This is a genomic window from Streptomyces aurantiaciflavus (genome assembly GCF_049808595.1).
Lineage (GTDB): Bacteria > Actinomycetota > Actinomycetes > Streptomycetales > Streptomycetaceae > Streptomyces.
This window is the reverse complement of the sequence record NZ_JBNCAQ010000051.1, coordinates 1-56815: the sequence shown is the minus strand read 5'-3', so window position 1 is coordinate 56815 and position 56815 is coordinate 1. Positions and strand designations below refer to the sequence as shown.

51 protein-coding genes and 5 tRNA genes (1 of these 56 cut by a window edge) are annotated in these 56815 nt (G+C 72.2%); 36 read left to right on the top strand and 20 right to left on the bottom strand.

Annotated elements, in window-relative coordinates; translation table 11 throughout:
* Positions 1–960, top strand: the 3' portion of a protein-coding gene (locus ACPT94_RS38990; RefSeq protein WP_360346368.1) for a glycoside hydrolase family 10-like protein. Its footprint begins 273 nt before the window's first position; the window shows 960 of its 1233 coding nt (coding positions 274–1233); its start codon lies beyond the left edge, outside the window; it ends in the stop codon at positions 958–960.
* A gap of 9 nt (positions 961–969) precedes the next feature.
* On the opposite strand, the gene ACPT94_RS38985 is transcribed toward ACPT94_RS38990, so the two are convergent.
* Together ACPT94_RS38985 and ACPT94_RS38980 are read right to left on the bottom strand one after the other, a co-directional pair.
* Positions 970–1182, bottom strand: a complete 213-nt coding sequence (locus ACPT94_RS38985) for a DUF1918 domain-containing protein (RefSeq protein WP_360346366.1) — start codon at positions 1180–1182, stop codon at positions 970–972.
* 96 nt (positions 1183–1278) lie between these two features.
* Positions 1279–2247 (bottom strand): DMT family transporter, encoded by a 969-nt coding sequence (locus tag ACPT94_RS38980; protein ID WP_425247959.1) that lies wholly within the window; start codon positions 2245–2247, stop codon positions 1279–1281.
* Between ACPT94_RS38980 and ACPT94_RS38975 the strand changes: the two genes are divergently transcribed.
* Genes ACPT94_RS38975 through ACPT94_RS38965 form a run of 3 tightly spaced genes read left to right on the top strand, consistent with a single transcriptional unit; the run spans position 2246 to position 4845 of the window.
* The gene (locus tag ACPT94_RS38975; protein ID WP_425247958.1) at positions 2246–3742 is read left to right on the top strand and encodes an aminotransferase-like domain-containing protein; all 1497 of its coding nucleotides are present in this window, start codon (positions 2246–2248) and stop codon (positions 3740–3742) included. The genes ACPT94_RS38980 and ACPT94_RS38975 overlap by 2 nt on opposite strands.
* A gap of 10 nt (positions 3743–3752) precedes the next feature.
* Positions 3753–4220 (top strand): GNAT family N-acetyltransferase, encoded by a 468-nt coding sequence (locus tag ACPT94_RS38970; RefSeq protein ID WP_360346360.1) that lies wholly within the window; start codon positions 3753–3755, stop codon positions 4218–4220.
* A gap of 31 nt (positions 4221–4251) precedes the next feature.
* A complete protein-coding gene (locus ACPT94_RS38965; RefSeq protein ID WP_360346358.1) occupies positions 4252–4845 on the top strand; it encodes a histidine phosphatase family protein in 594 nt (197 codons plus the stop codon).
* Here ACPT94_RS38965 and ACPT94_RS38960 read toward each other — a convergent pair.
* Positions 4827–5294, bottom strand: a complete 468-nt coding sequence (locus ACPT94_RS38960) for a DUF6314 family protein (protein ID WP_360346356.1) — start codon at positions 5292–5294, stop codon at positions 4827–4829. The two genes, ACPT94_RS38965 and ACPT94_RS38960, sit on opposite strands and share 19 nt — an antisense overlap.
* A 136-nt stretch (positions 5295–5430) precedes the next feature.
* Here ACPT94_RS38960 and ACPT94_RS38955 point away from each other — a divergent pair, with 136 nt between their 5' ends.
* The 7 genes from ACPT94_RS38955 (at position 5431) to ACPT94_RS38925 (ending at position 15855) form a co-directional block, all read left to right on the top strand.
* A complete protein-coding gene (locus ACPT94_RS38955; RefSeq protein WP_360346354.1) occupies positions 5431–7932 on the top strand; it encodes an alpha-L-arabinofuranosidase C-terminal domain-containing protein in 2502 nt (833 codons plus the stop codon).
* Positions 7933–8344: 412 nt separating this feature from the next.
* On the top strand, positions 8345–10957 hold the full coding sequence (locus ACPT94_RS38950) for a YfhO family protein (RefSeq protein ID WP_425247961.1): 2613 nt from the start codon (positions 8345–8347) through the stop codon (positions 10955–10957).
* Between the two features lie 46 nt (positions 10958–11003).
* Positions 11004–12032 (top strand): N-acetyl-gamma-glutamyl-phosphate reductase, encoded by a 1029-nt coding sequence (gene argC, locus ACPT94_RS38945; RefSeq protein ID WP_360349909.1) that lies wholly within the window; start codon positions 11004–11006, stop codon positions 12030–12032.
* A complete protein-coding gene (gene argJ, locus ACPT94_RS38940) occupies positions 12029–13180 on the top strand; it encodes a bifunctional glutamate N-acetyltransferase/amino-acid acetyltransferase ArgJ (protein WP_360349906.1) in 1152 nt (383 codons plus the stop codon). The genes argC and argJ overlap by 4 nt, the downstream gene beginning before the upstream one ends.
* Positions 13177–14094 carry an acetylglutamate kinase gene (argB, locus tag ACPT94_RS38935; protein WP_360349903.1) on the top strand — a complete coding sequence of 306 codons (918 nt, stop codon included), beginning with the start codon at positions 13177–13179 and terminating at the stop codon, positions 14092–14094. Before argJ ends, argB begins: the two co-directional genes overlap by 4 nt.
* Positions 14091–15302 carry an acetylornithine transaminase gene (locus tag ACPT94_RS38930; protein ID WP_360349900.1) on the top strand — a complete coding sequence of 404 codons (1212 nt, stop codon included), beginning with the start codon at positions 14091–14093 and terminating at the stop codon, positions 15300–15302. Before argB ends, ACPT94_RS38930 begins: the two co-directional genes overlap by 4 nt.
* Before the next feature lie 7 nt (positions 15303–15309).
* Positions 15310–15855 (top strand): arginine repressor, encoded by a 546-nt coding sequence (locus ACPT94_RS38925; protein ID WP_189936685.1) that lies wholly within the window; start codon positions 15310–15312, stop codon positions 15853–15855.
* Between the two features lie 272 nt (positions 15856–16127).
* Here ACPT94_RS38925 and ACPT94_RS38920 read toward each other — a convergent pair whose 3' ends face one another.
* The 6 genes from ACPT94_RS38920 to ACPT94_RS38895 all read right to left on the bottom strand — a co-directional run bounded on the left by ACPT94_RS38920 (position 16128) and on the right by ACPT94_RS38895 (position 23241).
* A complete protein-coding gene (locus ACPT94_RS38920; protein WP_360349897.1) occupies positions 16128–16928 on the bottom strand; it encodes an FAD:protein FMN transferase in 801 nt (266 codons plus the stop codon).
* On the bottom strand, positions 16921–18048 hold the full coding sequence (locus ACPT94_RS38915) for an FMN-binding protein (protein WP_360349894.1): 1128 nt from the start codon (positions 18046–18048) through the stop codon (positions 16921–16923). The genes ACPT94_RS38920 and ACPT94_RS38915 overlap by 8 nt, the downstream gene beginning before the upstream one ends.
* Positions 18049–18114: 66 nt before the next feature.
* Entirely contained in the window at positions 18115–19497 is a 1383-nt protein-coding gene (locus tag ACPT94_RS38910) for a ferredoxin reductase family protein (protein WP_360349891.1), read from the bottom strand.
* Positions 19498–19651: 154 nt separating this feature from the next.
* Positions 19652–21349, bottom strand: coding sequence for a peroxidase family protein (locus ACPT94_RS38905; protein ID WP_360349889.1), 1698 nt, complete (start codon positions 21347–21349; stop codon positions 19652–19654).
* 140 nt (positions 21350–21489) lie between these two features.
* Positions 21490–22137 carry a pyridoxamine 5'-phosphate oxidase family protein gene (locus ACPT94_RS38900; protein ID WP_425247957.1) on the bottom strand — a complete coding sequence of 216 codons (648 nt, stop codon included), beginning with the start codon at positions 22135–22137 and terminating at the stop codon, positions 21490–21492.
* A 123-nt stretch (positions 22138–22260) separates the two neighbouring features.
* Positions 22261–23241, bottom strand: coding sequence for a hypothetical protein (locus ACPT94_RS38895; RefSeq protein ID WP_425247956.1), 981 nt, complete (start codon positions 23239–23241; stop codon positions 22261–22263).
* A 201-nt stretch (positions 23242–23442) separates the two neighbouring features.
* Here ACPT94_RS38895 and ACPT94_RS38890 point away from each other — a divergent pair, with 201 nt between their 5' ends.
* The 5 genes from ACPT94_RS38890 to ACPT94_RS38870 all read left to right on the top strand — a co-directional run bounded on the left by ACPT94_RS38890 (position 23443) and on the right by ACPT94_RS38870 (position 29501).
* Positions 23443–24636, top strand: a complete 1194-nt coding sequence (locus ACPT94_RS38890) for an argininosuccinate synthase (RefSeq protein WP_360349881.1) — start codon at positions 23443–23445, stop codon at positions 24634–24636.
* A gap of 117 nt (positions 24637–24753) precedes the next feature.
* On the top strand, positions 24754–26184 hold the full coding sequence (argH, locus tag ACPT94_RS38885) for an argininosuccinate lyase (RefSeq protein ID WP_360349879.1): 1431 nt from the start codon (positions 24754–24756) through the stop codon (positions 26182–26184).
* Positions 26185–26366: 182 nt separating this feature from the next.
* Entirely contained in the window at positions 26367–27338 is a 972-nt protein-coding gene (locus ACPT94_RS38880; RefSeq protein ID WP_360349877.1) for an aldo/keto reductase, read from the top strand.
* A 91-nt stretch (positions 27339–27429) separates the two neighbouring features.
* Positions 27430–27981, top strand: a complete 552-nt coding sequence (locus tag ACPT94_RS38875) for a TetR/AcrR family transcriptional regulator (RefSeq protein WP_360349874.1) — start codon at positions 27430–27432, stop codon at positions 27979–27981.
* Positions 27978–29501 carry an MFS transporter gene (locus ACPT94_RS38870; protein ID WP_360349872.1) on the top strand — a complete coding sequence of 508 codons (1524 nt, stop codon included), beginning with the start codon at positions 27978–27980 and terminating at the stop codon, positions 29499–29501. Before ACPT94_RS38875 ends, ACPT94_RS38870 begins: the two co-directional genes overlap by 4 nt.
* A 193-nt stretch (positions 29502–29694) precedes the next feature.
* Here ACPT94_RS38870 and ACPT94_RS38865 read toward each other — a convergent pair whose 3' ends face one another.
* On the bottom strand, positions 29695–30384 hold the full coding sequence (locus tag ACPT94_RS38865) for a lysophospholipid acyltransferase family protein (protein WP_360349869.1): 690 nt from the start codon (positions 30382–30384) through the stop codon (positions 29695–29697).
* A gap of 284 nt (positions 30385–30668) precedes the next feature.
* Between ACPT94_RS38865 and ACPT94_RS38860 the strand changes: the two genes are divergently transcribed.
* From ACPT94_RS38860 to ACPT94_RS38850, 3 genes are all read left to right on the top strand, one after another.
* Positions 30669–31859 carry a glycerophosphodiester phosphodiesterase gene (locus ACPT94_RS38860; RefSeq protein WP_425247955.1) on the top strand — a complete coding sequence of 397 codons (1191 nt, stop codon included), beginning with the start codon at positions 30669–30671 and terminating at the stop codon, positions 31857–31859.
* 68 nt (positions 31860–31927) lie between these two features.
* Positions 31928–32434, top strand: coding sequence for an RNA polymerase sigma factor (locus ACPT94_RS38855; protein ID WP_360349863.1), 507 nt, complete (start codon positions 31928–31930; stop codon positions 32432–32434).
* A 45-nt stretch (positions 32435–32479) separates the two neighbouring features.
* Entirely contained in the window at positions 32480–32977 is a 498-nt protein-coding gene (locus ACPT94_RS38850) for a GNAT family N-acetyltransferase (protein WP_360349918.1), read from the top strand.
* On the opposite strand, the gene ACPT94_RS38845 is transcribed toward ACPT94_RS38850, so the two are convergent.
* On the bottom strand, positions 32967–33383 hold the full coding sequence (locus ACPT94_RS38845) for a hypothetical protein (RefSeq protein WP_425247954.1): 417 nt from the start codon (positions 33381–33383) through the stop codon (positions 32967–32969). The two genes, ACPT94_RS38850 and ACPT94_RS38845, sit on opposite strands and share 11 nt — an antisense overlap.
* 1 nt (position 33384) lies before the next feature.
* Positions 33385–33744 carry a hypothetical protein gene (locus tag ACPT94_RS38840; RefSeq protein WP_360349857.1) on the bottom strand — a complete coding sequence of 120 codons (360 nt, stop codon included), beginning with the start codon at positions 33742–33744 and terminating at the stop codon, positions 33385–33387.
* Between the two features lie 566 nt (positions 33745–34310).
* Here ACPT94_RS38840 and ACPT94_RS38835 point away from each other — a divergent pair.
* The 8 genes from ACPT94_RS38835 (at position 34311) to ACPT94_RS38800 (ending at position 46214) form a co-directional block, all read left to right on the top strand.
* Positions 34311–35363: a methionine ABC transporter ATP-binding protein gene (locus ACPT94_RS38835; protein WP_425247953.1), complete on the top strand. Its 1053-nt coding sequence runs from the start codon at positions 34311–34313 to the stop codon at positions 35361–35363.
* A complete protein-coding gene (locus tag ACPT94_RS38830; RefSeq protein WP_425247952.1) occupies positions 35360–36097 on the top strand; it encodes a methionine ABC transporter permease in 738 nt (245 codons plus the stop codon). The genes ACPT94_RS38835 and ACPT94_RS38830 overlap by 4 nt, the downstream gene beginning before the upstream one ends.
* An 87-nt stretch (positions 36098–36184) precedes the next feature.
* Positions 36185–37012 (top strand): MetQ/NlpA family ABC transporter substrate-binding protein, encoded by an 828-nt coding sequence (locus tag ACPT94_RS38825; RefSeq protein ID WP_425247951.1) that lies wholly within the window; start codon positions 36185–36187, stop codon positions 37010–37012.
* 193 nt (positions 37013–37205) lie between these two features.
* A complete protein-coding gene (locus ACPT94_RS38820; RefSeq protein ID WP_360349846.1) occupies positions 37206–37844 on the top strand; it encodes a GNAT family N-acetyltransferase in 639 nt (212 codons plus the stop codon).
* 94 nt (positions 37845–37938) lie between these two features.
* Positions 37939–39177 carry a precorrin-6y C5,15-methyltransferase (decarboxylating) subunit CbiE gene (cbiE, locus tag ACPT94_RS38815; protein WP_360349843.1) on the top strand — a complete coding sequence of 413 codons (1239 nt, stop codon included), beginning with the start codon at positions 37939–37941 and terminating at the stop codon, positions 39175–39177.
* A 346-nt stretch (positions 39178–39523) separates the two neighbouring features.
* Positions 39524–43852: a nicotinate-nucleotide--dimethylbenzimidazole phosphoribosyltransferase gene (gene cobT, locus ACPT94_RS38810; RefSeq protein ID WP_425247950.1), complete on the top strand. Its 4329-nt coding sequence runs from the start codon at positions 39524–39526 to the stop codon at positions 43850–43852.
* Positions 43853–44098: 246 nt separating this feature from the next.
* Positions 44099–45331: a uroporphyrinogen-III C-methyltransferase gene (gene cobA, locus ACPT94_RS38805; protein WP_425247949.1), complete on the top strand. Its 1233-nt coding sequence runs from the start codon at positions 44099–44101 to the stop codon at positions 45329–45331.
* 64 nt (positions 45332–45395) lie between these two features.
* Positions 45396–46214 carry a TrmH family RNA methyltransferase gene (locus tag ACPT94_RS38800; protein WP_360349835.1) on the top strand — a complete coding sequence of 273 codons (819 nt, stop codon included), beginning with the start codon at positions 45396–45398 and terminating at the stop codon, positions 46212–46214.
* Positions 46215–46263: 49 nt separating this feature from the next.
* Here ACPT94_RS38800 and ACPT94_RS38795 read toward each other — a convergent pair whose 3' ends face one another.
* Positions 46264–47667: a serine/threonine-protein kinase gene (locus ACPT94_RS38795; protein WP_425247960.1), complete on the bottom strand. Its 1404-nt coding sequence runs from the start codon at positions 47665–47667 to the stop codon at positions 46264–46266.
* A 196-nt stretch (positions 47668–47863) separates the two neighbouring features.
* On the opposite strand from ACPT94_RS38795, the gene ACPT94_RS38790 reads away from it, so the two are divergent.
* The 4 genes from ACPT94_RS38790 (at position 47864) to ACPT94_RS38775 (ending at position 50827) form a co-directional block, all read left to right on the top strand.
* The gene (locus tag ACPT94_RS38790) at positions 47864–48139 is read left to right on the top strand and encodes a DUF8836 family protein (protein ID WP_360349832.1); all 276 of its coding nucleotides are present in this window, start codon (positions 47864–47866) and stop codon (positions 48137–48139) included.
* 199 nt (positions 48140–48338) lie between these two features.
* Positions 48339–48533 (top strand): hypothetical protein, encoded by a 195-nt coding sequence (locus tag ACPT94_RS38785; RefSeq protein WP_360349829.1) that lies wholly within the window; start codon positions 48339–48341, stop codon positions 48531–48533.
* 986 nt (positions 48534–49519) lie between these two features.
* Positions 49520–50458: a phosphotransferase family protein gene (locus ACPT94_RS38780; RefSeq protein ID WP_360349826.1), complete on the top strand. Its 939-nt coding sequence runs from the start codon at positions 49520–49522 to the stop codon at positions 50456–50458.
* 81 nt (positions 50459–50539) lie between these two features.
* Positions 50540–50827, top strand: a complete 288-nt coding sequence (locus ACPT94_RS38775) for a TFIIB-type zinc ribbon-containing protein (protein ID WP_360349823.1) — start codon at positions 50540–50542, stop codon at positions 50825–50827.
* A 53-nt stretch (positions 50828–50880) separates the two neighbouring features.
* On the opposite strand, the gene ACPT94_RS38770 is transcribed toward ACPT94_RS38775, so the two are convergent.
* From ACPT94_RS38770 to ACPT94_RS38750, 5 genes are all read right to left on the bottom strand, one after another.
* A tRNA-Val gene (locus tag ACPT94_RS38770) sits at positions 50881–50952 on the bottom strand.
* A gap of 34 nt (positions 50953–50986) precedes the next feature.
* Positions 50987–51058: transfer RNA gene (locus ACPT94_RS38765), tRNA-Val, on the bottom strand.
* 20 nt (positions 51059–51078) lie between these two features.
* Positions 51079–51150, bottom strand: a tRNA-Val gene (locus tag ACPT94_RS38760).
* Between the two features lies 1 nt (position 51151).
* Positions 51152–51225 (bottom strand) — tRNA-Cys (locus ACPT94_RS38755).
* Positions 51226–51263: 38 nt separating this feature from the next.
* Positions 51264–51336: transfer RNA gene (locus ACPT94_RS38750), tRNA-Gly, on the bottom strand.
* A 177-nt stretch (positions 51337–51513) separates the two neighbouring features.
* Between ACPT94_RS38750 and ACPT94_RS38745 the strand changes: the two genes are divergently transcribed.
* The 3 genes from ACPT94_RS38745 to ACPT94_RS38735 all read left to right on the top strand — a co-directional run bounded on the left by ACPT94_RS38745 (position 51514) and on the right by ACPT94_RS38735 (position 54359).
* On the top strand, positions 51514–52599 hold the full coding sequence (locus ACPT94_RS38745; protein ID WP_360349820.1) for a chorismate-binding protein: 1086 nt from the start codon (positions 51514–51516) through the stop codon (positions 52597–52599).
* A gap of 35 nt (positions 52600–52634) precedes the next feature.
* The gene (locus ACPT94_RS38740; protein ID WP_360349818.1) at positions 52635–53456 is read left to right on the top strand and encodes an aminotransferase class IV; all 822 of its coding nucleotides are present in this window, start codon (positions 52635–52637) and stop codon (positions 53454–53456) included.
* A gap of 75 nt (positions 53457–53531) precedes the next feature.
* A complete protein-coding gene (locus tag ACPT94_RS38735; protein ID WP_360349912.1) occupies positions 53532–54359 on the top strand; it encodes a GNAT family N-acetyltransferase in 828 nt (275 codons plus the stop codon).
* Between the two features lie 13 nt (positions 54360–54372).
* Here ACPT94_RS38735 and ACPT94_RS38730 read toward each other — a convergent pair whose 3' ends face one another.
* Entirely contained in the window at positions 54373–54915 is a 543-nt protein-coding gene (locus ACPT94_RS38730; protein ID WP_360349815.1) for a DsbA family protein, read from the bottom strand.
* Between the two features lie 231 nt (positions 54916–55146).
* Between ACPT94_RS38730 and ACPT94_RS38725 the strand changes: the two genes are divergently transcribed.
* Positions 55147–55590, top strand: coding sequence for a hypothetical protein (locus ACPT94_RS38725; protein WP_360349812.1), 444 nt, complete (start codon positions 55147–55149; stop codon positions 55588–55590).
* A gap of 223 nt (positions 55591–55813) precedes the next feature.
* Positions 55814–56002 carry a hypothetical protein gene (locus tag ACPT94_RS38720; RefSeq protein WP_360349924.1) on the top strand — a complete coding sequence of 63 codons (189 nt, stop codon included), beginning with the start codon at positions 55814–55816 and terminating at the stop codon, positions 56000–56002.
* 94 nt (positions 56003–56096) lie between these two features.
* Here the strand turns inward: ACPT94_RS38720 and ACPT94_RS38715 are convergent, their stop codons facing one another.
* A complete protein-coding gene (locus tag ACPT94_RS38715; RefSeq protein ID WP_360349809.1) occupies positions 56097–56657 on the bottom strand; it encodes a CGNR zinc finger domain-containing protein in 561 nt (186 codons plus the stop codon).
* Positions 56658–56815: the final 158 nt, after the last annotated feature.

The window sequence follows — 56815 nt, the reverse complement described above, 5'->3', positions numbered from 1 at the left end:
GACGCGCTGTGGCCCTCCCCGTACGAGCCCTGGTCGCAGGTCCTCACCGGCACCCAGGGCAAGGACCCGGGCTGGGACCCGCTGGGCACGGCGGTGAAGGAGGCCCATGCCCGCGGGCTACAGCTGCACGCCTGGTTCAACCCGTACCGGGTCGCCACCCATGCCGACCTCGGCCGACTCGTCGCCTCCCACCCCGCCCGCCGGCACCCCGACTGGGTGGTGCCGTACGGCGGGAAGCTCTACTACAACCCCGGACTGCCGGCGGTCCGCGCGTTCGTGCAGGACGCGATCCTCGACGCGGTGAAGAAGTACCCGGTGGACGCCGTGCACTTCGACGACTACTTCTACCCGTACCCGGTGGCCGGTCAGAGCTTCGACGACGACGCGGCCTACGACCGCCACGGCGGCGGCTTCCCGAACCGGGCGGCCTGGCGGCGCGACAACATCGACCGGCTGGTGCGCGAGACGGCGGCCCGGATCAGGGCCGTCCGGCCCACCACCCGGTTCGGGATCAGCCCCTTCGGGGTGTGGCGCAACGCCTCCACCGACCCGCGCGGCTCGGACACCCAGGCCCTGCAGTCGTACGACGCCATCCACGCCGACACCCGCACCTGGGTGCGCAAGGGCTGGATCGACTACATCGTGCCGCAGCTGTACTGGCACATCGGTCTGCCCGCCGCCGACTACGCCGAGCTCGTGCGCTGGTGGGCGGAGGTGGCGCGGGGGAGCAGGACGAAGCTGTACATCGGGGAGGCGTTGTACCGGGCCGGGGATCCGGCGCAGGCCGCGGCCTGGCAGAACCCGGCCGAACTGTCCCGGCACCTCACCCTGGCCAAGGACCATCCGGAGGTGCGCGGGCATGTCTTCTTCGCCGCCAAGGACGTGGCGGCGGACCGGATCGGGGCGATGGCGCGGGTGGTCGCCGACCACTACGGGCAGCCGGCGAAGCCCCCGCGCTGATCTACCGGACTATCGGCCGAGGCCGAAGCGCCGGCCGGTCTCCTTGTGACGGATCTCGGTGTCGGGACCGGGCGAGCACAGGCCTTCGTGCCCGTCCTCGAAGCGGACGCGGTACGGGGGGTTGCCCTCCTGGCCCAGTACTTCGACGATTTCGCCGACCTTGTCGTGTTGGCCGACCACCCTGCCGTGCTGGACAAGCTGGTCGCCCACGGTTGCACGCATCGTAAGGGGCCTCCTCACCAAGTGCGGGAGCAGCGGTCCGTGGCCTTGAGTCTACGGCGCAGAGCGGTGGTGGGAAGTGGGCCGGGGTAGGCCCGCTCAGCCACGCGCCCGCTGGGTGACGGCGATGCAGACGAGCACCGCCGCGGCCGTCAGCGGGGCGGCCACTGTCAGGTGCTCGCCCAGCAGCAGCACCGACCACACCAGTGTGAGCAGGGGCTGGGCCAACTGCAACTGGCTGGCCTTGGGGATGCCGATGGCCGCCATGCCGCGGTACCAGACGACCAGACCGAGGAACTGCGAGCCCGCCGCGACCCACATCAGTCCGGCCATGCTGTGCGCGGTCAGTCGGACGGGCTCGTGGGCGAGGGCGAGCGCGGCGGCGGGCACGGCGAGCGGCAGGCAGAGCACCAGCGCCCAGCCGATGACCTGCCAGCCCGGCATGACCCGGGCCAGCCGGCCGCCCTCGGTGTAGCCGGCCGCGCACACCAGCAGCGCCGCGAACAGATACAGGTCGGCGGTGGTCAGGGCGCCGCCGCTCTGCTGCACGGTGAACGCCGCCACCGCGGCCGCGCCCGCCAGCGCCGCCGCCCAGAAGGTGCGCGAGGGGCGGGAGCCGACGCGCAGGGCGGACAACAGGGCCGTGGTCAGCGGCAGCAGACCGACGACGACCGCGGCGTGCGCGGTGGTGGACGTCTCCAGGGCGAGCGTGGTGAGCATCGGGAAGCCGACGACGACGCCGGCGGCCACGACCGCGAGACCGGGCCAGTGCCGGCGGGCGGGCGGCGGGACGCGGAGAGCGAGCAGACAGCCGCCGGCGATCAGCGCGGCCAGCACGCAGCGCACGGCGACCAGCGACCAGGGGCCGAAGCCCTCCAGTCCCCAGGCGGTGGCGGGAAAGGTGAGGGAGAAGGCGATGACACCGAGACCGGCCTGGAGGGTGCCGCCGAGGTCGGGCCGGCGCCGGGGGGCGGCGTTCGGGGTGGGCGGCGGAGCGGTTCCCGGTGTAGTTCCCGGGGTGGTGACTGCTATCGCCGAGGCTGTAGTAGCGCTACTCTGTGTCTTCATGCATGAGCGTAGCAGTGTGGGTGAACTGGCGGAACAGCTGCGGCGGGAACTGGACCGCTACTCACCTGGTGGAAAGCTCCCGTCGAGCCGGGCCCTGGTCGAACGGTTCCGGGTGAGCCCGGTGACCGTCTCCCGTGCCCTGGCCCAGCTGGTCGCCGAGGGACTGGTGGTCACCCGGCCCGGCGCCGGGGCCTTCCGCGCCCGGCCGCGTACGGCGCCGGCGTCGGCCGGCGACACCTCGTGGCAGGAGGTCGCGCTCAGCGCGGACGGCGCCGCCGACCTCGTACCGCGCTCGGTGGACGCCTCCGGCGTCACGGTGTCGCTGGCCGCTCCGCCGCCCGGTGTGATCGAGTTCAACGGCGGCTATCTGCATCCCTCGCTGCAGCCGGAGCGGGCGATGTCCGCGGCCCTGGCGCGGGCCGGGCGGCGCCCCGGCACCTGGGGGCGGCCGCCGATGGAGGGACTGCCGGAGCTGCGGGAGTGGTTCGCGCGCTCCATCGGCGGCGCCGTCACCGCGGCGGAGGTGCTGGTGAGCGCCGGCGGCCAGACGGCGCTCACCACCGCCCTGCGCGCCCTGGCCCCACCCGGCGCGCCGGTGCTCGTCGAGTCGCCCACCTACCCCGGCATGCTGGCGATCGCCCGCTCGGCGGGCCTGCGGCCCGTGCCGGTGCCGGTCGACGCGGACGGCGTGAAGCCGGAGCTGCTCGCGGACGCGTTCCGGGCGACCGGAGCCCGGGTCTTCGTCTGCCAGCCGCTCTTCCAGAACCCGACCGGCGCCGTCCTGGCCCCCGCCCGGCGCGGTGAGGTGCTGCGCATCGCTCGGGAGGCGGGCGCCTTCGTCGTCGAGGACGACTTCGTGCGGCGGCTCGCGCACGAGGACGCCGGGCCGCTGCCGCGCCCGCTCGCCGCCGACGACCCCGACGGTGTCGTGGTCCACGTCGGCTCGCTCACCAAGGCGACCTCGCCCAGCTTCCGGGTCAGCGCCCTGGCCGCCCGCGGCCCCGTCCTGGAACGGCTGCGCGCCATCCAGGTCGTCGACACCTTCTTCGTGCCCCGCCCGCTCCAGGAGGCCGCCCTGGAACTCGTCGGCTCACCCGCCTGGCCACGGCATCTGCGGGCGATCGCGGCCGAGCTGAAGACCCGGCGCGACACGGTGACCTCCGCCCTGGCCCTGCACCTGCCCGAACTGTCCCTCCCACACGTCCCGTCCGGCGGCTACCACCTCTGGCTGCGCCTGCCCGACGGCACGGGGGGCACCTCCCAGGCCTTCGGCTCCGGGGGAGAGAGCGCGTTCACGGCGGCGGCCCTGCGCGCGGGCGTCGCCCTGACCCCCGGCCGCCCGTACTTCAGCGCCGAACCCCCGGCGCCGTACGTGCGGTTGAGCTTCGCGGCGGTCGCCGGGGCGGAGGAGATCGCGGAGGGGGTGCGGCGGCTGCGGGTGGCGTGCGACGACGTGCTCGCGCAATCCGTTCGACACGGGGTGCGTGATCTGTGAGGGTCCCCCCATGAACGACGCACCGCCCCTCGCCGAGGGCTACGAGATCTCCGCCGACCCCGCCCGGATCGACGCCGAGCGGGTGCACCGCTGGCTGTCCACGGACGCGTACTGGGCGCTCGGGCGCGAGCGGGAGAAGCAGGACCGGGCGATCGCCGGGTCGCTGAACTTCGGGGTGTACGACGTGGCGTCGGGGGAGCAGGTCGCCTACGCGCGCGTGGTGACGGACGGCGCGACCTTCGCGTGGCTGTGCGACGTGTACGTGGATCCGGCGGTGCGGGGCAAGGGCCTCGGGACGTCCCTCGTCGTGGCCGTCCGCGACCACCTGCTGCCGCTCGGACTGCGCCGCATGCTGCTGGCCACCGAGGACGCGCACGGGGTGTACGAGAAGGTCGGCTTCGAGGCGCTCAAGGAGCCCGACCGCTGGATGGCGCTGCTTTTCGAGAAGTCCGAGAAAATGTCGCACAACATCCCTTGACCTGCGTACTTGGGCGTCCCACCATCACCGCATGGCACTCCGGGTCACGTTTGTCGCCGCCGCGCGCAGCTCCGCGCTGCTCGCCGAGCGCTTCGAGGACGACCGGCCGCTGGACCAGGCGGGCTGGGACGAGGTGCTGCGCGTGGCCGGCGAGCTGCTGCCGCTCGCGGCGGCCGAGCTGCGCTACTGCTCGCCGACCCCGCGCAGCCGCGCCACCGGGGACGCGCTCGGATACGCCCCGCTGGCCCAACTCGCCCTGCGGGACTGCGACATGGGCCGCTGGCGGGGGCTCACCCTGGGTGAGGCGATGGCGCGGGAGCCGGAGGCCGTGGACGCCTGGCTCGCCGATCCGCGGGCCACTCCGCACGGCGGTGAGTCGCTGCTGGAGTTCGTCTCGCGGGTGGGCGGCTGGCTCGACACCCGGCCCGTGGAGGACGGCGGCCGGATCGTCGCCGTGGCCGAGCCGAGCGTGATCCGCGCCGCGCTGGTGTACGCGCTCAAGGCGCCGCCCTCGACGTACTGGAACATCGATGTACGGCCCCTGTCGACGACCACCGTCACCGGCCTGGGCGGCCGCTGGAACCTGCGCTTCGAGGGGGCCCCGGTTCAGCCGTCGCGCGCGTGACCGGCGCTCTCGCGCGTGTACTCCGTGGTGAGCAGGAGGTTCTTCGCCGGGCCGCCCACCCGCCAGACCGTCCGCCAGTGGTCCGCGTCCCGCACGGTGAACTCGCCCCGGTAGAGGTCCGCCGCGCAGGGATGGCCGGCCGCATGCCGTCCCGTCGTCAGGTCGAGGTCGTGGAAGGGGCGGCCGTCGGCGAACCGTACCTCCGCCGTACCGGGCGCCGGTCCCGGCAGGAAGCGCAGGGTCCGTTCGGCGGGCCTGGCCACGCCCTGCCAGACGAAAGTGCCGGACTCCTCGTGCAGCAGACCGCCGCCCTCGCCGAGTGGCCGGAAACCGGTGCGGCCGGTGAACGTGCCCGCGTCGCCGCTCGTCAGATCCCGCACCGAACGCTCCACCCGCCACATCCCGGCGAGGTATGCCAGAGCGTCCGGCACTGGCCAGAACTCGCCCATCGCGTGCCGCCCTCCGTCGCATCGGTTGGTGCACGCCCCATTGACGCGCTCCGACCCCCTCCCTATCTTGCCGTTCGAAGTGCTGATCAAGGTCCGATATTTCGAACATCTGTGAACAGAGAGCCGCGGAGTATCCATGTCACGCAGCACCACCGGCACCACCCGCAGCACCCGCTGGAGACTCGGTCTCACCACCACCGCCCTCCTGACGGCCACCACCCTCCTCCCCGCCCCCGCGCACGCCGAGGACGTCACCGACTACGCGATCACCGTCGACCCCACCGCCAAGGGCGCCAGGATCGACGACACGATGTACGGCGTCTTCTTCGAGGACATCAACCGCGCCGCCGACGGCGGCCTGTACGCCGAACTCGTGCAGAACCGATCCTTCGAGTACTCCACCGTCGACAACCGCTCCTACACCCCGCTGACCTCCTGGACGGTCGACGGCACGGCCCAGGTCCTGAACGACGCCGGGCGCCTCAACGAGCGCAACCGCAACTACCTGTCCCTGGGCGCCGGCTCGTCCGTGACCAACGCCGGCTACAACACCGGCATCCGGGTCGAGCAGGGCAAGAAGTACGACTTCTCGGTGTGGGCCCGCGCCGAGAGCGGCACCACGCTGACGGTCTCCCTGCAGGACGCCGACGGCGCCCTGGCCACCGCCCGCCGGGTGGCCGTCCGCACCGGCGGCTGGGCCAGGTACAAGGCGACCTTCACCGCCACCCGCACCAGCAGCGACGGCCGTCTGACCGTGGCCTCCTCGGGCGCCGCCGCGCTCGACATGGTGTCGCTCTTCCCGCGCGACACCTACAAGCACCAGCCCAACGGTCTGCGCAAGGACCTCGCCGAGAAGATCGCCGCCCTGCATCCGGGCTTCGTGCGCTTCCCCGGCGGCTGCCTGGTCAACACGGGCTCCATGCAGGACTACAGCGAGGCCTCCGGCTGGCAGCGCGCCCGCTCCTACCAGTGGAAGGACACGATCGGCCCGGTCGAGCAGCGCGCCACGAACTCCAACTTCTGGGGCTACAACCAGAGTTACGGCCTCGGCTACTACGAGTACTTCCGCTTCGCCGAGGACGTCGGCGCGATGCCGCTGCCCGTCGTCCCCGCCCTGGTGACCGGCTGCGGCCAGAACAAGGCCGTCGTCGACGACGCGCTGCTCAAGCGGCACATCCAGGACACCCTCGACCTCATCGAGTTCGCCAACGGCCCGGTGACCTCGACCTGGGGCAGGAAGCGCGCGCAGATGGGCCACCCCAAGCCCTTCCACCTCACCCACATCGAGGTCGGCAACGAGGAGAACCTCCCGAACGAGTTCTTCGCCCGGTTCAAGGAGTTCCGCGCCGCGATCGAGGCGAAGTACCCGTACATGACGGTGATCTCCAACTCCGGCCCCGACGACGCCGGTTCGACCTTCGACACCGCCTGGCAGCTCAACAAGGACGCCAAGGTCGACATGGTCGACGAGCACTACTACAACAGCCCGCAGTGGTTCCTGCAGAACAACGACCGCTACGACTCCTACGACAGGAACGGCCCGAAGGTCTTCCTCGGCGAGTACGCCTCCTGGGGCAACGCCTTCAAGAACGGCCTCGCCGAAGCGGCCTTCATGACCGGCCTGGAACGCAACGCGGACGTCGTCAAGCTCGCCTCCTACGCCCCGCTGTTCGCCAACGAGGACTATGTGCAGTGGAGCCCGGACCTGGTGTGGTTCAACAACCACGCCTCCTGGAACTCGGCCAACTACGAGGTCCAGAAGCTGTTCATGAACAACGTCGGCGACCGGGTGGTGCCGTCCACGGCCACCGGGACCCCGTCGCTGCAGGGCCCGATCACGGGCGCCGTGGGCCTGTCCACCTGGGCGACGACGGCGGCGTACGACGACGTGAAGGTCACGGACGCGGACGGCAACACCCTTCTGACCGACGACTTCTCCGGTGACGCCTCGCGGTGGACGCACACCGGCGGCGGCAGCTGGTCCGTCCAGGACGGGCAGTACGTGCAGACCGACGTCGCCGCCGAGAACACCATGGTCTCGGCCGGTGACACGAACTGGCACGACTACGACCTGCACGTGAAGGCCACCAAGAAGTCCGGCAAGGAGGGCTTCCTCGTCGCCTTCGGCGTCAAGGACACCGGCAACTACTACTGGTGGAACCTGGGCGGCTGGAACAACACCACCACCGCCGTGGAGCAGGCCGTGGACGGCGGCAAGTCGACGCTGATCTCCAAGGCCGGGACGATCGAGACGGGCCGCGCCTACGACATCGACATCAAGGTGCGGGGCCGCCAGGTCACCCTGTACCTCGACGGCCAGGAGTGGGGCAGCTTCACCGACGACAAGCCGGCCGAGCCGTTCCGCCAGGTCGCCACCTGGGACAAGAAGACCGGCGACCTGATCGTCAAGGTCGTCAACGCCCAGTCCGTGGACGCCCGTACGGCGATCGACCTCGGCGGCGCCAAGGTCGCCTCCAAGGCCCGGGTGACCACGCTGGCCGCCGCGCCGAACGCGGTCAACACCGAGACGGAGACCCCGGTCGCCCCGGTGAGCTCCACCTTCACCGGAGTCGCCGCCAAGTTCACGTACACCTTCCCGGCGAACTCGATCACCTTCCTGCGCATCAAGCAGAGGTAGGCGGGTTCACCCTCCGGGAAGTACCGCCGGGCCGTGCGGACGCCTTTCACCGGGCGTCCGCACGGCCCTCGCTCATGCCGGGTCGATTTCCCTGAGGCACGCATCACGTGCGGGACATTTCCCGTTTCCCCGATGGTCACGCAATACCGTCAAAAGGCCTGGAGTCTTGTTCGGGATTTCCCCCGATGCTTTCCGTGGAGGCACTGCCGACGGGAAGGATCAGCCGTCTCATGCGGCGAATCGACCCGGCCCCTGCCGGATTCTCTGGAGGGCTTGCCCGACCGTGACATCGACGACCTCTCCGGAGCCGGCGACACCGGCCGCCGACGACGGCAGAGCCCCCGGACCCACGCCGCGCCGGCCCGCCGAGCCGCCGACGGGCCAGGTCCGCGCCCGGCTCACCTGGTTCCGGCTGCCCCGCCCGACCGGACCGCGGCGGGCCGCCCTGCTCGCGGCTCTCCTCACCGTGACCACGCTCTGCGCCGCCGACGCCGTCGCCCGCAGCTTCCCTTTCGGCCCCCGCACCCGGAGCGTCAACGACCTGGGCAACCAGTACCTGCCGTTCCACGCACACCTGTGGGATCTGCTGCACGGACGCTCCGACGGCGGCCTTCTCATGAACTGGCAGTCAGGATTCGGCGCGAGCTTCCTCCCCGACCTCGGCACCTACCTCACCAGCCCGTTCGCCCTGCTCGTGGCGGTCTTCCCACGGGACGGGATCGACCTCGCGGTGTACGTGATCACCGTGCTGAAGATCGCGTGCGCCGGTGCCGCCATGGCCTGGCTGCTGCTGCGCCTGCGGCCCGGCCGCTGGTGGACGGCGGGCCTGCTGGGCGCGTCCTACGCCCTGTGCGGCTGGACCGTGGCCACCGCCGTGTACAACGTGATGTGGCTCGACGGTCTGATCGCCCTGCCCCTGCTGTGCCTGGTCGGCGCATGGACGCTGAACGGACGGCGCCCGGTCCTCGGGGTGCTGGTCGTGACGGCGGCGTGGATCGCCAACTTCTACACGGCGTACATGGCCACCCTCGCCGCCGGCCTCGTGGTGCTGCTCAGGCTGTGGCTCTCCGGACTCCCACGTCGGCAGACGCTCGCCGCGGCGGGCCGGGCCGGCCTGACCTTCGCCCTCGGCACGGGCCTGGCCGCACCGCTGGTGACGGTGGTGTACTTCGGCAGCACGCACGCCTCCCCCGGCAGGTTCCGGGACTTCGCGCCGGTGGCGACGGAGGACCTGGCGGCCCGGCTGCTGCCGACGACGTACAGCTTCGGTTCGCCCGCCCTCCACGTCGGCACCACGGCGCTGCTGCTCGCCCTCGCCCTGCCCTTCCAGCGGTCGGCTCCCGCCCGGGTGCGCACCGGGTGGACCCTGCTGGTGGCCGGGGTGACGCTGTCGATGCAGTGGGGCCCGACCCAACTGCTCTGGCACGCCTTCGCCACCCCGCAGGGCAGTGGCTACCGCGAAGCCTTCGTGGTGTGCGCACTGCTGGTGGTCGCGGCCTGGCACTCGCTCTCGTACGGCCCACCCGACCGGCGCGCGCTGGGCGCGGCGGGCACGCTGCTCGCACTGATCGCCGCCCTCGCGAGCCGAAGCGACCTGGTGCGCCCCTTCGCCTGGCCGGTGCTACTCCTCGCCGTCGCCGGCGCGCTGGGCGGGCTGGCCCTGCTCGGCCGCACGGACGCGGGACGCCCCCTCGCCGACGGGCGCCGCACCGGGGCGGCCGTGCTGGCCGCGGCGCTGCTCATCGGCACGCAGTTCGGCGAGGCCACCGCCACCTCCGCCGTCGCCACCCGGATGCGGCTCGGCCACATGGACGACTACGCGCCCTGGGGCGACCGGCAGGCGCAGCAGGCCGAGGCCGTCGCACAGGCCGACGGCTGGCCCCGGTACCGCACCGACCCGGGCCGGGAGCAGACCGTCGGCAACGACCCGCTGACGGTGGGCGGCCAGGGCGCCCAGTACTACAGCAGCCACACCTCCGACGTGCTCTTCCGTCTGCTCCCCGCGCTCGGGGGCGGCTGGACCTCGGGAGGCCGCAGCCTGCAGAGCCTGGACAACGCCGTCACGGACGTGATCTTCTCCGTCGGCGCGCGGGTGCACTCCCCGCCGGACCCGCATCAGAACTGGTTCCCGCAGGACGGCAGCCGGGTGACCGTGTCCCGGCAGGAGGTACCGCCCCTGGTGACGGTGAGGCCGGCCGGCACCTCCGCCCACACGGGCGTGTCTGCCTTCGGACCGTCGCCGTACCGCAACCAGGAACTGCTGCTGGGCACCCGGGTCTACACCGTGCCCCGGCTCACGGTGCGCACCGGCGACGGGAAACCCGCGGACCGCGGCGAGGACGAGCGGCCGGGTGTGCGCGTCGACGCTCCCCGGCCCGTGACCGCCGGGCGGAAGCCGACGGTCACGGCCCGGTGCCCGGCGGGCACCGAGGTGTACCTGTGGGCGCCGCACTTCGCGGGCACCGCACGGCTGGCCGGTGACCTCGCCGGCGGCCCGACCGGGCGCTTCCGGTCCGACCGCCCCGTCACCAAGATCGCCGCCATGCAGCGGCTCGGCACGGTCCCGGCGTCCGGGCAGGTGCGGATCGAGCTGTCCCCCGACCGGACGGGCACCGTCCCGGACGGCGCGGTCGGCTGCCTGGACACCGCACGGCTCCGTGCCGCCGCCGAAAGGCTCACGGCCACCGGCGCCACCGCGGTGACCGTGGACGACGGCACCCTCCGCGCCGAACTCCCCGAAGGCAGCCTGGGAACGGCCGTCGTCGCGGTCCCCCGGATCGCCGGGTGGCGCTGCGCCACGGGTGACGATCCCGCCGTACCCGCCGGTCAGCGCTACGGGCTGATCGCCGTGCCCCTCGACGGCTCCTCGGCACGTCTGACCTGCACCTTCCACCCGCCCGGTCTGCGGCTCGGCATGGTGGTCGGGGGAGCGTCTCTGCTGGGCCTGATCCTGCTCGGCACCCTCACCGCCGTCCGCCGGCGGCAGGACGCGGACGCCCTGCCGCGACGAGAGGAGATTGTATAAACGTGCATAGGCACGTATAGTCATGCCATCCAAGAGGAGGGTGGACATGGCGGTACGTGCGGCAGTGGCCGGAGCGAGCGGATATGCGGGCGGCGAGGCGCTGCGCCTGCTCCTCGCGCACCCCGAGGTCGAGATCGGCGCCCTGACCGGCAACTCCAACGCCGGGCAGAAGCTGGGCGCGCTCCAGCCGCACCTGCTGCCGCTGGCCGACCGGGTGCTGGCCGAGACCACCCCCGAGGTCCTCGCCGGACACGACGTCGTCTTCCTCGCCCTCCCGCACGGCCAGTCCGCCGCCGTCGCCGAGCAGCTCGGCCCGGACGTCCTCGTCGTCGACATGGGCGCCGACTTCCGGCTGAAGGACCCGGCCGACTGGGAGAAGTTCTACGGCTCCGCGCACGCCGGGACCTGGCCCTACGGCCTCCCCGAACTGCCGGGCGGCCGCGCCGCGCTGGAGGGGTCCAAGCGCATCGCGGTCCCCGGTTGCTACCCCACGGCCGTCTCCCTCGCGCTCTTCCCGGCGTACGCGGCCGGACTGGCCGAGACCGAGGCCGTGATCGTCGCCGCCTCCGGCACCTCCGGCGCGGGCAAGGCGCCCAAGCCGCACCTGCTGGGCAGCGAGGTCATGGGCTCCATGTCGCCGTACGGCGTCGGCGGCGGCCACCGGCACACGCCCGAGATGATCCAGAACCTCAGCGCGGCGGCGGGGGAGCGGGTCACCGTCTCCTTCACACCGACCCTCGCGCCGATGCCCCGGGGCATCCTGGCCACGTGCAGCGCCTCCGCGAGGGAGGGCGTCACCGCCGAGTCCCTGCGTGCCGCCTACGAGAAGGCCTTCGCCGACGAGCCCTTCGTCCACCTGCTGCCCGAGGGCCAGTGGCCCGCCACGGCGTCCGTCCACGGTTCCAACGCCGTTCAGGTACAGGTCGCGTACGACGAGGCGGCGGGCCGCATCATCGCGATCAGCGCCATCGACAACCTGACCAAGGGCACCGCGGGCGGCGCCGTCCAGAGCATGAACATCGCCCTCGGTCTCGACGAGACCACCGGACTTTCCACGATCGGAGTCGCACCGTGAGCGTCACGGCAGCCAAAGGGTTCGCGGCGGCGGGCATCGCCGCCGGGATCAAGGAGAACGGCAACCCGGACCTGGCCCTCGTGGTCAACAACGGGCCCCGCCGTGCCGCCGCCGGTGTCTTCACCTCCAACCGTGTGAAGGCCGCCCCCGTGCTGTGGTCCGAGCAGGTGCTGAAGAGCGGCCGGTTGTCGGCCGTCGTCCTCAACTCCGGCGGCGCCAACGCCTGCACGGGACCGAAGGGCTTCCAGGACACCCACGCCACCGCCGAGAAGGCCGCCGACGCGCTGGGCGTGGGCGCGGGCGAGGTCGCCGTCTGCTCCACCGGCCTGATCGGCGTGCTGCTCCCGATGGACAAGCTGCTCCCCGGCGTGGAGACGGCCGTCGGTCAGCTGTCCGAGCACGGCGGTGAGAAGGCGGCCATCGCCATCAAGACCACCGACACCGTCCACAAGACGTCCGTCGTGACGAAGGACGGCTGGACCGTCGGCGGCATGGCCAAGGGCGCCGGCATGCTCGCCCCGGGCCTCGCCACCATGCTCGTCGTCCTCACCACCGACGCCGACCTCGACAGCGACGCACTGGACTCGGCCCTGCGCGCCGCCACCAAGGTCACCTTCGACCGCGTCGACTCCGACGGCTGTATGTCCACCAACGACACCGTGCTGCTGCTGGCCTCGGGCGCCTCCGGCGTCACCCCGGCCCACGAGGAGTTCGCCGAGGCCGTACGCGCCGTCTGCGACGACCTCGGACAGCAGCTGATCAGGGACGCCGAGGGCGCCAGCAAGGACATCAGGATCGAGGTGGTCAACGCGGCCACCGAGGACGACGCCGTCGAGGTGGGCCGCTCCATCGCCCGCAACAACCTCCTCAAGTGCGCCATCCACGGCGAGGACCCCAACTGGGGCCGCGTGCTCTCCGCGATCGGCACCACCAGCGCCGCCTTCGAGCCCGACCGGCTCAACGTCGCCATCAACGGCGTCTGGGTGTGCAAGAACGGCGGCGTCGGCGAGGACCGCGACAAGGTCGACATGCGCTACCGCGAGGTCCACATCGTCGCCGACCTCGCGGCCGGCTCCGAGACCGCCACCATCTGGACCAACGACCTCACCGCCGACTACGTCCACGAGAACAGCGCCTATTCGTCATGAGCACCACGCGTAAGCACACCGCACTGCCCAAGGCCCAGATCCTCATCGAGGCGCTGCCCTGGCTGGTCCGCCACAACGGCAAGACCGTCGTCATCAAGTTCGGCGGCAACGCCATGGTCGACGAGGAGCTGAAGGCCGCCTTCGCGCAGGACGTCGTGTTCCTGCACCACGCCGGCCTCAGGCCGGTCGTCGTGCACGGCGGCGGCCCGCAGATCAGCGCCGCCCTCGACAAGCACGGCATCGTCAGCGAGTTCAGGGCCGGCCTGCGCGTCACCACCGAGGACGCCATGGACGTCGTACGGATGGTGCTCGCCGGGCAGGTGCAGCGCGAGCTGGTCGGGCTGCTCAACCAGCACGGACCACTCGCCGTCGGCCTCACCGGCGAGGACGCGCACACCATCACCGCCACCCGGCACCAGCCCGAGATCGACGGCGAGCTGGTCGACATCGGGCGGGTGGGCGAGATCACCTCGATCGACACGGGCGCGATCGAGGCCCTGCTCGCCGACGGCCGTATCCCGGTCGTCTCCTCGATCGCCCGTTCGCAGGACGACGGACATGTCTACAACGTCAATGCTGATACGGCTGCTGCGGCACTCGCTGCGGCACTGGGCGCCGAAACCCTCATGGTCCTCACGGACGTCGAGGGCCTCTACGAGGACTGGCCCCACTCCGACGAGGTGATCAGCCGCCTCACCGCTTCCCAACTGGAGAAGCTGCTGCCGGAGTTGAGCTCCGGCATGGTCCCGAAGATGGAGGGCTGTCTGCACGCCGTGCGAGGCGGCGTCACCACCGCCCGCGTCATCGACGGGCGGGTCCAGCACTCGATCCTGCTGGAGATCTTCACCGACGAGGGCATCGGCACGATGGTCGTGCCCGACGAGAAGCCGGATGAACAGGGGGAGTCGTCATGAGCAACGCCGCCACGAGCAACCAGGACCTGACCGCGCGGTGGCAGGGCGCGCTCATGAACAACTACGGCACCCCGAGGCTGCCCCTCGTGCGCGGCGAGGGCACCAAGGTGTGGGACGCCGACGGCAAGGAGTACCTCGACTTCGTCGGCGGCATCGCGGTCAACGCGCTCGGCCACGCGCACCCGGCCGTCGTGGAAGCCGTCAGCACACAGATCGCCTCCCTCGGTCACGTCTCCAACCTCTTCATCGCCGAACCGCCCGTCGCCCTCGCCGAACGGCTGCTGCGGCACTTCGGCCGCGACGGCAAGGTCTACTTCTGCAACTCCGGCGCCGAGGCCAACGAGGGCGCCTTCAAGATCGGCCGGCTGACCGGGCGGACCCACATGGTCGCCACCACCGGCGGCTTCCACGGCCGCACCATGGGCGCCCTGGCCCTCACCGGCCAGCCCGCCAAGCAGGGCCCGTTCCTGCCGCTCCCCGGCGACGTCACGCACGTCCCGTACGGCGACGCGCAGGCGCTGGCCGCCGCGGTCACCGAGGAGACGGCCCTCGTGATCATCGAGCCGATCCAGGGCGAGAACGGCGTCGTCGTCCCGCCCGCCGGCTATCTGAAGGCGGCCCGCGCCATCACGGCCGCCACCGGGTCCCTGCTGGTGCTCGACGAGGTGCAGACGGGCGTCGGCCGCACCGGGCACTGGTTCGAGTACCAGGCCCACGAAGGGGTCCTGCCGGACGTCGTGACGCTGGCGAAGGGGCTGGGCGGCGGGCTGCCGCTCGCTGCGACGGTCGCCTTCGGGCGGGCCGCGGAACTCCTCCAGCCCGGTCACCACGGGACGACCTTCGGCGGGAACCCCGTCGCGTGCGCCGCCGGGCTCGCCGTCCTCGACACCATCGAGAACGAGGGGTTGCTGGAGAACGTCAAGCGGCAGAGCGGGAAGTTGCGGGACGGAATCGAGGGGCTGGGCCACCCGTTGATCGATTATGTCCGGGGCGCGGGTCTGCTCCTGGGTATCGTGCTCACCGAGCCGCTCGCACCCCAGGTGCAGCAGGCGGCTCAGGAGGCCGGATTCCTCGTGAACGCGCCCGCCCCCGACGTCGTCCGGCTGATGCCGCCGCTGAACCTCGGCGACGACGAGGCGGACGCCTTCCTCGGGGCGCTGCCGGGCCTCCTCGACGCAGGTCACGGGGACGGACGATCCGGAGAATGAGACGACGATGAGCCAGGCGCAGGACCACGAGCAGCCGGGGGCGAACGGGCCCGCCGTGCCGCAGACGCGCACCGCCCGCCACCGCCGGATCGTGGACATCCTCAACCGGCAACCGGTCCGCTCCCAGAGCCAGTTGGCGAAGCTGCTCGCCGACGACGGGCTGAGCGTCACCCAGGCGACGCTCTCCCGGGACCTGGACGAGCTGAACGCGGTGAAGATCCGCAACACCGACGGCGACCTGATCTACGCGGTGCCGAGCGAGGGCGGTTTCCGTACGCCTCGCGCCCCGCTGGGGGAGTCGGCGAAGGAGGAGCGGATGCGGCGGCTGTCGCAGGAGCTGCTGATCTCCGCGGAGGCTTCCGCCAACCTCGTGGTCCTTCGCACCCCGCCGGGCGCGGCCCAGTTCCTCGCCTCGGCGATCGACCAGGCCGAGCTGCACGACATCCTCGGGACGATCGCCGGCGACGACACGTTGCTGCTGATCAGCCGGGAGCCGACGGGCGGTCAGGCCCTGGCCGACCACCTGCTGCGCCTGGCTCAGAACGGCCACTGAGGGGGCGGGCGGCGGTCGTACGCCGACCGCAGGTGGGGTGCGGGCTGGTCGCGCCCACGCGGCGGAGCCGCATGCCGACACGGCCCCGCGCCCCTTCAGCTCCGCTGAGCTGCGGGCAGTCGTGCCTCCCCCAGTGCCTCAAGGGCCCGGGAGGCGCCCCAGGGTGGCACGGGTGGGCGCTGGGGGTCCCCCTCTGGGGGAGGCACCCCGCCCGCGCCGGGCTGCGCGAACCACCCTCCGGCGCGGACCCCGGCCGCGCAGCAAACCGGCGGTCAGCCCAACCGGCTCGCCAAGCCCCCGGTACACCGCACCTCGTCGCCCGCCGTGATCAGCAGAGCCTCCACGTCCGGCAGCGACTCCAGCCAGGCCAGCCCCTCCCGCGACCCCATCGCGAACGCGGCCGTCGCCCAGCAGTCCGCCCAGGTCAGGCTGGGGGCGACGACCGTCACGGCGACGAGGTCGGTCACCGCGGAGCGGCCGGTGCGCGGGTCGATGATGTGGGCGCCGCGCTCCACCGTCCCGGAGGTGGCGACGGCCAGCTCGTCGGCGCCGGCCGCGGAGACGACCGCCGCGAGTCCGCCCGGCCGCAGCGGATCGGACACCCCGACCCGCCACGGGCGCTCCGGCCCGGGCACGCCCAGCAACTGCACATCGCCGCCGCCGTTGACGCTCACCCCGCTCACGCCCGCCTCGGCGACGAGACGAGCCGCCCGCTCGGCGGCCCACCCCTTCACGATCCCGGTCGGGTCGAGCCGGCCCTGGTAGCGCGTGCTGAACCAGCCGTCGCTCGTCCGCTCCGCCTCGGCGCCCAGCTCCAGCACCTCGGCCACCTCGGGATCGCACTCCTCGACGCTCAGCTCCCCGCGCGCCAGCCGGGAGATCTGGCTGTCCTCGCGGTAGGTGCTGAACACCTCGTCGACCCGGTGCAGTGAGGCGACCGCCTCCCGGAGAGCCGCCTGCACCGCCGCGGATTCCCCGCCGCGGACGTCGAAGGAGAAGACCGTCCCCATGACCTCCTCCGCGTGACGCACCGCGGCGGGAGCCTGCGCCGACTCGGCCACCGTGTCAGCCACCGGCCTGGTCCAGCGCCGACTGCAAGGACTCCTTGTAGCCCGCGCTGGTGTAGGTGGCCCCGGAGACCGCGTCGATGTCGGCGTTGCCGGCGGTGACCGCCGCCTGGTTGAGCTTGGGTACGGCGTTGGCGGTGATCTGGTCGCTCTGGCCGCCCTTGGGGGCCTGGACGGTCTCCGCCTTGGTGATCTTGCCGTTGGCGACGGTGACGCGGACCTGCACCGTCCCGTACTGCGTCTGGGCCGCCTTACCGGTGAAGGTGCCGGACGCCTGGGCGCTCCCGGAGCCCTGCGACCCCGAGCCCTGAGACCCGGAGCCCTGAGACCCGGAGCCTTGAGACCCGGAACCCTGCGACCCCGAGCCCTGCGATCCGGCGCTCGCGTTCGCCTTGTCGATCGCCGACTGGAGGGACTTCTTGTAGCCGGCGCTGGTGTAGGTCGCTCCGGAGACCGCGTCGATCTGCGGGCTCTGCTTGGTGACCACGGCCTGGTTGAGCTTGGGTACGGCGTTGCCGGTGATCTGGTCGCTCTGACCGCCCTTGGGCTGCTGGACGGTCTCCGCCTTGGTGATCTTGTTGTTGGCGACGGTGATCCGGACCTGCACGGCCCCGTACTGCGTGTCCGCCGCGTCACCGGTGAAGGTGCCGGAGACCTGGGCGGCGCCGCCGGAGCCCTGCGACCCCGCGCTCGCCTTCGCCTTGTCGAGCGCCGACTGCAGGGACTTCTTGTAGCCGGCGCTGGTGTACGTGGCCCCGGAGACCGCGTCGATGTCCGCGCTCTGCGCGGCGACCGCCGCCTGGTTGAGCTTGGGTACGGCGTTGGCATTGATCTGGTCGCTCTGACCGCCCTTGGGCTGCTGCGCGGCCTCGGCCTGGGTGATCTTCCCGTCGGCCATGGTCAGGCGGACCTGCACCGGCCCGTACTGCGTCTGCACCACGTCGCCGGTGACCGTGCCGTTGCCCGCGGCGGCCTGGGCGCCGCCCTGGACCGAGGACTGCGGGGGCAGTCCGGCTGCCGAGTTGGCCGGGTCGTCCGCCGGCTTCAGCGACAGCAGCAGCACGATCCCGGACACGGTGGCGGCGCTGGCGAGCACTACACGCCGCAGAGGGTGGCTTTTCTTCATCGCTCCTGATTCCCGTTGCTTGCCGTGGGTCCGTGGTGCTTCCCGCCGGCCCGTGGATTCCCGTCGTCACATCTCGAACGACTCGTGATGGATGCGGCGGGCGGGGACCCCGGCGCCGCGCAGTGCCTCGTACACGCCCTGGGCGAAGCCGGCCGGCCCGCACATGAAGACGTCGTGCTCATCGATGTCCGGCAGCTTGCGGCGCAGGGACTCCGCCGAGATGTCGGGTCGCTCACCGTCGGGGCTGTTGACCGCGTACATCAGCCGCGCCCCCCGCTCGTCGGCGATCTTCGCCAGCTCGTCCCACAGCGCCAGGTCCTGCGTGCTGTTGGCCCGGTAGAGAAGGGTGATGTCCCCGGCCGCGCCCGGCAGCGTCTCGAAGAGCGCCCGCATCGGCGTGATCCCCACCCCGCCGGCCACCAGCAGCACCTTGCCCTGGCTGCGCCGGGACGCCGTCATCGCGCCGTAGGGGCCCTCGGCCCACACCTTCACGCCGGGCTTCAGCCCGCTCAGCGCCGAGCTGTGGTCGCCGTTCGCCTTGACCGTGATCCGCAGCAGCCCCGGACGCGGCGCCGCCGACAGCGAGTACGGGTGCGAGCTGAACCGCATCCCCGGAGCCATGAACCGCCACCGGAAGAACTGCCCGGACTCCGCGCCCATCCGGTGCAGCTTGCGCCCGCCGATGAGCACCGACACGATGCCGGGCGCCTCCTCGATGACCGCCTCGACGTACATCCGGTGCCGCAGGTTCAGCCGGATCGGCGTGAGGATGCGGTACCAGATCACGAGCGCGGTGACCGACCCGTACAGCACGTACCAGGCGGTCTTCGCGGTCGGCTCCACGACGAAGTCGTTGCCGGTGGTGAGCTGGTGCCAGAAGGTCAGGAACACGGCCGCGTACGTCAGCAGGTGGACGTGGTACCAGGTGTCGTACGGCATCCTGCGGCGCACCGGGCCGATCGAGACCAGCCCGATGACCAGCAGCAGGCCGGTGCCGATGGCGGCCTTGCCCATGTCGGGCAGCTGGTTGATGGAGTCCATGGTCTGCTGGACGATGTCGCCGAGCGACTTGCCGGCCTGCAGCGCGTATCCCCACATGATGAGGAACACGTGCGCGAAGGTGAGGCAGAGCGTGTACCGGCCGGACATGGCGTGCCAGCGCGCGACCCGGTCCGAGCCCACCCGCCGCTCCAGCGCCGGCACCCGCGCCATCTGCAGCACGACGAGTGCCATCAGATACCCGGCCAGCAGGCCGGTGATCCGTCCCGCCTGGAGGATCCTGCCATTGGTGTCCGCGATGGACGGCGTGTTGTTCCACCACAGCCACAGCACACCCGCCGCGCCCGCCCAGACGGCGAGCAGCAGCGGGACGGCCGGGGAGCGGCGCGGACGGATGCGGCGCATCGTCTGGCGGCGGGCGGCACGGCCGCCGGCGATCGTCGTGGTCACGGTTCCTCCGTGGGTACTGACCCTTGGCCCACAGATACGTGCCGACTCCGCCGAGTGTTCAGCGCCCGCCGAGTCCGGTGCGCGGGTTCGTGGTGGAACACGCGGGTGGGCCGGGGGAAGCGTCCCCCCGGCCCACCCGCGCCCCCGGTTTCGGCTAGCTCACACCCAGGGGGTTGAGCAGATCCGCCCGCCCCTGGAAGGCGTACAGCAGCAGGTCCGTCATCTCGAAGACGTTCTTGGCTTCGCGCTCCTGGACGGGGCTGAGGAAGGGGCGCCAGAAGGGGTCGCGCACGATGGAGTGCCGGCTGCCCTCGATGGCCCGGTGGAACACCTCGGCGACGATGCGCCCGCCGACGCCCGTCAGCTTTCCGCCGCCCCTCACCTCGGCCTCGCGCAGCACGTAGAACCACAACGGGCAGTGCCTGGCGAGCTGTCGCCTCAGTCCGTCGGAGAGCTGCGCGCCGCCGCCCTCCGCGAGGTCGGCCGCGGTCAGCGGTTCCACATCGACCTTCCGGTCGACGAAGTGCTCGACCATCTGCTGTCCCGTCGCGAGCCGCAGCATCGAGGCCCGCGTGAGGTTGCGGAAGGCGAGGTTCAGCTCGATGGCCGGCGGCGCCGGCTGCCCACGGCCGCCGAAGGCGCCGAGCGGCAGGTTGGCGAGCGGGTTCACCAACAGGGTGTCGATGCGCTTCGCGACGTTGAACTGGGCGTCGGGCACCAGGAGTTCGGCCTGGTCCGGCACCGCCTCCCTGAAGGCGAACAGACGCCGGAAGTCGGCGATCCAGTTGGTGGGCAGGCGCTCGAACTCGCCCGCCTCCGGGTCGTTGGGGTCCGCGGGAGGCGGGGAGAGGATGCCGCTGGTGCCGCTGAACTGGAACAGCAGCTCCAGGGTGCCCCGGCCCCGGTCGAAGACCCTGTTCCAGTTGTAGCGGGCCCGGACCATGCTGTGGCCCAGCCGGTAGGCGGCCACGGAGAACTCGATCGGCATCGTCGGCCGGTCCTGCTCGCTCGGGGCCGGCTCGAACACCCGGCGCCCGCCCGTGAAGACGTCCGTGACGACGGCGGGATCGACGATCCGGGGCAGGAAGTCGTGCACCAGCATCCACTGGTAGTGCTTGACGACCGTCTCGCGCGCCGACTCGAACAGCACCGCGCTGGACACGCCCTTGTCGACCAGGTCGGCCACCACGCGGTTGTGGAACCGGATGAAGGCGTTGTGGATCTGGGCGACGACGAGGTTCTCGTCGTTGCGCGGGTCCGGGATGAGCGCCCGGCGCCGCTCGGACCGCAGCGAGCCCGTGCCCACGCGGGGCAGGTCGAAGCCGGCGAGCGGCTGGCCGACGACGGAGGCGTCCCCCGGCACGCCCTGGGTGGTTCCGGTCTTCAGCCGGAGCCCGTCGTCCTCGTAGAAGCGGCGGTCGAAGCGGTGGTCCGGCCCGAGTCCGTAGAGGGAGTCGAGGTCCAGCGCCGGGGAGCGGCCCTGGAGGAGCTCCCGCACCGTGATCTCCTCCTCCAGGCGCACCGCGGTGGCGTCCAGCGTGAGGTCGTGGTCGACGAACTGGCCGAGGTAGGTGAAGCCGGCCGGTACGCCGGCCTGGTCGGGCTGGTCCCGGTCGGGGTCGGTCATCGCCTCGGCCAGCTCCGTACGGGCGGCCCGGTCGAGCAGCTGGGACGCCTTCGCCCGGGGGCCCAGCCGGGAGAACCGGAAGCGGCGCAGGGCCGCCACCGTGGAAGGCGCCAGCGGCTCCGCGGGGCCGCCGTCCGCCGACTCGGTGAGGACCCCCTCGCCGACGACGTAGAACGAGGAGCGGACATGGCGTTTGCTCTGTGGTTCGCGTGCGGGTCGGAACATGAATCCCCCATGTGGTCCCGATGCGCGAGAGCGCGCACGTGTGTGCCCACCGTAGGAGACGCGACCGACGGAAGGGAGAATTCCGTCAAATGCCCCAAGAAACGCTTGCGCGTACACATGGCGCACATGACATGTAGGCGTCAATTCGGGCGGGCGGGAGGGGAGAGGGGGGAGGGGGTGGGCAGCGGAGAGGAGGTGGGCGGCGGAGGGGAGGCGGGCAGCGGCAGGGGCAGGCCCGGCAGCCCGTCCATGCTCGTGGCCACGTGCTCCTTCTTCGCGAAGTACGCGCTGAGCGACTCGTCGTCCTCGCGCGCGAACCGCTTCCCGTGCAGGTCGCGGTCCTCGTCGTACGTCATGAAGGGCACCGCGTACCCGCAGGTGTCCCGTACGAGTTCGGCGTGCACGACGATGATCGCGCGCAGGCCGTGCGGGGTGGGGTCGATGTCCGGGAAGTGGGCGAGGAGTTCCCGGAAGCGCGGGTCGTCGCGGAAGACCGGCTCGCCGCGCCCGTGCACCCGGACGATGTTCGGCGGGCCCTGGAACGCGCACCACATCAGGGTGATCCGGCCGTTCTCGCGCAGATGCGCGACGGTCTCCGCGTTGGAGCCGGCGAAGTCGAGGTAGGCCACGGTGTGCTCGTCGAGCACGGCGAACGAACCCCTGAGGCCCTTGGGGGAGAGGTTGACCGTGCCGTCGGCGGACAGGGGCGCGGTCGCGGTGAAGAAGAGGGGTTGCTCCTCGATGAACGTGCGGAGCCTGCCGTCTATGCGCTCGTAGGTCTTTCCCATGGCTGACGATTATCCGGGAACATCTTTCGACTGTCTAAGGAGTTCCGGTTTCGAACCCTCCCCGAACACGGCGGCGGCCGCCCCGGCCGACGTCTCGTCGGGGCGGCCACCACGCCTGTCACCTCACTGGTTCAGCGTGCAGGGCGCGAGGGCCTCCAGACCCTGCGGCTTCTCCGCGGTGCGGCCGATGGCCGTGGCGATGCGGTTGACCGTGGAGATGCGCTTGTCCTCCAGGGGGCCGAGGATCGCGTTCTGGACGAAGTTCGGGCCGCCCTGGCCGACCGTGTCGACAAGGCGCTTGTTGGCTTCGGCGATCTGGGTGTTGAGCAGCTCCAGGTTGCGGGTGACCTCGGCCTGGGCGGTGGCCGGGATCGCGGGGAGCTGCGAGGCCACGTCCGGGCAGCTGATCGTGCCGGCGGCACCGGCCTCACCCGCGTTTCCGGCGTTGCCGTTGCCGTTGCCGTTGCCGTTGCCGTTGCCGTTCGCGTTGCCGTTGCCCGCGTTGCCGTTCCCGTTCCCGTTCCCGGCGTTGCCGTTCGCGTTGCCGTTCCCGGCGTTGCCCGCACCCTCGGCGTTGCCCGCGTCCCCGGCGTTACCGGCGTCCCCGGCGTTGCCCGCATCCCCGGCGTTGCCCGCGTCCCCGGCCGCCGCGCCGCCGGCGTTCAGGGTGCAGGGCGCGAGGGCGTCGAGGCCCTGCGGCTTCTCCGCGGTGCGGCCGATGGCCGTGGCGATGCGGTTGACGGTCGCGATGCGCTTGTCCTCGAGGGGGCCGAGGATGGCGTTCTGGACGAAGTTCGGGCCGCCCTGGCCGACCGTGTCGACGAGGCGCTTGTTGGCTTCGGCGATCTGGGTGTTGAGCAGCTCCAGGTTGCGGGTGACCTCGGCCTGGGCGGTGGCCGGGATCGCGGGGAGCTGCGAGGCCACGTCCGGGCAGCTGATCGTGCCGGGGGACGCCGCGAGGGTCTTGGCGTTCGTGCCGCTGCTCTTGGACGCCTCCCCGGCGAGGGCGGAGTTCACGACCACGGCGCCGGTCAGCGCCAGAGCGGCGGCGCCGCCGATGACCGCCACGCGACGCTTGTTGTACTTCGGAAGAGCCCTGGACATGCGGATGCCTCACTTGGGTCAGGAGTGGGTTTACAAACGCGGCGCCAGCGTTCGGTGGGGAGTACGAGTAAGCGGTTGCCGTTGTTCAAAGGCTGTTTCAAAAAGTTCTGCGCGTCCGAGGGTTTGGGGACCCGGATTGACGAACCATGCAGACTCCTGCATACTCATGCATGTCAGCGAATGCACTGTGAGGAGAAACCCGTGACCGAGCGCGTCGTACTCGCCTACTCAGGCGGTCTGGACACCTCCGTCGCCATCGGCTGGATCGCCGAGGAGACGGGCGCCGAGGTCATCGCCGTTGCGGTCGACGTCGGCCAGGGCGGCGAGGACCTGGACGTCATCCGCAAGCGCGCCCTCGCGTGCGGCGCCGTCGAGGCCGAGGTCGCGGACGCCAAGGACGAGTTCGCCGACGAGTACTGCCTCCCGGCGATCAAGGCCAACGCCCTCTACATGGACCGCTACCCGCTGGTCTCCGCGCTCTCCCGGCCGACGATCGTCAAGCACCTCGTCGCCGCCGCGAAGAAGCACGGCGCCACGACCGTCGCCCACGGCTGCACCGGCAAGGGCAACGACCAGGTCCGCTTCGAGGCCGGCATCGTCGCCCTCGCCCCCGACCTCAAGTGCATCGCCCCGGTCCGCGACTACGCGATGACGCGTGACAAGGCCATCGCGTTCTGCGAGGAGAAGAACCTCCCGATCGCGACCACCAAGAAGTCCCCGTACTCCATCGACCAGAACGTCTTCGGCCGCGCCGTCGAGACCGGCTTCCTCGAGGACATCTGGAACGCCCCGATCGAGGACATCTACGAGTACACCCAGAACCCGGCCACCCCGCGGGAGGCCGACGAGGTGATCATCACCTTCAAGGAGGGTGTCCCGGTCGCCATCGACGGCAAGCCCGTCACCGTCCTGCAGGCCGTCCAGCAGCTCAACGAGCGCGCCGGCGCCCAGGGCATCGGCCGGATCGACATGGTCGAGGACCGCCTCGTCGGCATCAAGTCCCGCGAGGTCTACGAGGCTCCCGGCGCGATCGCCCTGATCACCGCCCACCAGGAGCTGGAGAACGTCACCGTCGAGCGCGAACTCGCCCGCTACAAGCGGCAGGTCGAGCAGCGCTGGGGCGAACTGGTCTACGACGGCCAGTGGTTCTCCCCGCTCAAGCGCGCCCTGGAGGGCTTCATCAACGAGGCCAACCAGCACGTCACCGGCGACATCCGGATGACCCTGCACGGCGGCCGCGCGGTCGTCACCGGCCGGCGCTCGGACTCGTCCCTGTACGACTTCAACCTCGCCACCTACGACACCGGCGACACCTTCGACCAGGCCGCGGCCAAGGGCTTCATCGACATCTACAGCCTGTCGTCGAAGATCGCCGCCAAGCGGGACCTCGCGTAACGCCGAGACCCACCTCACACGCACTAGCCTGACAACCGCCTCCTCACTCACGTCGTGGGAGGCGGTGGCACATCCGGATCCACTGCCTTCATCCACTGCCTTCTAGGAGCAACGCAAGTGAGCAGCAACAGCGGTGACGTACGGCTCTGGGGCGGCCGTTTCGCCGACGGCCCCGCCGAGGCCCTGGCGAAGCTGTCCGCGTCCGTCCACTTCGACTGGCGGCTCGCGCCCTACGACATCGCCGGTTCGCGCGCCCACGCGCGCGTGCTGCACAAGGCGGGCCTGCTCACGGACGACGAGCTGACCCGGATGATCGCCGGGCTCGACCAGCTCGAGGCCGACGTCGCCGACGGCTCCTTCGTGGGCACGATCGCCGACGAGGACGTGCACACCGCTCTCGAACGCGGCCTCCTGGAGCGCCTCGGCCCCGACCTCGGCGGCAAGCTGCGCGCCGGCCGCTCCCGCAACGACCAGGTCGCGACCCTCTTCCGCATGTACCTGCGAGACCACGCCCGGATCATCGGCGGCCTGATCGCCGACCTCCAGGACGCGTTGATCGGGCTGGCCGAGGCCCACCCGGACGTGGCGATGCCCGGTCGCACCCACCTCCAGCACGCCCAGCCGGTCCTCTTCGCCCACCACGTCCTCGCGCACGTGCAGTCCCTGTCCCGGGACGCCGAGCGGCTGCGCCAGTGGGACGAGCGCACGGCCGTCTCCCCGTACGGCTCCGGCGCGCTCGCCGGCTCCTCCCTCGGGCTCGACCCGGAGGCCGTCGCCAAGGATCTCGGTTTCGAGCACGGCAGCGTCGGCAACTCCATCGACGGCACGGCCTCCCGCGACTTCGTCGCCGAGTTCGCCTTCATCACCGCGATGATCGGGGTCAACCTCTCCCGGATCTCCGAGGAGATCATCATCTGGAACACGAAGGAGTTCTCCTTCGTGACCCTGCACGACGCGTTCTCCACGGGCTCGTCGATCATGCCGCAGAAGAAGAACCCGGACATCGCCGAGCTGGCCCGCGGCAAGTCCGGCCGTCTGATCGGCAACCTGACCGGCCTCCTGGCCACGCTGAAGGCCCTGCCCCTCGCCTACAACCGTGACCTCCAGGAGGACAAGGAGCCGGTCTTCGACTCCTGCGACCAGCTCGAGGTCCTTCTCCCCGCCTTCACCGGCATGATCGCCACCCTCACCGTCAACCGCGAGCGCATGGAGGAACTGGCCCCGGCCGGCTTCTCCCTCGCCACCGACATCGCCGAGTGGCTGGTCAAGCAGGGCGTGCCGTTCCGGGTCGCCCACGAGGTCGCCGGCGAGTGCGTGAAGGCCGCCGAGGCCGAGGGCAAGGAGCTCGACGAGCTCACCGACGAGCAGTTCGCGAAGATCTCCACCCACCTCACCCCGGAGGTCCGCTCCGTCCTCAACGTCCCGGGCGCCCTGGCCTCCCGCAACGGCCGCGGCGGCACGGCACCGAGCGCCGTCGCGATCCAGCTGGCAGAGGTGAAGGCGGACGTGGCGGCCCAGCACGAGTGGGCGGACGCCAAGAACAAGTAGCCGTCAGGAGTGTGCCCCCAGGGGACACGGGCCCCTCGGGGGCGCGGGGCCCGCGCGATCGACCACCACGCAGCCGCACTCGCCGAATCACCGCAAGACCCGAGTTCCACGGCGCTCACCGCAAGGTCATCGCGGGTTACGTTGGTCGGGAGCCGAACCGGAGCCGACCCACGGAGCCCGCGATGCCCTTCGCACGACTGGCCACAGCGACAACCCCGACCTGCCACATCGGACTGGGCCTCGCCGCCGTCGGCCGCCCCGGCTACATCAACCTCGGCCGGGACGAGGACCTCGGAGAGGACCGCAGCGTCGAGACGCTGCGCGCCCGCACCCACGAGCTCCTCGACGCCGCCTACGCCCAGGGCGTCCGCTACTTCGACGCCGCCCGCTCCTACGGCCGCTCCGAGGAGTTCCTCGCCGACTGGCTGAGGGCGAGGCCCGACGTCGACGACATCGTCGTGGGCAGCAAGTGGGGCTACACCTACACGGCCGGCTGGTCCACCGACGCCGAGAAGCACGAGGTCAAGGACCACAGCGTCCAGACGTACGAGCGTCAGCGCGCCGAAACGGCCGACCTGCTCGGCGACCGGCTCGACCTCTACCAGATCCACTCGGTGACCCCCGACAGCCCGGCCCTCACCGACAAGGAACTCCACGCCAAGCTCGCGGAGGCCGCCGCCCAGGGCCTGACCGTCGGCTTCTCCACCAGCGGCCCCGCACAGGCCGACGCCGTCCGCGCCGCCCTCGCCGTCGAGGTCGACGGCACCCCCCTCTTCCGTACGGTCCAGTCGACGTACAACGCCCTGGAGACCTCGGTCGCCCCCGCCCTCGCCGAGGCCCACGACGCCGGACTCACGGTGATCGTCAAGGAGGGCATGGCGAACGGCCGCCTCGCGCAGCCGCACGCACCGGACGTCCTGAAGGCGGTGGCGGCGGAGACCGGTCTCGGCTGCGACGCGGTCGCCCTCGCGCTGATCCTGCGGCAACCGTGGGCCGGGGTCGTCCTCTCCGGCGCCGCGACCACCACCCAGCTCGCCTCCAACCTGCACGCGGCCGCCGTCGACCTCGACGAGGACCAGCTGGGCCGCCTCGCCGCCCTGGCCGAGGACCCGCGGGCCTACTGGGAGCGGCGCGGACAGCTGCCCTGGCACTGAGAACCCCACGCGGCGGCCACCAGGACTGCGCACGTGAGTCACGCATGCCCAGCATGAGACGTCAATGTCTCACATGGTCTACCCTTGTCTCATGGCCGTCGACCGTGACCACGTACTGCGCAGCGCCGCAGCCCTGCTGACCCGCAAATCCACCGCGACCATGGACGAGGTCGCCAAGGCCGCCGGGATCAGCCGGGCCACCCTGCACCGGCAGTTCGCCGGACGCGACGCGCTCGTACGGGCGCTGGAGGCACTCGGCATCGCGGAGTGCGAGGCGGCCCTGGACCGGGCCCGCCCCGACGACGGCCCCGCGAGCGAAGCCGTCCACCGCCTGGTGCGCGAGATCGAACCCGCCGCCGCCCTGCTCGCCTTCCTCTACACCGAGAACCAGCTGTTCGAGGGCGAGGAGCAGAACCAGGGCTGGGCCCGGATCGACGACCGCATCGCGACCCTGTTCCGGCGCGGCCAGGCGAGCGGCGAGTTCCGCATCGACCTCACCCCGGGCTGGCTCACCGAGGCGCTGTACGGGCTGCTGGCCTCCGGCGCCTGGGCGGTCATGGAGGGCCGGGTCGCCCGCAAGGACTTCACCCACATGATCGTCGAGCTGTTGCTCGGCGGCGCACTACGGAGAGAGGAATCATGACCAGCACCCTGCAGCCGGCGACCACGACCGAGGCGGTGAAGCGCCCGGGCCGGTGGCTCGCGCTGTCCGTCCTCGTGCTCGCCGTGCTGCTGGTGGCCGTCGACGCGACCGTCCTCGGCCTCGCGACCCCGTACATCAGCGAGGACCTCAAGCCCTCCGGCACCCAGCTGCTGTGGATCGGCGACGTCTACTCCTTCGTCATCGCCGGTCTGCTGGTGTCGATGGGCAGCCTCGGCGACCGCATCGGCCGCAAGCGGATCCTGCTCGGCGGCGCCACGGCGTTCGGCGCGATATCCGTCCTCAACGCCTACGCGGCGACACCGGAGACGATGATCGCGGCCCGCGCCCTGCTGGGCGTCGCGGGCGCGACCCTCATGCCGGCCACCCTCGCCCTGATCCGCAACCTCTTCCACGACCCGCGGGAACGCAGCCTGGCCGTGGGCATCTGGGGCGCGACCGCGTCCGCCGGTACGGCAGTCGGCCCGATCGCCGGCGGCTTCCTCCTCGAGCACTTCTGGTGGGGCTCGGTCTTCCTCATCAACCTGCCCGTGATGGCGGTCCTCGTCGTGGTCGGCGTCAAAACCCTGCCCGAGTCCCGCAACCCGAACCCCGGCCCCTGGGACCTGGCCAGTGTCGTGCTGTCGCTGGTCGGCATGATCGGCGTCGTCTACGCCGTGAAGGAGGCTGCCACGCACGGCCTCACCTGGGCCACGCTCACCGCGGCCCTCCTGGGCGCGGCCGCCCTGTACGGCTTCGTCCGGCGCCAACTGGCGCTCCCCGCCCCGCTGCTGGACATGCGCCTGTTCCGCGACCGCGGCTTCAGCGGCGCGGTCCTGGCCGACCTGCTGACCGTCCTCGGCCTGTCCGGACTGGTCTTCTTCCTCTCCCAGTACCTGCAACTCGTCCAGGGCAGGCGCCCGTTCGAGGCGGGTCTGGCCGAACTCCCCGCCGCGGTCGGCGCGGTGGCTGCCGGTCTGATCGCGGGCCGGGCGGCCCGCCGCCTCTCGGTGCGCGCGGTCGTCTCCGGCGGCCTCGCGGCCATCGGCCTCGCACTGGCCGCCCTGACCGTGATCGACGAGTCCACCGGCTACCCGCTCCTGGGAACGGCCCTGCTGGTGGTCGGCCTGGGCGCCGGCTTCTCCTTCACGGTGACAGCCGACGTGATCCTCGGATCCGTCCCCAAGGAACAGGCGGGCGCGGCGTCCGCGGTCTCGGAAACGGCGTACGAACTGGGCGCGGCCCTGGGCATCGCCGTACTGGGCTCGATCGTGACGGGCGTGTACCGGGGCTTCCCCGCTCCGGCAGGCACACCGGAAGAGGCGCACGAGTCACTGGGCGGTGCGGTGGAGGTCGCGGGGCACCTGCCGCCGGCGACCGCGCAGGACCTGCTGTCCTCGGCGCGGGAGGCCTTCGTCGACGGCCTCGGGATCGCGGCGGGCGCGGGGGCGGCGGTCCTGCTGGCGACGGCGGTCGCGGCATGGTTCATGCTGCGCGGCCAACGGCTGGGGAACGGACGTTAGGGACGCGGGGCTGCATCCAATATGCGGCTCCGCCGCGATGGGGCCCCCGCGCATGAGCCCCCCGCGCATGGGCCCCTCCCGCCCGGCGAAGCCGAGCGTGCGGGCGAAGCCGAGCGTGCGGGAGAAGCCGAGCGGGGGGGGCGATCAGCCCTCACGCACCCGCGCCCGAAGAACGGCCCGACCGCCGGAGGCGCTACGCGGCCTTGGCCTTCGTGGCGTACATGTCCACGTACTCCTGGCCCGACAGCCGCATGACCTCAGTCATCACCGAGTCGGTCACCGCCCGCAGCACATAGCGGTCCCGGTCCATCCCGTCGTACCGCGAGAACTCCATCGCCTCACCGAACCGGACGGTGACCCGCCCCGGGCGGGGCATCCCCGCACCGCCCGGCTGCAACTTGTCCGTCCCGATCATCGCGAAGGGAACAACGGGCGCCCCGGTCATCAGCGTCAGCCGCGCGATACCGGTCCGCCCCCGGTACAGGCGGCCGTCGGGCGAGCGGGTCCCCTCGGGGTAGATCCCGAAGATCTTCCCCTCCTCCAGCACGCGCCGACCGGTCATCAGCGCGGCGACGCCCCCGCGCCCGCCGTCCCGGTCCACCGGGATCATGCCGACGCCGGTGAAGAACCAGGCCATCAGCCGGCCCTTGAGGCTCTTGCCGGTGACGTACTCGTCTTTGCCGATGAAGAAGACCTGCCGGTCGCACACCAGCGGAAGGATCATCGAGTCGATGAAGGTGAGGTGGTTGCCGGCCAGGATGACCGGGCCCTCGCCCGGGATGTGCTCCACGCCTTCGACCCGGGGGCGGAACATCAGGCGCATGACCGGTCCGAGCACTGCCTTGATGAGCGCGAAGCGGGACAACGAGCCCTCCGATGTCAAGGGAAAACGGTATGAGTCTGTGCAGGTGAGGACGATACTCGCGGCAGCCCGGCTGCCGCACATCGGGTTCACCGAGGCCTTACGCACTGTTGACGTACGTTTACCTGTACGGGGTGCCCCGACGCGGGTGCGACACACGGGCGAAGCATCCGACACTCCGTCATGAAACGTTGGCCATCGGACATTCCCCGTCACCCGGGCGTTCGTACCGACGCCTCCCTTCGGTCATGTGTACGCCCCTACGATCGGCGCGCACGGGACGAGCCGACGGCAGGAGGACCCTCATGGGCACGCAGGAGTCGCAGAAGTCGAACAGCCGGACGGGCGGAACCGGGCGGCGGGCGTTCCTCGGGGCGGCGGCCGTGCTCGGCGCCGCCGGAACGGGCCTCGGCCTCGCCGGCACCGCGAGAGCCGCCGACGCGCCGCTCGGCGCGGGCCACGGCGGCAGGGGCCTCAAGAGCCTGCCCGTGCCGACGATCATCGGCCACCGGGGCGCCAGCGGCTACCGGCCCGAGCACACCTTCGGCTCGTACCAGCTCGCCCTCGACCTGGGCGCCGACATCGTCGAGGCCGGCGACCTCGTCCCGACGAAGGACGGTCACCTGGTCTGCCGCCACGAGCCCGAGATCGGCGGCACCACCGATGTCGCGAGCCACCCCGAGTTCGCCGACCGCAGGACCACCAAGGTCCTCGACGGGGTCTCCACCACCGGCTGGTTCACCGAGGACTTCACGCTCGCCGAGCTGAAGACCCTGCGCGCGACCGAGCGCATCCCGGCCAACCGCCCGCACAACACTCTCTACGACGGCCGCTGGGAGATCCCCACCTTCGAGGAAGTCCTGAAGTGGCAGGACGAGCAGACCCGTAAGCGCGGCAAGCAGGTCTGGATCTACCCCGAGCTCAAGCACCCCACGTACTTCCGCAAGCTCGGTCTGGGCCTGGAGGAGCGGGTCGCCAAGCTGCTGCGCAAGTACGGCAAGGACGGCAGGAACGCGCCGGTCATCCTGCAGTCCTTCGAGCCGACCAGCATCCAGCGCCTCAACAAGCTGGTCGACAACCCCCTCGTCGTCCTCCTCTCCGGCGCCACCACCCGCCCCTGGGACTTCGTCGAGACGGGCGACCCCCGCACCGTCGCCGACCTCGTCACCCGCAAGGGCCTGCGGGAGATCGCCGGCTACGCGCAGGGCATCGGCCCGACGCTCGACCTGGTCATCCCGAAGGACGCGAGCGGCAACCTCACCACGCCGACCACCCTGGTGAAGGACGCCCACGCGGTCGGCCTGATCCTGCACCCGTACACCATGCGCAACGAGAACCCCTTCCTGCCCGCGAACTTCCGCAAGGGCACCGACGCGGACGCCTACGGCGACGTCTTCGGCGCGTACCGGACGTACTTCGCGACCGGTATCGACGGCGTGTTCACCGACCAGCCGGACACCGGCCTGCTGGCCCGCGAGGACCACGTCAACGGCTGAGCGACCCGTTGGGGTGACAACCGGCCGCCCGGGCAACCCTCGGCCCGGGCGGCCGCGTCGTGCCGCACATGAAGCACGAGTTGCTCGCGGCCCTGCGCCCCCTGCTCACGGCGGAGGCCTCCGCCGAGGCCCACGCCACCGGCACCGAGCCCGCCGACCTCGAACAGGCCGTCTGGCTGCGCCTCCTGGAACACCTCGCCACCGACGGCCCGCCCCTCGACCCGCAGGGCTGGCTGCGCCGCGCCGTCCGCGCCGAGTCCCGCCGCACCCGCCGCACGACCCGCCGGGAACGGCCGTACGAGACCGACCCCGCCGACGACGGCGAGCGCGGTCCCGAGCACCTCGTCCTCACCGCCGCCCGCCATCGCGCACTGCGCGACGCCGTGCACCGCCTCCCCGGCCGTTGCCCCCGGCTCCTCCAGGCGCTGCTGTCGCCCGAGGACCTCACGTACCGGGAGATCGCGGGGGAGTTGGGTATCTCACAGGGAAGTCTGGGACCGGAACGTTCCAGATGTCTGGGATGTCTGCGACGTCTGCTGACGTCGGAGGTTGCGGCCCGCGAAGTGCGGGGATAGGAGTGAAGGACCACAGGCGATCAGGTGAGCGGGAGGCGTGCGCACATGGGCATGAGCGTGACCATCTCGGTGGCGACCGAGCAGGATGCCGAGCAGATCTTCAGGCTGCAGTACCTCTGCTTCCAGAGCGAAGCCGCGCTGTACGGCAACTACCGCATCGCCCCGCTCGTCCAGAGCCTCGACGAGGTCCGGCAGGAGCTGGCCTCCGACTGCGTGTTCGTGGCCCGGCTCGGCGACGAGGTCGTCGGCTCGGTCCGCGGCTCCATCACCGAGGACGGCGCCGCCGCCATCGGCAAGCTCTGCGTCCACCCCCGCCTTCAGGGCCACGGCATCGGCGCGCGGCTGCTGCGCGCGGCCGAGTCGGCCCTGGCCGAGGAGCGGGGCGCCAAGAAGTTCCGCCTGTTCACCGGCCACCGCAGCGAGGGCAACCTCCGCCTCTACCGCCGCGTCGGCTACGAGACGGTGGGCACCGCCGAGGGCACGGACGGCGTACCGATGATCGTCCTGGAGAAGGCGGCGGGCCAGTACGCCGCTACTGCTTAGCCGTCCGCGACTTCCGCAGCCAGTACAGGGCCGACAGCGGCAGCAGCACCGGGATGAACACGTACCCCATGCCGTAGTCGGACCAGACCGTCGCGTCCGGGAAGGCCGACGGCTCGATCAGGGTCCACGTGCCGACGATCAGTACGCCCGCGAGTTCGGCGGCGCAGCACACCTGTGCCGCCCGGCGGGCCGTCTCGCCGCCTCGCACCAGCGAGTAGGTGATGAACCCGTACACGAGCCCCGCCACCGCCGACAGCGCGTACGCCAGTGGCGCCCGGTCGAACTCGGTGGCGATCTGGTACGCCGACCGTGACACGGCTCCGACCACCATCACGCCGTAGAACCACACCAGCACCATGCCGGGTCCGCTGATCAGCCGCTCGGGCTTGTGCTGAACGGCCGTCATCTCAGCCTCCCCAGATGTCATAGAGCCGTACTTCCAGGACGGCGAGGACGACCGCTCCGGCCGCGACCGTCACCGAGCCCCACCGCGTCCGCTCGGCCAGCGACATGAATCCCGCCGCCGGCACGCAGGCGAACGCCCCCAGCAGATACGCCACGAAGATCACCGTGCCCTGCTCCGGCTTCTCGCCCCGCGCCAACTGCACGATTCCGACCACCAGCTGCACCAGCGCCAGCACCGAGACCACGGCCATGCCGATGAAGTGCCAGTCCTTCGTCGGCTGGTCACGGTAGGCCGCCCAGCCGCACCAGGCGGCGAGCAACAGCGCGGCGACACCGGTCACCAGCGTCAGGACGTCAAGCATGCAGCGACCTTATTACGGCGCAATCGGCCCCCTGTCGCCGGGCCGACCGCCGTGGCCTTGGCCACAACGCGGGCGGCCCGCGAGCTCGGAACCGACCTGGGGTCGCGGCGCCGGTCCCCCTTGTCCGCACTGGTCATCGACGGGGGAGTGGCGACCGTCGCCCATGTCCGAGGGCTGTCCACGGCTGTCCAGTATGCGGACAGCGAGGCTTTGTCAGGACCGTAGGTCTGCTTTACTGATCGCATGACCACGACGAGCAGCCGCACCCTTGCGACCGAGGCGACCATGACGCCCGGTGCTCGTTGTATGTGTCGAATGTGCGCCTTCTAGAGGGCCCCCGCACCACCCCGAGCTCGCGCCCCGAAGCGAGATGCCGTGGCATGTCCGTACGCCGTGCGTACGTGACGACCAGCCGCCCCACTGCCTGAACGGCGTGGGGACCCCCACCGCGCACATGTTCTCCCCCGGTTCCATCGCCACCGCGAGAACCGTGTCGCGTCCCTGACCGAAATGCACCCGTGCCCGGGCACACCCACGCCCGCGCACTCGACAGTGACGGAAACCCAGTGATCACCACATCGGGCCTGACGAAGATCTATCGGGCCGACCGCTCGCGCGGCCGCGAGGTCACCGCCCTGGACGGCGTCGACCTGCACGTCCGGGAAGGCGAGGTGTACGGCGTCATCGGCCAGTCCGGCGCCGGCAAGTCCTCGCTGATCCGCTGCATCAACCTCCTGGAGCGCCCCACCTCCGGCACGGTCACCGTGGCCGGCCAGGACCTCACCGCCCTCGCGGGCCGGGGTCCCCGCGCGGGCCGGGAGCTCCGTGAGGCGCGCAGCCGGATCGGCATGGTCTTCCAGCACTTCAACCTGCTGTCCTCGCGGACCGTGCAGGACAACGTCGAACTACCGCTGGAAATCCTCGGCCGGTCGGGGAAGGAACGTTCCCGCAAGGCCCTCGAACTGCTTGACCTCGTGGGCCTCGCCGACAAGGCCAAGGCTTACCCCGCCCAGCTCTCCGGCGGCCAGAAGCAGCGTGTCGGCATCGCCCGCGCCCTCGCCGGCGACCCCAAGGTGCTGCTCTCCGACGAGGCCACCAGCGCCCTCGACCCGGAGACCACCCGCTCGATCCTGCAGCTGCTGCGCGACCTCAACCGGCAACTCGGCCTGACCGTCCTGCTCATCACGCACGAGATGGACGTGGTCAAGAGCATCTGCGACTCGGCCGCCCTCATGGAGCGAGGCCGAGTCGTCGAGTCCGGCACGGTCAGCGAGCTGCTCGCGACCCCCGGCTCCGAGCTGGCCGTCGCGCTCTTCCCGGTGGGCGGCGAGGCCGGCGGCGACGACCGCACCGTCGTCGACGTCACCTTCCACGGCGAGGCCGCGACCCAGCCGGTCATCTCCCAGCTCTCGCGCACCTACAACATCGACATCTCGATCCTCGGCGCCGCCATCGACACCGTCGGCGGCCTCCAGATCGGCCGCATGCGCATCGAACTGCCTGGCCGCTACGAGGACAACGTGGTGCCGATCGGCTTCCTGCGTGAACAGGGTCTCCAGATCGACCTGCCCGGCGTCGCGGACAGCGAGCCCCTGCTGGTGAAGGACGGTGCCAAGTGACCTGGTCCGACATGCAGCCCCTGCTGGAGCAGGCGTGTTGGGACACCCTCTACATGGTGGGATGGTCCACGCTCATCGCCGTCGCCGGCGGCCTCCCGCTCGGTATCCTCCTGGTCCTGACCGACCGGGGCGGACTGCTGCAGAACGTCGTCGCCAACAAGGTGATCGGGCAGGTCGTGAACATCGCCCGCTCCATGCCGTTCATCATCCTGATGGTCGCGCTGATGGGCTTCACCCGCTCCCTCACCGGCACGACCATCGGGCGGGAGGCCGCGATCGTGCCGCTCGCCATCGGCGCCATCCCGTTCTTCGCCCGCCTTGTCGAGACGGCTGTCCGCGAAGTGGACGGCGGGCTCGTCGAGGCCGTGCAGGCGATGGGCGGCAACACCTGGACCATCGTGCGCAAGGTCCTCGTACCCGAGTCGCTGCCCTCGCTGATCTCCAGCACCACCACCACGATCGTCGCCCTCATCGGCTACTCCGCGATGGCCGGCACGGTCGGCGCCGGCGGCCTCGGCGACATCGCCATCCGCTACGGCTACCAGCGCTTCGAGACCGAGCTGATGTGGATCACGGTCGCGGCCCTCGCCGTCGTCATCTCCCTCATCCAGTTCGCCGGCGACTTCGCGGCCCGCTCCCTGCACCGCCGCGGCGGCCGCTCGGGCCCCGCGCCGAGGCTGCGGCTGCTGAAGGCCAAGGAGCCCGCGGCCGCGGACGTCAGCAAGGTCGCGTGAGCCCGGCGCCCGCCCGCGCCACCCCCTCTCAGACTCCCCGTTCACCCAACCACGGGGTCGCACCACCCATCAGGAAAGGCACTTTTCGTGCGTAACACCGCCAAGATCACCACCGCCGTCCTCGCCGCCGGAGCCCTCACCCTCGGGCTCACCGCCTGCGGCGCGGACAAGGGCTCCGGCTCCGACACCAGCGGCCCGCTGATCGTCGCCGCGAGCCCGACCCCCCACGCCGAGATCCTCACCTACGTCAAGGACAACCTGGCGAAGAAGGCCGGTCTCGACCTGGAGGTCAAGGAGTTCCAGGACTACATCGTGCCGAACACCGCGACCGAGGACGGCTCGGTGGACGCCAACTACTTCCAGAACCAGCCGTACCTGGACGACTTCAACAAGAAGCGCGGCACCCACATCGTGCCCGTCGTCACGGTGCACCTGGAGCCGCTCGGCCTCTACTCCCACAAGGTCAAGAAGGCCGACGCCCTGAAGAGCGGTGCGACCATCGCCGTCCCGAACGACGCCGTCAACGAGGCGCGCTCCCTGAAACTGCTCGCCGACAACGGGCTCATCACCCTCAAGGACGGCGTGGGCAACTCGGCTACCCCGCAGGACATCACCGAGAACCCGAAGAAGCTCAAGTTCAAGGAGATCGAGGCGCCGCAGACCGCGCGTTCCCTGGACGACGTGGACGCCGCGGTGGTCAACGGCAACTTCGCCATCTCCGCCGGGCTCAAGCCCGCCCAGGAGGCCCTCGTCCTGGAGTCCGCCAAGGACAGCCCGTACGGCAACTTCCTCGCCGTGAAGGAGGGCAACCAGGACGACCCGCGCGTGAAGAAGCTGGCGAAGCTCCTCACCTCCGCCGAGGTGAAGAAGTTCATCGAGGACAAGTACGCGGGCTCCGTCATCGCGTCCTTCTGACCCGGAGAACGGGGCGCGGTCCCGCCGCACACCTCCGGCCGAACCGCCACCAGTACGCACGGGGTCCACTCGAACACTTGGAGTGGACCCCGTGGTGCGGTTCAGTGCTTTCATGCTGCATGCTGGGCAGTTCAGCGGGCCTGACGGTCAGGCAGGTCGGCCCCCGACGGTTTCGAAGGTTACGGAGCGGCGCATGACGAGCACCTTCCCCACCATCTCCATCAGCACGGAGCGGTTGGTGCTGCGTCCCCTCGACGAGGACGACGTGCCCGCTCTGGCCGAGATGATGAACGACGAGCAGATCGCGGCCTGGACCGACGTCCCCCAGCCCTTCACCGAGGCCGGCGCCCGCGGCTGGATCACCGAGTACGCCCCCGCCGAACGGGCCGCGGGCCGCGGCCTCGACCTCGCCGTCACCGAGTTCCTCACCCAGCGGCTCGTCGGTGTCATCCAGCTCGGCAAGACCAACTGGCACGTCCGATCCACCGAACTGTCGTACATCATCGCCCCCTGGGCCCGCGGCGAGGGCTACGCCTCCGAGGCGGCGCTGGCCACCGCCCAATGGCTGTTCACCGACCAGAAGTTCGAGCGGATCGAGCTGCGCACGGCCGCCGACAACACCGCCTCACAGCAGGTCGCGCAGAAGATCGGCTGTATCAGCGAGGGCGTCCTGCGCAACGCCTGCATAGCGCGCGCCCGCGCCGGGGACGGCACCTGGACCGAGGTGCGCACCGACTTCATCGTGTGGAGCCTCCTCCCGGAGGATCTGGAGGGCGCCGGGGAACAACTCGCGGAGAGCGGCGGCTACCCGTCGTACACCGACTGGAACTGACCCCCCGGCCGCGGCACCGCCGCCGCCCGGACCGGCTCGACCAGGTACTCTCACCAAGCCCGCTGCCTGCGTGAACCCCGGGAGACTGACGACGATGGCCGACCGCGTCACGGTGATCGGCTGGGACGGCTCGCCGCTGACCGCCGCGGCCCGCTCCGCTCTGGGCGCCGCCACGCTGGTGGCCGGCGCCGCCCACCACCTGGCGCTGCCCGAGGTACCGCCCGCCGCCGAACGCATCCGCCTCGGCAGCGTCTCCCTCGCCGCCCGTCGCATCGCCGGCCACCGGGGCACCGCGGTGGTCCTCGCCGACGGCGACCCCGGCTTCTTCGGCGTCGTACGCACCCTGCGCGCCCCCGAGTTCGGCCTGGAGGTCGAGGTCGTCCCGGCCGTCTCCTCCGTCGCCGCCGCCTTCGCCCGGGCCGGCATGCCCTGGGACGACGCCCAAGTGGTCGTCGCACACCGGCGCACCCTACGACGCGCGGTGAACGTGTGCCGAGCCCACACCAAGGTCGCCGTCCTCACCTCGCCCGGCGCCGGCCCCGCCGAGCTGGGCCTGCTGCTGGAAGGCGTCCACCGCACCTTCGTCGTCTGCGAGGAACTCGGCACCGACCGCGAACAGGTCAGCGTCGTCACTTCCGACAAGGCCGCCGACCACACCTGGCGCGACCCCAACGTCGTCATCGTCATCGGAGGACCCGCCGGCCCGGTGGGCGCCGGGGAGAGCGGCTGGATCGCCGGCCGCGACCCGGGCACCGGCCCGCGCGGCTGGGCCCTGCCCGCCGAGGCGTACGGCGGTGGACTCGGCGAGGGCGAGGCGGAGCTGCTGCGCGCGGCCCAACTCGCCCGTCTGGGACCGCGCGTCGGCGACCTCGTCTGGGACATCGGCTGCGGCAGCGGTGCCTTCGCGACCGAGGCCGCGCGGGCCGGGGCGGCCGTCATCGCCGTCGACCGCCGCCTGGAGGCGTGCGCCCGCACCGACGCCACCGCGCGCCACTTCGGCGTGCAGCTCCAGATCGTGCGCGGCACCGCACCGCAGGTGTTGGAGAACCTGCCCGAACCGGACGTCGTCCGCGTCGGCGGCGGGGGAGTGGCCGTGGTCTCCGCGGTCGCCGACCGCCGGCCACAGCGCATCGTCACCCACGCCATGACCCGTGACGCCGCCGAACTCGTCGGCCGCGACCTCACCGAACACGGCTACCACGTCGAGTGCGCCCTCCTGCAGGCGGTCGAACTCGACACACGGGCCTGGACGGAGACGGAACGCAGCGTCGCGTTCCTGCTCAGCGGGGTGTTGCCCGACCGTACGGCCCAGCCCGTTCCGCCCTCCCCGTGATCCTGTTGTCGTACCGCGCGCGGTAGGCTGGCCGATCGTCGTACCGCATTCGGCCGCCCGGCTTTTCGTCGGTCAATGTCCGGAAAACCCATCCGTTTTGGGGTGTGTGTGGTACGGCAGAACCGGAGGGCGCGCAACGTGGCGCAGTCCACAGCGGAGCGTCGCGGATCAAGGTGTCGCGACGCGACGACGGCCGCGACAATGCCACTGAATGGCTTTGTCGTCTTTTTTGGGCGGGTCGTTCGTGCCGCAGGGCGCGGACGCTCGTTCTTCACTACGGGGCGGTCGGTGCGCCGTTCCGGGTGAGTTGGTCGTAGGAGCACTAACCGATGGGCGAGGGGTACGCATGACTGACACCGGCCAGGTCCCGGGCGAGGGGCTGCCGGAGAACGCAGGCATGGTGGAGCAGCCGGGCGTACCCGCGCCCGGGGCGTACACCTACCTCTCCGAGACCACCGCCGAGGACGAAGACCTGTTGCTGCTGCCGGGTGCCCAGAGCGCCTGGGGCAACGAGGTGGCGCCGCCCGCGCCGGAACCGGTGGTCGAGGCCGTGCACGAACCGGGCCCGCACGAGACGGCCGGCCGGGACAGCGGCTCGGTCGACCTCAGCGCCGTCCGTCTGCCCGGGCCGACCGCGCCGACGACGCCGATCCCGCCGATCACACCGCGCCGCCCCCTGCACCTGGGCCCGCCCATCCCCGACACCTCCGCCAGCCCGGTCCGCTCCCTCGCCGACCGCGGCCCCGCCGGAGCGCCGGTACGCAACCCCGGTCCGCCCACGTCCGGCCCGGAGTACCTCGACGTTCCGCCGCAGCATCAGATGCCCCCGCAGGGCGCGGCCCCCTGGGGCGCCCAGGCCGTGGTCCAGACGCCGGTCGCCTCCGGGGCGGCGGCTGCGGAAACGGTTGTTCCGGCAGCTCAGCAGCAGCCCGAGCCGGTGGGCGTGGCCCAGGCCGTCGTGGCCCGCGTGGCGACGGAGGCGATCGCGGCCACGGCTGCCCCGCAGGGCGAGGAAAACGGACACGCAGGCGCGGCGCCGCAGGCCGCGTACGCCGGCGGGGCCGCGCGGGCCGCGGGTGCGGACGCGCCGCAGAGCACGGCGGGAGGCGCGGCGCCCGCGGAGGCGGCGCCGAGTGCGCCGGCCGCGGAGCCGGTTGCCGTCGCCGTGTCCGGTCCCGGCCCCGACCAGGTGTCCGAGCCCGCCGTCGCGCCGGCCGTGGGCGGGCCTGCGGGCGCGGTGCCGGTGCCCGCGCCCGAAACCGAGGGCGCGCAAGCGGACGAGGCCGCCGTGGTCCCCGAGGCCGCCCAGGAGACGCAGCCGGTCGCCGCTGAGGCCGCGCCCGCGGCGAACTCCCCTGACGCGGCTCAGGTTTCCGACGGCGGAGAGGCTCCCACAGCGCCCGCCGCCGAAGCCGCCGAAGCCGCCGAAGCCGCCGAAGCTCCCGCGACGCCCGCGTCGGCCCCGGCCGACGAGGCACCCGGGGCCGAGGCGGCTCAGGCTCCCGAGGCACCCTTGCCGGCCTCCGCTCCCGAGGCACCGGCTCCCGATGTGGCGCCCGCTGCCGAGGCCCCCGTGCCCGGCGCCGTCGCCGAGGCGCCGGCCCCTGGTGCGGCGCCCGCTGCCGAGGCCCCTGTGCCCGGAACCGTCCCCGAGGCCACCTCCCCTGACACGGCGACCGTTCCCGAGGCCCCCGCGCCCGGCGCGGCTTCCGAGGCACCCGCACCCGACGTGGCCCACGCCCCCGGAACCCCTGTGCCCGGAGCCGTCGCCGAGGCGCCCGTTCCCGATGCGGCGCCCGCTCCCGAAGCGCCTGTGGCCGCAGCCGCCCCCGAGGCAGCCGCCCCCGACGCGGCCCACACCCCCGAGGTCTCCAAGCCCGGCGTCGCCGCCGAGGCTCCCGCTCCCGACGCCGCGCAGGCACCGGATTCCGCTCCCGCGCTCGACCCGGCTCAGGCCGCCGAGGCGGCAGCGCCCGCGACCGTCCACGCGCCGGAGTCGGTCGTCGCCGCTCCCGAGTCAGTGCCCGCCGCTCCCGAGCCGGTCGCTCCCGCCCAGGACACGGACGCCGTCGTCCCCGAAGCGGCCGCCGTCCCCGCCCCGGAAGCGCCCGCCCAGGGCTCCGTCGTCGAGGCGAGCGCCGAGCCCGCCGTACCCGCTGCCTCCGAGGCTCCCCACCTCGCGGACGCCTCCCTGGCTCCTGCCGAGGGCAACCCCGCCGAGCCGGCCCTTCAGCAGGCCGAGGCCGAGCAGGTCCCCCAGGAGCAGTCCGCGGCGGAACTGCCCGTCGAGCCGGCGCCGGAGGGCCACCCGGCCCCGGACGCGCAGCCGGACCAGCAGGTGGACTCCCCGGACGCGCCCTCCGCGCCCGCCCACATCGCGGACCCGGCGTCTCACTTCCCGGATGCGCCCGCCGTCCCGGTGACGGCCGATGCGGAGACCGCGCAGGAGCCCGTGCCCGCCACCGAGCCCGCACCCGCCACCGAGCCCGCACCCGCCCCCACCCCCACAGCCGCCACCGACTCCGCGCCTGCCGGCGCCACCGACCCCGCCCCCACCGCGGACGCCACCCCCGCCGAGCCCCAACCGGAGGCTCCCCTGGGCCGGTTCGTGCCGGTGGAGGGCACGGTGCCCACCACTCCGCACCTCGCTCCCACCCCACCGCACCCCCTCGTGCTCCCGGACGGGCCGCAGGCACCGGAATCGCAGGCAGCCGAGTCGCAGACCCCTGAGGTACAGGCCGAGGCCCCTGTCGCCCCGGCGGCCGAGCCCCCCGCCCCGACGGTGCCCGCCCCCCGCGAAGGCGAGGCCCCGGTCACGGCCGCGCCGGAAGCGCTGCCCGAGCCCGACCCGAACGTCGCACAGAGCCCGGAGGACCTGGACACCAGGGCCGCCGACCAGGAAGAGAGCACGGCCCCGGTGGAAGAAGTACGACAGCCCACCGGCCCCGCCGCGCCCGGCTACGACGACGCCGAGCGCGAGGCCGTTCTGAAGGTCATGCGCGAGCGCCGCGACATCCGCAACGGCTTCCGCAGCGACCCGATCCCGCACGAGGTGCTGCTGCGCGTCCTGGAAGCCGCCCACACCGCGCCCTCCGTCGGCCACTCGCAGCCCTGGGACTTCGTCGTCATCCGCTCCGCCGAGACCCGCAGCGCGATGCACGAACTGGCGATGCGTCAGCGCGACGCGTACGCGAAGTCGCTGCCCAAGGGCCGGGCGAAGCAGTTCAAGGAACTGAAGATCGAGGCCATTCTCGAGACCCCGGTGAACATCGTCGTCACCGCCGACCCGACCCGCGGCGGCCGCCACACCCTGGGCCGCCACACCCAGCCCCAGATGGCACCGTACTCCGCCGCGCTCGCCGTCGAGAACCTCTGGCTCGCCGCCCGCGCCGAGGGCCTCGGCGTCGGCTGGGTCAGCTTCTTCGACGAGCGCGAGATGGTCCGCGCCCTCGGCCTGCCCGAGCACCTCGAGGTCATCGCCTACCTGTGCGTGGGCTACGTCGACGAGTTCCCGGACGAGCCCGAGCTGATGCAGGCCGGCTGGGCCAAGCGCCGCCCCCTGTCATGGGTCGTCCACGAGGAGACGTACGGCCGCCGCGCGCTGCCGGGCGAGGACCCGCACGACCTGCTCGCCGAGACGGTCGCCAGTGTCCGCCCGCTGGACGCCAAGGCGCTCGGCGAGGCCTGGGAACGCCAGAAGCGCATGACGAAGCCGGCCGGCGCGCTCGGCATGCTGGAGATCATCTCCGCCCAGCTGTCCGGCCTGTCCCGGCAGTGCCCGCCGCCCATCCCGGAGCCCGCGGCCGTCGCGATCTTCGCCGGCGACCACGGAGTCCACGCCCAGGGCGTCACCCCCTGGCCGCAGGAGGTGACGGCCCAGATGGTCGCCAACTTCCTGGGCGGGGGAGCGGTCTGCAACGCCTTCGCGGCCCAGGTGGGCGCCGAGGTCTGCGTGGTCGACGTCGGCGTCGCCGCCGACCTCCCGGCAACGCCCGGCCTGCTGCCCCGCAAGATCCGCGCGGGCACGTCGGACATGACCACCGGCCCCGCGATGACCCGCGAGGAGGCCAAGCAGGCCATCGAGGTGGGCATCGAGACCGCCCGCGACCTGGTGGCGGCCGGCAACAAGGCGCTGCTCACCGGCGAGATGGGCATCGCCAACACCACGGCGTCCGCCGCCCTCATCTCCGTCTTCACGGGCGCCGATCCGGCCGAGGTCACCGGCCGCGGCACCGGCATCAACGACGAGACGCTCGCCCGCAAGACCGAGGTCGTCCGCCGCGCCCTCGAACTCCACCAGCCGGACCCGGCCGACCCCATCGGCGTCCTCGCCGCGATCGGCGGCTTCGAACACGCCGCGATGGTCGGCCTCCTCCTGGGCGGCGCCTCCCTGCGGACGCCGGTGATCCTGGACGGCGTCAGCGCCGGCGCCGCCGCGCTGGTCGCCCGCGCCATCGCCCCCGAGGTCCTCGCGGCCTGCATCGCGGGCCACCGCAGCGCGGAACCCGGCCACGTGGCCGCCCTGAACAAGCTGGGCCTGCGCCCGCTCGTCGACCTGGACCTGCGCCTCGGCGAGGGCACCGGCGCCCTGCTCGCACTCCCCTTGGTCCAGAGCACGGCACGGGCGATGCACGAGGTGGCGACGTTCGACTCGGCGGGGGTCACGGAGAAGTAGGGCGAGGGTGTAGTGCGGGGCCGGGCGACCGACGGTTGCCCGGCGGCCGACCGTGGTTGTGGGCAGTCGTTCCGCTGGAATCCCCCAGGCACTCGAGGCCTGGGGGAGGAACGGGCTGGGCACAACCACCCAACCCCCTCACCCGGCCACGCTGCCCAGCCACCGGACACCTCAGCCGCCAAAACCCCGCACCCTTAAAATCTGCACGTCAGGGCCACCGCCAAGCCCCGGAGGAGCCGCACCCTCATGGCCGAACACCCCGCCTACCCCGTAGGCCTCCGCCTCACCGGCCGCAGGGTCGTCGTCCTCGGCGGCGGCCAGGTGGCCCAGCGTCGCCTGCCCGCACTGATCGCGGCCGGCGCGGACATCCACCTCGTGTCACCCGAAGCGACCCCGTCCGTCGAAGCCATGGCGGACGCCGGCGAGATCACCTGGCACCGGCGCCCCTACGCCGAGGGCGACCTCACCGACGCCTGGTACGCCCTGATCGCCACCAGCGACGCCGACGCGAACACCCGAGCCTCGGCCGAGGCGGAGACCCACCGCGTGTGGTGCGTCCGCTCCGACGACGCCGACCGGGCCACCGCCTGGACCCCGGCCACCGGCACGAGCGAGGGCGTGACCGTCGCCGTCCTCACCACCGACGCCAAGGGCCGCGACCCCCGCCACACCGCCGCCATCCGCGACGCGGTGGTCGAGGGCCTGCGCGACGGCACCCTGGTGGCGCCCCACCACCGCACCCGCACCGCCGGCGTCGCCCTGGTCGGCGGCGGCCCCGGGGACCCGGACCTGATCACGGTCCGCGGCCGCCGCCTCCTCGCCGAGGCGGACGTCGTCATCGCCGACCGCCTCGGCCCGCGCGACCTCCTCGCCGAGCTCCCGCCGCACGTCGAGGTCATCGACGCGGCGAAGATCCCGTACGGCCGGTACATGGCCCAGGAGGCCATCAACAACGCGCTGATCGAGCACGCCAAGCAGGGCAAGTCCGTCGTCCGCCTCAAGGGCGGGGACCCGTACGTCTTCGGGCGCGGCATGGAGGAGCTCCAGGCGCTCGCCGAGGCGGGCATCCCCTGCACGGTCGTGCCGGGCATCTCCAGCTCGATCTCGGTGCCGGGCGCGGTCGGCATCCCGGTCACCCACCGCGGCGTCGCCCATGAGTTCACGGTGGTCAGCGGCCATGTCGCCCCCGACGACGAGCGCTCCCTGGTGGACTGGCCGTCCCTGGCGAAGCTGACCGGCACGCTGGTGATCCTGATGGGCGTCGACAAGATCGGCAGGATCGCCGAGACCCTGGTCGCGCACGGGAAGCCCGCCGACACCCCCGTCGCCCTGGTCCAGGAGGGCACGACGGCAGCACAGCGCCGCGTCGACGCGACCCTCGAGACGGTCGCCGAGACGGTCCGCACGCAGGAGGTCAGGCCGCCGGCGGTCGTCGTCATCGGCGAGGTCGTCACCGTCGGCCCGCGGACGTCGGCGTAACCCCGGGTAACAGAACCCGTACCGAGCCGTTGGCACCACACCCAGGACAAGGCAGTATCACCCTGTGGCCGATCTCATCACCGTTGAGGACCCCGCCGATCCGCGCCTGCGCGACTACACCGGCCTGACCGACGTCGAGCTGCGCCGCAAGCGCGAGCCCGCCGAGGGCCTGTTCATCGCCGAGGGCGAGAAGGTCATCAGAAGGGCCAAGGAAGCCGGCTACGAGATGCGGTCGATGCTGCTCTCCGCCAAGTGGGTCGACGTCATGCGCGACGTCATCGACGAGCTCCCGGCCCCGGTGTACGCCGTCAGCCCGGAGCTCGCCGAACGCGTCACCGGCTACCACGTCCACCGCGGCGCCCTCGCCTCCATGCAGCGCAAGCCGCTGCCGACGGCCGCCGAGCTCCTGCGCACGGCCCGCCGGGTCGTGATCATGGAATCCGTCAACGACCACACGAACATCGGCGCGATCTTCCGTTCGGCCGCCGCCCTGGGCATGGACGCCGTCCTGCTCTCCCCGGACTGCGCCGACCCCCTCTACCGCCGCAGCGTGAAGGTCTCCATGGGCGCGGTCTTCTCCGTGCCGTACGCCCGCCTGGACACCTGGCCCAAGGGCCTGGACTCGGTCCGCGAGGCCGGCTTCACCCTCCTCGCCCTCACCCCGGACGAGAAGGCCCGCAGCCTGGACGAGGCGGCCCCCCACATGATGGACAGGGTCGCCCTCATGCTGGGCGCGGAGGGCGACGGCCTCTCCACCCAGGCCCTGGTCGCCGCCGACGAATGGGTCCGCATCCCCATGTCCCACGGCGTCGACTCCCTCAACGTGGGCGCGGCGGCAGCGGTCGCCTTCTACGCGGTGGCAACGGGCCGCCCGCAGGCTTAGGGCCTGTCCGGCGGATCATGCCGCAGACGCGGGGCCCGGCCCACGAGGGCTACCCGCCCAGGACGTCGCGCCGCTCCGGCCGTACGTCGTCCTGCGCCTGCGGCTGCTGTGGTACGACGCGGTCGTTGCCGCCTCCGAGCCCCCGGGCCGGCCCCTCGCAGCCCTGGACGAGGGCGATGCCGAGCGCCACGAGCAGCGTCACGACGACGAAGACGAACAGCCGCTGCCGCAGCAGCCGCGGATTGGCGGGCCGCCGTCCGGTCCCCGTGGACCTCGGCGCCGCACGGCCGGCCCCACTGCGGGGCGCCGGCCGGCTTCCGCTGCCGGAACGGGTGTTCCGTACGGCGGGGGTGTTCCGGGACGCGGGGGTGTTCCTGGACGCCGGGGTGGGCCGGGACCCGGACCGCGACGACGCACCCCCGCCACCACGCGAGGTGCTCCCGCCCCGCGACGGCGTCCCGCCCCGAGGCGGCACCGCCCCGCGCGAGGACGGCACCCCGCTCCGCGGCACCGGAGTGCCCGGCTGGCGCAGGGTCCGCTCGGGATGACCGGGTTCGGCCAGCCGGCCGGTCGGCCGGTCCGCCTCACCGGCCCGCGGCACGGGCGGGCGCGCGTCAGCCATGCCCTGGGCCTCACGGGCCGCGATCTCCTTGAGCCGCAGCGACAGATCGAGCGTGCTGGGCCGCTCCTCGGGATCCTTCGCCAGACACGCCTTGATCAGCGGAGCCAGAGCGTCCGGTACGCCGTGGAGCTGCGGCTCCTCGTGCACCACGCGGTACAGCATCACCTCGGAACTCCCGTGCCCGAAGGGCGAGTCGGCCGTCGAGGCGTACGCGAGCGTGGCGCCGAGCGAGAAGACGTCGGTGGCCGGCGTGACCGCCGCGCCGCGCACCTGCTCCGGCGCCAGGAAGCCCGGGGAACCGACCGCCGTACCGACGTGCGTCAGCGTCGAGGCCCCGGTCGCCCAGGCGATGCCGAAGTCGATGATCCGCGGGCCCTTGGGGGAGAGCAGGATGTTCGACGGCTTCAGGTCCCGGTGCACGACCCCCGCCTCGTGCACCGCCACGAGCCCCTCGGACAGCGCGGCCCCGATCGCCGCGAGCTCGGCGGCCCCGAGGGGCCCGTCGTCGACGACCTTGTCGTGCAGGGAGGGTCCGGGCACGTACTGCGTGGCGAACCACGGCCGGTCGGCGTCCAGATCCGCCGCGACCAGCCGAGCCGTACACCCACCCCTGATCCGCCGCGCCGCCGAGACCTCACGCGCGAACCGCGAGCGGAACTCCTGGTCCTCGGCCAGATCCGGCCGGATCACCTTCAGCGCGACCCGCTGCCCCTTCTTGTCGGAACCCAGATAGACGACGCCCATCCCGCCCGCGCCGAGCCGTCGGTGAAGCTTGAACGAGCCGACGACGCGCGGGTCCTCGCGCCTCAGGCGCATCATCGCCATGTTCATCCCCGCTGCCCGGTCCGTGTGACGTGGCACAGCTTACGTTTCCACGGCCGTTCGCGCGCAGAGGCCGCGCCCTCTCGGCCCGATCGATTGTCAGTGGCCGGTGGGAGAATTGAAGGGTGGTCAAGGGACCTGCGAACAGGCGTGCTTTGCCCGCCCTGTGATCGCAACCACCTGTCACAGAAGGGGGATTGAACCCGTGAAGGGTGACCGAGTGGAGATAGTCGTGGACGCCGGCGACACGACGCGGACGTATGAGGTGGTGGCCGGCAGGGCGGGCCGCCGCGTGGAGACGGCGGTACGCCGAGGGGTGGTGGAAGTGAGCGAAGTCACGCGTACCGGGGCTGTCGTCCGTACGGCCCGCTTCATGGCGAACCGTGTCCTCGCCCTGGTCGAGCAGCCGGTCCCCCGCGAGGACAACTCGGAAAAGCCGAGCCGTACCGGACGACCCCTCCGGGAAGACCCCGAGACCTAGGTCGCCGTCTCCACCCAGGGGAGTACTCCGCAGGTCATGGCTCATCCTCCGGGAGGCCCGGCAATCGGTACGAGGGCATGACGCCCGGCGAGGCCCCCGCGCCTAGATTTGAGGTCAAGCGGCGGGTGCAGCACTCGTCCCCCGAGGTCAGACACCCGCCGCTGCCAACGACAAACCGAGAACGGTCAGGAGAGGGACCATGGCCCACACGGCACCGCGGACACTGATCCGCCCGCAGGGACGCACCAAGCGTCCCCGCCGTCAGGGCCGTCGCCACCCCTTGGTGGCGACGCTCATGGCCCTCCCCCTGGCGGCCCTTCTCCTCCTCGTCTTCGACGGCTGGGAGACAGTGGCCACACAGGCGTCGTCCGTGGGCGTGATGCTGGGGCGCTGAGCGGCGCCCCAGGCCCGGAAGAGCGGTCCGGGCGGGGACATCCACCCATATGAAACCCCGTGGGGACGGGGGTGCGGCGGACGGCAAAAATGCCGGCGCAGCTGGGGAGCTGCGCCGGCATTGCTTTTCCCCAACTCCCAACCCCCGCCGCCCCCTCACCGCCCTAGGCCTGCCCCCCCAGCCGTGCGCGGCCGCCGACGGCCCGCACGCGTGGCCGACGGCACCTCGGTGCTCGGCCGTGCCCAACCCTCCCCGTGCAACCGCGACGGCCCCGTGCCCGATCGGCGGCGCTCTGGGCCGGCCGTACCGTCCCCGGCGTGCAGCGCGCCTCGCCGGGACGCCGGCCTGCCGGCCGCGGGTCCTCCTCGGCGCCCGGCCTGCCGTTCCTCCGCGCGCACCCGCGTGCAGCCGTGGGCCGCTGCGACGGCCCCGTGCCCGATCGGCGGCGCTCTGGGCCGGCCGTACCGTCCCCGGCGTGCAGCGCGCCTCGCCGGGGCGTCGGCCTGCCGGCCGCGGGTCCTCCTCGGCGCCCGGCTTGCCGTTCCTCCGCGCGCACCCGCGTGCAGCCGTGTGCCGCTGCGACGGTCCGCCGGTGGGGTCGCAGGCGCCCCCACCCGTCGCTGCGTCCACCGCGCGCAGCCGCGTGCAGCCGCGACGGTTCGCCTGTGGTGTCGCCGGCGACCCCACTCGTCGCTGCGTCCGCCTCGCGCGCAGCCATGCGCTCCCGGCACCCGGCCTGCCGTCGCTCCCGACGCAACCACGAGTCGCGGGACCACCCCTCCCGCAGGGTCACCGGCGTACTCGGCACCCGCCGTGTCGCCACACCTCGGGCACTCGTCCCGCCCGGGGCGGCCCGCCACCGAGGGCGCCACCCCGCCAGCGTCGGCCTGCGCGGCGCACCCGGCAGCGACCCCGCCCACCCGACACCCCCCGGCGAAGCCCACCTGCGTACCCTCGCCGACAGACCCGCAAGCCCAGGGAGCCCCGTGACCGTCACCCCCTTGCTAGCCGAGCTGACCTTCCGAGCTCGGGCCAAGGCGCACGAACGCACGTCGACCTGCCCCTGCGGCGCAGCCACCCTCGCCGATCGCCCCGACGCCACCGTCGTCCGCCACGCCGGCACCGTCGCCAAGGCCCACGCCCCGGACACCACCCCCGCCGACCTCGCCCCCCGCCTCACCGCTGCCGCCCACCTCACCGACGTCTTCCTCGCTCCGTTCACCCCGGCGCCCACCCCGCTCCACGGCCGGCTCGTCACCTTCTGGCCGTACGGCGCCCCGGTCGATCCGGACGATCCGGACGCCGCCCCCTGGGAAGCGGCCGGCACTCTGCTGGCCCGCCTTCACCGCACCCCCGCCCCTGCGATCCCCCTTCCCCCGATGCGCGGCCCCGCCAAGGCCGCCCACGCCGTGGCCCGCCTCCGCGAGGCCGGCCACCACCCCGCCGTGGCCCCCGTCCTGCAGGCCTGGAGCCGCCTCCCCGCCTGGGCCCGTGCCGAGGCCCCCATGCCCGACACCGGCACCCTCTGCCACGGCGACCTGCACCTGGGTCAGCTCGTTCGCCACCCCGCCCCCGACGGCCCCTGGCGTCTCATCGATGTCGACGACCTCGGCGTGGGCGTCCCGGCCTGGGACCTCGCCCGCCCCGCCGCCTGGTACGCCTGCGGCCTGCTCCCGCCCGACGAGTGGACCCGCTTCCTGACCGCCTACCGCGAGGCGCACGGCCCGGCCGTCCCCGCCGACGGCGACCCCTGGCCGGCCCTCGACGTCCCGGCCCGCGCCCTCACCGTCCAGACGGCGGCCCGCGCCGTGACCAAGGCGCTTGCGGGGAACCGGCCCTTGGACGAGGTCGAGGAGTGCCTCGTCGACGCCTGTGCGCGAATGCTGTCCCTACCTCCGCAGTTGGCGCCGAACTCCGCGAAGTAGGGTGCAACCGACCGCAGCCGGACAGAGTCTGTCCTGGCGATACCCGAAGCAGGACCGACCGGCGAGGAGTTGAGCCGAACCATGCAGTGTCCGAAGTGTCACGCCCCGATGCACACCTACAACCGCAACGGCGTCCAGATCGAGCAGTGCAGCAACTGCCGCGGGATCTTCCTCGACTACGGCGAGCTGGAGGCGCTGACCCGCCTGGAGTCCCAGTGGTCCCAGCCCGCCCCGCCGCCCCCGGCCGCCCCGCAGGCCTACCCGCCCGCCCCGCCGGCTCCCGCCTGGGGCGCCCCGCACGGCGGCCACGGCGGTCACTACGGCCACAACCGCCACAAGAGCTTCGGCCACATGCTCTTCTCCAGCTGAGTTCGCACAACGAGAAGCCCCCGGCCGCATCGACGGCCGGGGGCTCCGGTGTGTGGACGATACTGGGATTGAACCAGTGACCTCTTCCGTGTCAGGGAAGCGCTCTCCCGCTGAGCTAATCGTCCTCGGGACCACGACCCGCGGGTCGTGAGTACTGCGTGCGCGATACTGGGATTGAACCAGTGACCTCTTCCGTGTCAGGGAAGCGCTCTCCCGCTGAGCTAATCGCGCGGGAGGATCCGAAGATCCAGTGGACGATACTGGGATTGAACCAGTGACCTCTTCCGTGTCAGGGAAGCGCTCTCCCGCTGAGCTAATCGTCCTTGGAGGTGGAGACGGGATTTGAACCCGTGTAGACGGCTTTGCAGGCCGTTGCCTCGCCTCTCGGCCACTCCACCAGGAGTGTAGGGGACCGGGAAGATCCCTACGTCCTTCGAGCGGACGACGAGGCTCGAACTCGCGACCTCAACCTTGGCAAGGTTGCGCTCTACCAACTGAGCTACGTCCGCCTGTCGTTTCGGTCGGCTTCCGCGTCCCGGCGACGTGTTGAACTCTAGCGGATTCCTGGGCCAGTACAAAAACGCGTTTGCGCAGCGTGCTGCGCTGCGTTCCCCCGAGGACCTGCCCAGGCCCCCTCCGGGACACGCCCGGGCCACCCCGGAGACACCCGCCCTAGACTCGACAGCGTGCTCGACCTCCCTCCTCTCGCCCGCTTCGGCGGCCGCGTCGCCACCGGCCTCCTCGACGTCACCGACGATCCCGCGGCCCTGGACTCCACCGGTTTCTGGGCCGTCTGCGCCGACTTCGAGGGCCGTCTGGCCTGCGCCCGCTTCGCGGACGTACGCGTGGAGCCCGTGCCGGCGCCCGTGCCGGGGGAGTGGCGGGGGCCCGCCGCCGGTGACTGGACGTCCTCCCTCGACCGCGCCGCGTACACGGCAGGCGTCCGCCGCATACGCGAGCACATCGCGGCCGGCGAGGTCTACCAGGCGAACCTCTGCCGTGTGCTGTCCGCGCCCGTCCCGCCCGGGGCCGACGTGGACGCGCTGACCGCGCTGCTGGCCCGCGGCAACCCGGCACCGTATGCGGGAACGATCCGCCTGCCCGGACACGGCGTGGAGATCGCCACCGCGTCGCCCGAGCTGTTCCTGCGCCGCGACGGGCGGATCGTCGAGTCCGGGCCGATCAAGGGAACCGGGCGGACCGAGGCGGACCTCCTCGACAAGGACTACGCCGAGAACGTGATGATCGTGGACCTCGTCCGCAACGACATCGGGCGGGTCTGCGCCACCGGCAGCGTCACCGTCCCCGACCTGTGCGCGGTGGAGAAGCACCCGGGCCTGGTCCACCTCGTGTCGACCGTCCGCGGTGAGCTGCGCGAGGGCGCGGGCTGGCCGGAACTGCTCGACGCGGCCTTCCCGCCCGGTTCGGTCACCGGCGCGCCCAAGTCGAGCGCCCTGAGGATCATCGACGCCCTGGAGACCGCGCCCCGGGGCCCGTACTGCGGTGGCATCGGCTGGGTCGACGCCGACCGCGGCACCGGCGAGCTGGCCGTGGGCATCCGCACCTTCTGGATCGACCGCGCCGAGGGAGTGCTCCGCTTCGGCACCGGCGCCGGCATCACCTGGGGCTCGGACCCCGAGGCGGAGTGGCGGGAGACCGAGCTGAAGGCGGCCCGGCTGCTCACGGTAGCGTCGGGGACGTACGAGGTGAGTGGAGAGGGACTGACGTTCTGCGCCGACCCGGGGGCCGACCCCCGGCTCCCCGGCCGATGACAGATGCCCGGTACATCCTTGCGAGGTAGAGACCAGTGAAGCTTTGGCTCGACGGCGGGCTGCAGGACATCGAGTCCGCCCGCGTCTCCGTCTTCGACCACGGGCTCACCGTGGGCGACGGCATCTTCGAGACCGTGAAGACGGTGGACGGCAGGCCGTTCGCGCTGACCCGCCACCTCGACCGCCTCACCCTCTCGGCACGCGGCCTCGGCCTGCCCGACCCCGACCACGACGAGGTCCGCCGCGCCTGCGCCGCCGTCATCGAGGCCAACCCGATGCCGCTCGGTCGCCTCCGCATCACCTACACCGGAGGCCACGGCCCCCTGGGCTCCGACCGCGGCGATCACGGCCCGACCCTCGTCGTCGCCCTCGGCGAGACCAGCCGCCGTCCCGACTCCACGGCCGTGATCACGGTCCCCTGGACCCGCAACGAGCGCGGCGCGCTCACCGGTCTGAAGACCACGTCGTACGCCGAGAACGTCGTCGCGCTGGCCCGCGCCCACGAACACGGAGCCTCCGAGGCTCTGTTCGGCAACACCGTCGGGCAGCTCTGCGAGGGCACGGGGTCGAACGTCTTCGTCGTCCTCGACGGCGAGATCCACACCCCGCCGCTCGCCTCCGGCTGCCTCGCGGGCATCACGCGCGCGTTGACCGTCGAGTGGACCGGCGCCAAGGAGACCGATCTGCCGCTGGAGGTGCTCCAGCGGGCCGAGGAGGTCTTCCTGACCTCCAGCCTGCGGGACGTCCAGGCCGTGCACCGCGTCGACGACCGCGAACTGCCGGGCCGGGCCGGACCCGTGACCGCCAAGGCCATGCGGATCTTCGACGAACGCTCCGGCGACGACCTCGACCCCTAGGGATCTCGCCCCGGGAGACCGTGAAGGGACCGGGAAAATGGGCTGACTTCGGCTCGTACGGCGGGTAGAAACCCCCTGATGACCACGACCCTGCGGCCGACCGAGCCGCTCCAGCGCGCCACCGACGGGGCTCTGTCCCGCCATTTCCGGGTGTGTGTGAACAGCCGGCCCGTCGGAGCGGTCCGCCTCTTCACCGATCCCGCCTTCGGGACAGCCGTCGCCCACATAGACGGCCTGCACATCGAGGAGCCGGACCGCGGCCGTGGCCGGGGCACGGTGGCCGCGCTCGCCGCCGAGGAGGTGGCCCGGGGCTGGGGCTGCCGGCAGGTCGAGATCAGAGTGCCGAGCGACTCCGCGGCCGCACTGCGCCTCGCCACGGCGCTCGGTTACGTCCATCGCAACCGCGGCATGAAGAAGCAGCTCGGCGCCGCCGCGCCCGCACTGCCCGAGGGCAGCAGGGCCCGGCCCATGACGGAGGCCGAGTACGGCCCGTGGCGCGAGCACGGCATCGTGGAGTTCGCGCAGGACTGGATCGACCGGGGCGTGCCCGAGGCCCTGGCACGGGCCAAGTCCCAGCGGGACCACACGCGGTCGCTGCCGCGGGGCCTGGCGACGGAGAACACCCGGATCAGCGTCCTCGAACACGAGGGCACCCCGGTCGGTGACCTGTGGCTCGTCTTCACCGACGAGCAGGCGTTCATCTACAACATCGAGGTCCATGAGGAACATCGCGGACGGGGACACGGCCGATCCCTGATGCTGCTGGCCGAAACTCAGACGCTGGCCGCCGGCAGGAGGGTGCTCGGCCTCAACGTCTTCGCGGGCAACACACCTGCCGAGCGGCTGTACGAGTCACTGGGGTACGCGACCGTGGGCTACTCGATGTACAAGAACCTGCTCTGAGGTCCGGGCTCACTCACCCCGCCTCGGCCAGCAGCCGGTCGGCGATCTCCTCGATGCGCTCGCGCAGCCCCTCCTGGCTCTTGCCGCCGTCCAGGCGTTCGCCGCCGATGACGTACGTCGGGGTACCGGTGACGCCGATCGCCTTGCCCTCGGCCTGGTCGGCGTCCACGATCAGGATGTGCCGTCCGTCGATGAGCGCGGTGTCGAACTCCTCGGCGTCGAGCCCGAGTTCACCGGCGACCTCGACCAGGAAGGGTTCTCCCGCACGGTCCAGCTGCTCGACCCGGCCGAGCACGGCCTCGACGTACTCCCAGCCCCGCCCCTGCTCCAGGGCCTCCTCGGCGGCCTGCGCGGCGGCGAAGGCGTGCTTGTGCTTCTCCAGCGGGAAGTGCCGCAGCCGCAGCTCCAGCCGGTCGCCGTAGCGCTCCCGCAGGGCGCGCAGGTCGTCGAGGGCGCCGCGGCAGTCCGGGCACTGCAGCTCGCACCAGACGTCGAGGACGACGGCGGAAGGGGCGGGTGCGGGCGCCGGGGCGGAGGCGGGGGAGGAGTCGCTCATGCCATCAGTCTCCCAGCCCGTGGCCCGCCGCCCCAATCCGGACCGCCCGCTCCGCCGGTACGACGCCGACCGGCACCTGCGGAGGAGACGACCCGGAGATGTCCCTGATGTCCGCTCGGGGCATGGCCCGGGAGCACCGCACAGGTGCAGGATGGAAGGGACGAAGCGCTGCCGTGCCGTGGCGCCGAGTCGCGCCGTCCCTGTCCGTGTGTGCCGTGTCTGGAGGACCGGATGATTGCCGAGACCGTCTGTTCCGCCGTCGCCGCGGCCGGCCTGGGCATCGCCGCGGTCACGGCCTACCGCAAGCGTTTCCTGACCGCCGCCCGTATCGCCGCCTACTCCCTCGTCCCGCTCGGTCTGGTGATGACGGGCGTCGTCGAGTGGGCCGCGGACACCGCCTTCAGCCCGACGGCTTGGGCGGGCTTCGGTGTGCTCGGCGCGGCCTGGGCCCTCTTCGCGACCACCCGCGCCGTGGAGCGCCGCCGTGGCGGCAGCCGCAAGGAGCGCAGGGCTGCGGCGCGGTCCGCGGAGACCGGGGCCGTGGCCCCCACCGCCTCGGCGCCCTCTCTGGGCCAGGGCTCCCGCCCGGCCTCCCGCCCCGCCGCCGCACCACGGGCGACCGCCACCGACGACTTCAGCGACATCGAGGCCATCCTCAAGAAGCACGGCATATGAAGCGGTGCCGTACCCGACAGGTACGGCACCCGTGGCGCCGCCACCCGTGAAACGGCCTGTCACCTCTGAAACGGCCCGCCACCCATGAAACGGCCCAGCGCAGGACGGTCGCCCCACAGCGGAAACGACACAGTCGAGCCGCGCACGCGCGGAAGTGATCACGGCTGGAAACCGACATCACGGAATTCGGCGAACACCCGCTCAATCCGGGCGTGTTGATCGCGTGGCGCGCGCCGCCTGCGTCATCATCGCCCGCGAGATGCTGGACACGACACAGAGCGAGGCCGCGCCACCTCAGGACGAGCCGCGCGGGTGCCTCTTCGCCCTTTCCCAGCCACCGCTGATGATCTTCCTGGCGGTGATCGGGTGTCTGCTGCTCATGGCTTCGCTGCACGATCTGCTGCTGCTGTGAGCCGTACCCGCGGTCCCCGGCGCCACCCGCCGGGGCCGCGTCGGCATCGACGGCCTCCCGCCGGCGGACGAGGCTCGGGCCGGCGAGGCCCGCCTCAGCCCGCCGCCTCCTTGCGGCGCGCCCGGTACGCGGCCACGTGGAGGCGGTTGCCGCAGGTGCGGCTGTCGCAGTACCGCCGGGAGCGATTGCGGGAGAGGTCGACGAAGGCACGGCGGCAGTCCGGGGCCTCGCAGCGCCGCAGCCGCTCCTGTTCCCCGGCCACCACGAAGAAGGCCAGCGCCATCCCGCAGTCGGCCGCCAGATGGTCGGCGACCGAGGCTCCGGGCGCGAAGTAGTGCACGTGCCAGTCGTAGCCGTCGTGATCGGTGAGCCGGGGGGTGGTGCCCGCGGCGGCGACCAGCTCGTTGATCAGCCCGGCCGCGGTACGGGCGTCCGGCGCCGCGAAGATCCCCGCGAACCGTCCGCGGATCTTGCGCACCGCCGACAGGTCGAACTCGGAGAGCACACCGACATCACTGATTTCGTGCTTTCGTACGAAATCCTTGAGGGCGGCGACGTCCGGCAGCGCGTCCGGGGTGGTGTCGTCCTCCGGTGCGGTGTTCACCAGATCCACCACGGCGTCGAGCGCACACCGGGTGTCGTGGGTGATCAGCACGTTTCGCTCCCTGGCCTGGGGGTCGGGCGGGCGCCCGCCGATGCTGGCCGATGGTAGCCGCACCGGGCCGTCGAGCCACGGGTGGCCGAGCCCGGGGCTGCGGGCAGGACAACGCCGGCGCCGGGGGGGGGCGGGGGGGGGGGCGGGGGAGGGGCCGG

Bases quoted from the DNA above. Each gene is read 5' to 3' on its own strand.
- ACPT94_RS38895 (WP_425247956.1), bottom strand. From the start codon at position 23,241: ATGTCCAGGGCTCTTCCGAAGTACAACAAGCGTCGCGTGGCGGTCATC.
- ACPT94_RS38820 (WP_360349846.1), top strand. From the start codon at position 37,206: ATGACGAGCACCTTCCCCACCATCTCCATCAGCACGGAGCGGTTGGTG.
- ACPT94_RS38965 (WP_360346358.1), top strand. From the start codon at position 4,252: ATGGCACTCCGGGTCACGTTTGTCGCCGCCGCGCGCAGCTCCGCGCTG.
- ACPT94_RS38980 (WP_425247959.1), bottom strand. From the start codon at position 2,247: ATGAAGACACAGAGTAGCGCTACTACAGCCTCGGCGATAGCAGTCACC.
- ACPT94_RS38785 (WP_360349829.1), top strand. From the start codon at position 48,339: ATGGCCCACACGGCACCGCGGACACTGATCCGCCCGCAGGGACGCACC.
- ACPT94_RS38985 (WP_360346366.1), bottom strand. From the start codon at position 1,182: ATGCGTGCAACCGTGGGCGACCAGCTTGTCCAGCACGGCAGGGTGGTC.
- ACPT94_RS38855 (WP_360349863.1), top strand. From the start codon at position 31,928: ATGAAGCACGAGTTGCTCGCGGCCCTGCGCCCCCTGCTCACGGCGGAG.
- ACPT94_RS38975 (WP_425247958.1), top strand. From the start codon at position 2,246: ATGCATGAGCGTAGCAGTGTGGGTGAACTGGCGGAACAGCTGCGGCGG.
- argC (WP_360349909.1), top strand. From the start codon at position 11,004: ATGGCGGTACGTGCGGCAGTGGCCGGAGCGAGCGGATATGCGGGCGGC.
- ACPT94_RS38725 (WP_360349812.1), top strand. From the start codon at position 55,147: ATGATTGCCGAGACCGTCTGTTCCGCCGTCGCCGCGGCCGGCCTGGGC.
- ACPT94_RS38870 (WP_360349872.1), top strand. From the start codon at position 27,978: ATGACCAGCACCCTGCAGCCGGCGACCACGACCGAGGCGGTGAAGCGC.
- ACPT94_RS38905 (WP_360349889.1), bottom strand. From the start codon at position 21,349: ATGTTCCGACCCGCACGCGAACCACAGAGCAAACGCCATGTCCGCTCC.
- ACPT94_RS38840 (WP_360349857.1), bottom strand. From the start codon at position 33,744: ATGCTTGACGTCCTGACGCTGGTGACCGGTGTCGCCGCGCTGTTGCTC.
- ACPT94_RS38915 (WP_360349894.1), bottom strand. From the start codon at position 18,048: ATGAAGAAAAGCCACCCTCTGCGGCGTGTAGTGCTCGCCAGCGCCGCC.
- ACPT94_RS38845 (WP_425247954.1), bottom strand. From the start codon at position 33,383: ATGACGGCCGTTCAGCACAAGCCCGAGCGGCTGATCAGCGGACCCGGC.
- ACPT94_RS38880 (WP_360349877.1), top strand. From the start codon at position 26,367: ATGCCCTTCGCACGACTGGCCACAGCGACAACCCCGACCTGCCACATC.
- ACPT94_RS38960 (WP_360346356.1), bottom strand. From the start codon at position 5,294: ATGGGCGAGTTCTGGCCAGTGCCGGACGCTCTGGCATACCTCGCCGGG.
- ACPT94_RS38730 (WP_360349815.1), bottom strand. From the start codon at position 54,915: ATGAGCGACTCCTCCCCCGCCTCCGCCCCGGCGCCCGCACCCGCCCCT.
- ACPT94_RS38930 (WP_360349900.1), top strand. From the start codon at position 14,091: ATGAGCAACGCCGCCACGAGCAACCAGGACCTGACCGCGCGGTGGCAG.
- cobT (WP_425247950.1), top strand. From the start codon at position 39,524: ATGACTGACACCGGCCAGGTCCCGGGCGAGGGGCTGCCGGAGAACGCA.
- ACPT94_RS38955 (WP_360346354.1), top strand. From the start codon at position 5,431: ATGTCACGCAGCACCACCGGCACCACCCGCAGCACCCGCTGGAGACTC.
- cbiE (WP_360349843.1), top strand. From the start codon at position 37,939: ATGGCCGACCGCGTCACGGTGATCGGCTGGGACGGCTCGCCGCTGACC.
- ACPT94_RS38925 (WP_189936685.1), top strand. From the start codon at position 15,310: ATGAGCCAGGCGCAGGACCACGAGCAGCCGGGGGCGAACGGGCCCGCC.
- ACPT94_RS38970 (WP_360346360.1), top strand. From the start codon at position 3,753: ATGAACGACGCACCGCCCCTCGCCGAGGGCTACGAGATCTCCGCCGAC.
- ACPT94_RS38875 (WP_360349874.1), top strand. From the start codon at position 27,430: ATGGCCGTCGACCGTGACCACGTACTGCGCAGCGCCGCAGCCCTGCTG.
- ACPT94_RS38900 (WP_425247957.1), bottom strand. From the start codon at position 22,137: ATGGGAAAGACCTACGAGCGCATAGACGGCAGGCTCCGCACGTTCATC.
- ACPT94_RS38775 (WP_360349823.1), top strand. From the start codon at position 50,540: ATGCAGTGTCCGAAGTGTCACGCCCCGATGCACACCTACAACCGCAAC.
- ACPT94_RS38860 (WP_425247955.1), top strand. From the start codon at position 30,669: ATGGGCACGCAGGAGTCGCAGAAGTCGAACAGCCGGACGGGCGGAACC.
- argB (WP_360349903.1), top strand. From the start codon at position 13,177: ATGAGCACCACGCGTAAGCACACCGCACTGCCCAAGGCCCAGATCCTC.
- ACPT94_RS38850 (WP_360349918.1), top strand. From the start codon at position 32,480: ATGGGCATGAGCGTGACCATCTCGGTGGCGACCGAGCAGGATGCCGAG.
- ACPT94_RS38795 (WP_425247960.1), bottom strand. From the start codon at position 47,667: ATGAACATGGCGATGATGCGCCTGAGGCGCGAGGACCCGCGCGTCGTC.
- cobA (WP_425247949.1), top strand. From the start codon at position 44,099: ATGGCCGAACACCCCGCCTACCCCGTAGGCCTCCGCCTCACCGGCCGC.